We start from the raw sequence: 57,671 nt of genomic DNA, 5'->3' as shown, positions 1-57,671 counted from the left end.
GGCATCACCGACGTGCGCGCGGCCCGCGAGAACGGAATCTTCCCGCTCCCCAGCCGCACGGTGGGTGCCGACGGCGAGGTGACCGTCGTCGAGTATCGACCGCTGGACCGCGTGCTGGCGCCGTTCGTCGCCGGCCAGCGCGATGCACAGGGCCGCGCAGTGGCTCCGCCGCGGGTGGCGCAGTGGAAGAACGCTCTGCTCGACCTGAGTCTTCGTAATCGCCTCATCAACTTCACGAGTCGCGCGGGCTACCAACTCGCGGTGCCGGGCGCGGCACTCGGCCGGCTCGAGGACATGATCAACGGAGGAGCGAGCGTCACGCTTCTCGCGTCCGACGACGTTCCCGAGATCGCGCGGGAGCGTGGCATCCGCTTCGGTCGCGACCGCGACGAGGCCGAACGAGAGGCGCTCCTGGCTGACAAGCGGCAGGCGCACCTGACCGACGTCACGCAAGCGGCCTACACGACGAGGCTGCGCGCTCTGGCCGCGAAAGCGAAGACGGTCACCGAAGAGACCGGCGCGAACAACCTGTACCTCGCATTCGGCACCCTGCGTTGGGAGTTCAACGACCGGCAGCTGCAGTCGCCGCTCGTGCTCGTCCCGGTGACGTTGGAGAGCGTGTCGCGTGGCCAGTCCTTCCGTCTTGTCCTCGACGAGGCGGGTGCTTCCACGCCGAACTACTGCCTCCTCGAGAAGCTGAAGGTGAGCTTCGGCATCGAGGTGCCGGGACTTGCAAATCCGGCGACGGATGCCGCGGGGATCGACCTCGGCGCGGCGTTCGACGCGGTGCGCCAGGCGATGGTCGACGCCAAGCGGCCCTTCGTCGTCGAGGACACCGTGCACCTCGGCATCCTGCAGTTCGCGAAATTCCGGCTGTGGAAGGACCTCGACGACAACTGGGAAGAGCTCGCGACCAACTCGCTCGTCACCCACCTCATCAGCTCGCCGAATGAGGCGTACATCGACGCGGTCCCGGCGCCGGTCGACGTCGATCTCGATGCGCTCTCGGCGCAGGTTCCCGTCTCCGCGGACTCGTCGCAGCTCGAGGCCGTCGTCGAGGCCGTCGAGGGCCGCACGTTCGTGCTCGAAGGCCCGCCGGGCACCGGCAAGTCGCAGACGATCACCAATCTGCTGGCTCGGTCGCTGGCATCCGGCAAGCGCGTGCTCTTCGTGGCAGAGAAGCGCGCGGCACTGGAGGTCGTGAAAGACCGACTGGATGCCGTCGGGCTCGGCTCCTTCTCGCTCGACCTGCATGACAAGGGCGCGCGGCCGAATGCCGTGCGCGAGCAACTCCGGGCGGCGCTCGACGCCACCGCCCGGCCCGATCGGGCGGCGTTGTCCGCGCAGCGCGAGGCGGCGGAGTCCAGTCGTGGCGCGCTGTCGCGCTATGCGCAGCGGGTTCACGAACCGAACGCGGCCGGTCTGTCGCTGTACTCGGCTCGATCGCAGTTGCTGGCATCGGCCGCGGACATTCCGCCCCTGGATGTGCCCGCTTCCCTGGTGGCCTCCGGCGATCACATCGATCAGCTGCGCGCGACTCTGCGGGACTTGCCGGCTGTCAGCGATCTCGCCCGGCCGGCAGCGACGCATCCGTGGGGCTTCGTCGACGATCCCGAGATCGACGCGGCCTCTCTGCATCGCGCGGCGCGAGATTTCGACGACGCGCTGTCTGCTGTCGGCCCCAGCGAGATGCTTTCGCGCGTGCAGAGCCCGCAGCAGATGGACGCGTGGGCGGGTGTCGCTCGCGCACCGCGCCATGCTCTCGACGCCGTCGACCGAGTGCAGCCCGGGTCGATCGATGGCGTCGCTCAGCGGCTCACAGCGGCGGCCGCGCAGCCGCCCGCATGGCTCGCTCAGGTCGATCCGCGGGTTCTTTCGCGGAACGTTCGCGAGATCCACGCAGCTGCCCAGGCCGCGGATGCGTCGTCATTCTTCGGTCGCAAGAAGCGTCGGCGTGCGGTGCTGGCCCAGTTCGCGGCCGACCTACGCGTCGATCAGACCGCGATCGACCTGCGCGGGCTGTCGACACTCACCGGCGCCATGGTCGAGACGGCCGCACAGGTCGACGAGTTGCGCGGTGAGTTGCAGCGACAGCCCGTCGTGGTCGCGACCCCGGACTTAAACCCCTACCTGCCCGGCGCGGCGGAGCAGGTGGGAGCCGCCCTCACGTGGGTGGCGTGGCTCTCGAGGACGCTCGCGTCCGATGCCTCGACTGCCGGGGACCTGCGCTCGGACCTGCGCCGTGTCTACGCGACCACGGCCCCAGATGCGGCGTCGGCCGAGCGATACGCGGCGCTCGCCTCCGCGTGGCGGGCAACGGTCGCTGCTGCGCGAGGTGGCGCATCACCTGACCAGCTCGCCGTCTGGGCCGGGGATGAAGGAGTCGCGTCGACCTGGGAACGCACTCGTGCGGCGCGCAACCTGGCGACGACCGAACCGGTCACGCTCGGCCGCTGGATCGACCTGCTCCGGCACGTGGAACCTCTGCGGCGCCACGGGATGAACACGGCGCGGGAGGCGATTCTGGCCGGGCGCGTCCGTGCCGACGACGCGGCGCTCGCCTTCGACAAGGGTGTCGCCTCGGCATCCATCGATGAACGCGAAGACGCCACCGCGCTCAGCGACTTCGATCCCGCCGCACACAACCGGACGATCGCCCGGTTCGCCGCGAGTTCGGCAGCCATTCGCGGCGAGCTCCCGCGGGCTCTGCCCGCTGACATCCTGTCTCAGCGACGATTCGATCCGAAGTTCGACGGCGGCGACATGGGCGCGCTCAAACGTCAGCTCTCGAGACAGCGCGGTGGGGACAGCGTGCGGACGCTCATGGACAAGTACGGCGATCTGATCACGCAGATCACGCCGTGCATGCTCATGAGCCCGGAATCGGTCGCTCGGTTCTTTCCCGCCCGCGCCGGGATGTTCGACATCGTGGTGTTCGACGAGGCTTCGCAGATTCGCGTCGCGGATGCCGTGGGCGCGATGGGGCGAGCGCGTTCCGTCGTGGTCGTCGGAGACTCCAAGCAGATGCCTCCGTCGACCTTCGCGGAGGTGACGGCCGACGTCGACGAGGCTGAGGTTGATGCGGGCGTCGTCGCAGATGAGGAGTCCATCCTCACGGAGTGCACGCAAGCGCGAGTTCCGAGCAAGTGGCTGTCGTGGCACTACCGCAGCCAGGACGAGGCGCTCATCGCCTTCAGCAACCACCAGTACTACGAGAGCCGCCTGTCGTCGTTTCCTGCGCCGTTGCGTGACTTCACCGCGTCCGCACCCGACGCGCTCGCCGCGAAGAAGCCCGACTACGGGCTCTCGCTCGTGCGTGTCGACGGTCGTTTCGAACGTTCGGGTGGGCGCGGAGTCCTTCGAACCAACCGCGTCGAAGCGCAGACGATCGTCGACGAGGTGATCCGTCGCTTCGCTGCCGCCGGTGACACCGCACCGTCGATCGGCATCATCACGTTCAACGTTCAGCAGCGCGACCTCATCGACAACATGCTGCGCGACGCTCCCGACGAACGCATCGGCCGTGCGCTCGACGAGCGCGACGGATTGTTCGTGAAGAACCTCGAGAGCGTGCAGGGCGACGAGCGCGACACGATCCTGTTCTCGGTCGCCTTCAGCAAGAACGACCGCGGAATGCTCCCGCTGAATTTCGGACCGCTGTCCCGTGCAGGGGGAGAACGCCGGCTGAACGTCGCGGTGACTCGTGCGCGACGACAGGTCGTGCTGTACGCGAGCTTCGATCCCGCTGAGCTTCGCGCCGAGCAGACTTCGGCCCGGGGTCTCAAAGACCTGAAGTCCTATCTCGAACTCGCCGCGCGCGGAGTTGCACCCTCCGATGACTCCACGGTCCGCGTGCCCGTGATCGATCGGCACCGAGACGAGATCGCCGCGATCCTGACCGAGCGCGGACTCGTCGTGAAGACCGACGTCGGGCTCTCGGACTTCCGTATCGATCTCACGCTCGCATCCGCGTCCGACCCCGCGCAGCCGATCGTCGCCGTCCTGCTCGACGGAGAAGGCTGGCGTGCGCGCCGAACGGTGGCTGATCGCGATGGTCTGCCTGTCGATGTCCTCGGCAAGTTGATGCGCTGGCCGGGGATCGAGAGGGTGTGGCTGCCGGAGTGGCTCGATGATCCGGATGCCACGGCTGACCGACTCGTCGCGGCGGTGGAAGCCGCCAGCGCGGAGGGTCGGTCTGCGTCAACGGCGACGGTCGAGAGCGGTACGCAGCCCGTCGACGACCTTGATCCGCTTGCGGCAGATGAGCTGCCGGAGCCTCTGGAGGAAGGGACGCCGGCCGAGGTAGCCGTCGGTGTAACGCATCCGTACGTCCGTCCCTTCGCGCCCTGGCCGATGACGACATCTGGCGGAGTCGATGTGCTCGATGCGCTTCCGGATCGACCTGCTGCAGAGCGGGTTCGCGCCACCCTGGTGGAGATCATCGCCGCCGAGGGACCAATCTCGCGGGCACGGCTGGTGAGACTGGTGGCGGAATCGTTCGGACTGTCTCGTGTGTCGGGGACCCGGGCCACGGCGATCCTCCGGCTGATCCCGGAGGCTTCCACGCGCCCGGGCGACGAGCAGTTCATCTGGCCGGTGGACGTGGATGTCTCCACCTGGCGAGACGTCCGCGCGAGCACGTCGGGAGAGAGTCGACCGCTCGAGTCCGTCGCTCTGGAAGAGATCGCGAACGCCATGGCCGTCGTCGCTCAGCTCGGCGGTGGGGTGCGCGAGGACGAGATCAAGAGAGAAGCTCTGCGGCTGTTCGGTGGGAAGCGAATGACAGCCCAGATCGCCGAGCGACTCGCTGAAGCTCTGACGCTGGCGGTGGCCACCCGACGGGTCGAGCTTGCGCCGTCGGGGGCGTATCTCACCCGTTTGTGAGGTGCGCCGGTCGATCTCAAACGACGGATAGAGTGACCCCGATCAACACCTGGGGGCGCAATATGGGGCGAGGATTCGCAGTCGTCGATCTGGAAACGACAGGTCTGTTTCCACAGAAGCACGACCGCATCGTCGAGGTGGCGATCGTGCATGTGTCACCGACTGGCGTCGTCGAAGGAGCCTGGGAGACGCTCGTCAATCCGATGCGCGATATGGGTGCGCAGCTTATCCACGGCATCAGCGCCGCTGCGGCCGCGCGAGCTCCGGAGTTCGCTGCGCTCGCCCCGTCCATTGCCTCCCTCCTGCGCGGGCGTGTGCCGGTCGCGCACAACGCCAGTTTCGACGCGCGATTCTTGGCCCACTCCATGCAGCAAGCCGGTCTGGTGTGCCCCGAGTACGAGTACTGGATGTGCACGATGCAGCTCGCGGGCACATTCCTGCCGGGCAACCGGAGTCTCGCCGACTGCAGCGCGGCGATCGGATACGCGATGCAGAACGCTCATCGCGCTTCGGCGGATGCTCTCGCTGCGGCGGCGCTCCTTCGCGCCTACATCGGCGCGGGCCGCGATCCCGCGTGGTGGGACGGTTGGCTCGCCACCGCGGGGGAGTGGCCGGATGAGCCGTGCGACACGACAGCCTGGCTTGCGCGTACGGACTCCGACACGGCACCGCGATCGGTTCTCGAGCGGCTGCACGTGGACGTCGCGACCGACGCCGTCGACGACGGCGCACTGAATCTCGACTACCTCGCCCTGCTCGATCGCGTCCTCCTCGACCGGTACATGTCGGCGACCGAGACCGACGACCTCATTCGATTCGCCGCGGAGCTCAATCTCTCAAGCACGGCGGTTCGCCGCATTCACCGCGCCTACTTCGACGGGCTGGTGTCGGCGGCCTGGGCGGACGACCAGCTCACCGCTGACGAGTGGGCCGACATCCAGAAGATCGGTGGCCTGCTCGAGATCGACGCGGCAACGATCGCCGGCGCCGCTTCGAAACCGGATGCCGCGGCCCCGACCCTCACCACCGGCTTCCGCCTGTCACCGGGTGACACCGTCGTCATTACCGGCGAAACGCGCCGAGACCGATCGGCGTGGTTCGACATCCTCACCGAGCGCGGTCTGATTCCTAAGGACAGCATGGTGAAGAAGGCCAAAGTGCTCGTGGCCGCCGACCCCGACTCGATGTCGGGGAAGGCGCGGCAGGCGCGCGCTTGGGGGGTTCCGATCGTTACGGAGGACGGGCTTGAAAGGTTGATGGGACTGGGGGCTGGCGAGTAACCGCGGCGGGGCACCTGTGGGGTGAGGCGCGCCTCGGACGGACTTCGGGTCCGACCGCCTATTCATGTGACCAATGTCACTCCGGGCGGCCTCCTAACCACGAATTAGGAATGCCACCGGACGCCGAGTGAATCGTGCTCAGAACCCGCGAACTGCGCCGCTCGGACTTCCCTTGCATGGGCGACAGCTCGAGTGGGCTCGGAGTTGGCCTTACAGATACTGCTCCATGTGGGCGGCAATCGCCCGCCCAAGGGGCACGGGCACTGCGTTCCCGATCTGCCTTGCAATGGCCGTTTTCGTGCCCACGAAGCGGTGTGTATCTGGGAACCCCTGAAGCACGGCCGCCTCGTAATGCGTGATCGCGCGATTCTCGACCGGATGGAGGTAGCGGCCCTTTTCGGGCTTGAAAAATTCCGTGCGGATCGTCACCGACGGCCTGTCCCAATGCAGTCGGCCCATGACGTCGCCGGACCCGCTCGTGTGGCCGATCCAACAGGGCGCCTTGAGGCGATCTGGGAGGTCAAACCTGTTACCGCCCTCTGGAATTTTGGAGAATCGAAGCTTCGAGATCTCAGCGTAGTCGCGACCCACGTGGAGCTCGAACGGGCGGAACACTCCTGGGAGCTCGATGCCGAAGAAGGTCTTCACCCGGTCGTCCAGACGGGTCTCGGTGACGGCCGGAACGATGTTCTTGAATGCCTGGCGGACGGTCTGATGTCGTCCCACATGCGTCGGTGGCGGCATACCGATTGCCGGAAGGTCGCGGTGACGTCCGATGAGGATGGCCCGCTTGCGCGCTTGGAATGCGCCGTAATCTGCTGCGTTGAGGATGCCCCACTCAAATGCGTAATCGCTCAGCAGACCGTCGGGCTGGGTCGACTCGCTGAGGTCGCGGAACTGCTGCGACTTGGCGAACGCCGCCACGTTCTCCACGACGAAGTACTTCGGCTGCGCGCGTAGGATCGTCGCCGCGTACTCCTGCCACAGGTAATTTCGGAAGTCACCGCTGTCACGCTTCCCGAGCATTGAGAAACCCTGGCACGGCGGGCCACCGACGATGACGTCGACCTGAGGGACGTCCTCTTCCTGCAGCCACGTCTGGATCCCGCCACGATAGACAAGGTCAGCGCCGAAGGTGGCCGCGAAGGTCGCGGCGGCGGAGGTATCGAGCTCGACAGCGCGCTTCACACGGTAGCGATCTGACGCGGCATGGAAGCCTGCCGTGAGACCGCCGGCGCCGGCGAACAGGTCGAGCACGGAGATGGTACGGGTCGCGCTGGAGCCGGTCGTCGGAGTCCCGACGTGCAACGGCGCCTGCAGAGTCATCGGGCCAAATCTACTCTGGAGATGAGGAGGTCGAGCGGATGCTGGACAGTGAGTCGAAGGCGGAACCGCCCCGCGCCCAGTCCTGGGCGAGCACGCCGGGTTCGCGTTCGTCGATGCAGGCGAACCGCGGTCGCGACACAGCGCCCGAGTTGGCTGTCCGACGTCGTCTTCATGCGATGGGCCTCCGCTATCGGGTGTCGGCGCGTCCGGTCCAGAACTTACGACGAACAGCCGACATCGTCTTCACGAGAGCGCGCGTCGCGGTCTTCATCGACGGATGTTTCTGGCACGGCTGTCCGGAGCATTACCAGGCCCCCGTGCGGAACGGTGCCTTCTGGCTGGCGAAGCGGATGCGCAATCGCGAGCGGGACGCCGAGACGGATGCTGCCCTCACGGCCGCCGGGTGGACGCCGCTCCGCTTCTGGGAGCACGAGGTGCGTGATGATCCGGAACTCGTGGCTGCCACTGTCGCCGCAGCTGTGGACCGGTCGATAGCCTGACCGCATGGCTGACAGATCTTCTCTCAAAGGCTGGGTACTGGCCGCACTCCGCGAGCTCGGCGGCGCAGGCAAGATCGTCGAGGTGTGCAAGATCGTCTGGCGCGATCATAGAGACGAACTCGAGTCTTCCGGTGATCTGTTCTATACATGGCAGTACGACATCCGCTGGGCGGCCCAGTACCTGCGCGACAACAGCTATCTCGTACCGGTGCAGAGGCGTCGCGACGCACCGTGGGTGTTGAGCGAACTGGGCCACAAGACAGATCCGGATGCCGCGACCGAAGCCGCCGGGCGTCGCTGAAGCTCAGCCCAACAGCAATGCGCTCGGCGCACCCTTCCACGTGACGACGAGTTCGTCGCGTGCGCGGCTCGCCGCGACGTAGAGGAGCGAGCGGAACTGGCGGTCCTTGTCCGCCCGGTCTTCCTCAGGCACTCCTTTGTAGGCCCACGGTGGTGGGAACGAGCCGTCCGAGACGTCGAAGAGGACAACGCGCGAGAACTCCATGCCCTTCGCGGCGTGCATGGTCATGGTGACGGGCTGGCCGCCCGTGACCCGCGGCTGGGTGATGACGGCGACCGAGACACCCCGCTGCGAAAGGCCCTGCTGCACCTTCTTGGCGGAGGTGTTGGATGCCGCAAGCACGGCGATCGTCTCGGCTCGTACACCTTCTTCCAGCCACCGCGCGATGTCATCGGCGATGAGGTCCAGCTGCTCAGCGTCCGACTTGGCGGAGTGCTTGGACGGCTTCGGGCCGCTGCGCGCCGACCGGTAACCGGCTGTGGAGACCTCGAGTCCTTCGGCATCCTCGAACTGCTCACCGGCGAGCACACCGAGAGCGAAGCGAAGGTTCTCCAGTGTCGTCCGGTAGTTCAGCGTGAGTCGGCGCGAGCGCCCCTGCACCTTGATGCCATAGTGCTTGAGCACGGTCGACCGGCCGTAGATCCGCTGATGACTGTCGTCCGCGATGAACAGGTCGTTCGAGCCCTCAGCTACAAGGGCGCGCAGGAGCTTCCACTTCGCCGGTTCCAAGTCTTGTCCCTCGTCCACCAGAACGTGGTCGGCGAAGACGGTGCCCGTCCTCATCGCCCACTGGGCGCCGATGGCGGCGATCTCGCCGTACCCGAGTTGGTTCGCGATCCGCTGGTCTTTGCGCATCTGCTCGACGACGGCCCACACTGCTGCGCGCTTGCCGCGGTCGAGAGCGACCCCGCGCCCGGGCCGTCGGACGGTGAAGTAGGAGTCCGTGTCGATGATCTCGTTCGGCAGCACCACCTGCGCGTACTCGTCGTTGAAGAACGACGGCGACTGGAGGGCGATCGGCAGGGACGCTCCGGCCTGGACGATCGCGGACGACCAGTCGGGCTCGGCGGGGGACGCCGTCTTCTCCCGGGTCGAGCCGATCGCCGCCAGCGCTGATGCTCCGAAGTCGTCGCCCGCGCGCAGGCGGACGTCAGCGGCGAGCTGATCGACACCCCTCACGAGAACACCGGGATCGCCCAGCTTCTCGGCGATCGGCACGTCGGCATCGAGGCGCTCGAGGTCACGACGCAGGTTCTCGGCCAATGCGCGGGTGAAGGTCGTCAGGATGATACGCGCGTGCGGATGGGCCAGCGCGAGTCGACGGGCACGATGCAGGAGCACGACCGTCTTGCCGGTGCCGGCGCCCCCGCTGAGGCGGAAAGCGCCCGAGTAGTCCTTCTCCACGTACTCCCGCTGCTCGGGGTGCAGGAACACCCGCCAGGCGCCGAAGTCTCCGTCCTCGATGATCCGTTTGAGTTCGTCGCTGTTCGCAGCATAGGTGAACTGCATCCGGGATGCCGGGTGCTCGAGCGCCTTGAGGATTCTGGTGGCCTCGTCGTCACCGGGATCGACCTCGACCGGCTTGTCGAGTCCGAGGCGTTCCTTGATGAGGTGCAGTGCCTCGCGTGCCGCCATCGACAGCAGCACTTCTTGTTGCCATGGAGTTTGCAGATGATCGGCGAAGTCCAGCAGGGCATCCTCGTCGAGCAGCTCGAAGGCTGTCGCAGCGATATTCGCAGGGAAGCCGAATTCATCCGTGAGATCGGTGAGGAAATAGCCGCGCTCCGTGAGGACGGGCGTCGAGGATGCTGCGACCGGAGCGGCCGTCCCCTCAGTGGGAAGCGCGGCTGCGGAGACCTGCTGCGCGGCGATGGCCTCGCGGAGTTCCAGGATGCCGTTGACGGGGTTCACCGCGAGCGTCAGGGACTTGGCCTTGGCGATGGCCTCATCGTGGGGCCAGGTTCCCGCGTACACATAGTTTGTCTCGCCGCCGGGAGGGTCGACGCGGAAGAGGACGGCCCGCCAGAAGTCGTTGACCCGTCCGGTGCGGGCGTTGGGGTCGACCGAGCCGTTGATCGGCTCGATGTGCAGACCCGGTGTGGCGTCACTTTCGCCCAGCTTGTACAGGAATGTTTGGATCTTGGCCTTGACGTCGTTGCCGTGGTTGGGCTGCTTGCGCATCGCCAGCGTGATGGTGGGCATGTCAAAGTCCTCGGGTCAGTGCCTCGACCTGCGCGGCGAGGTCGTCGGATTCGGGATCGAGCAGGGTCCACCCATCGGTGGTGAGGATTTCGGCCTCACCGGCTTGGAGCCCGAGTGCGATCGTGACCCGCGCCTCGGGCCACGCGATCGACAGAGGGATGCCGCCGAACGTCTCGACTCCCAGGCGTGGGACAGGGGTGGGTGCCGCGGCGATTCGCTCGATGACGGCACGTTCGCTTTGCGTCGCTTGCTGTGCGAGCACAGCCCACTCAGCGGGAAGCTCAGAGGCTGCAGCTAGGGAGCCAGGCGGCGGTGTGAAGGCAAGCCTCGACCACGTCGTGATCTCGACCCCCGACATGTCGCCACGCCACCCTACGAGGTTGGACAGGTGCAGCCAGAGTCGCCACGATCGGTCGAAGCCGGTCGCCGTGAGGGCGTCATCGCGGTCGTCGAGTACGAGGGCGAACTCAGTCGCTCCCTGTTGCTTGAGCCGCGTCGTCGACACGAGCTGATTCTCGGCTGTGACCCAGTCGGCGGCGGGGACCGCCGTCTTCGGCAATCCCTCGGTGAAGACCCGAGCCGCGCGCTCCAGCGCGGACTCCCCGCCGAACGGCGTCGAGACGGCACCCTGTTTCAGGATCATCGGTAGGACGCGCGCGAGAGTGTCCCGACGCTTCGCCTCATCGTCCGGCTTCTGCATCCACTCCATGAGGAGCGTGATCGGATCGACGGTCAGCTTGCCGAGCTGTAAGAGGGGCAGCTGTGCTTGGGCGGCGACCTTCTCCGCCCACGGGCGCACGAACCACGACGGGTCGAGCCTGTCGTCGACGAGGTCGGCCCACGTGACGGCGACCACGCGATACCCGAGACCGCGCGCGGCGCGCCGCTTGTCGGCGTCGTCAGCGAGTCGGTTGTGCTCGACCGTGGCGTGGAACGCCTTGCCATCGGTGTAGATCGCGATGGGTTCGGCGCCGCCGCCGGACTGCTCCAGGACGAAATCAGGCTGAGTGGGGCCGAGCGACACCTGGGGGCGCAGCATCCAGATCCGTCCGTCTCCCGGGAACGACACCTGCACCTTGTTTCCCCAGTCGCCCGGGATCTCCTTGACGCTGCCGCCGAGCGCTTTGGTGCGTTCGATGAAGACCTTGCGGAAGAGCTGCTCGATGACGGACTCGCTGAGCGGGACGCCCGGGTCCTCGTCGGTGACGTCGAAGTGAGGCGCGGGTGCGCCGTTCGAGACGTCGAGTAGCTTCGCGAGCGCTTGTTCGGCCGAGGCGCGCGACAGGTTCGATGTTTTGGGTGCGAAGGGCAGCAGGCAGCGGTGACACGCGGCGCGCTGTTCGTTCTGGCACTCGCAGTCCTTCAGCACCCTCCACGCTTCGGTGAGGATGCCGCGCAGACGAGTCGGGTCGGCCAGTTCGGCGAGGTATCCGGTGCCGCCGGGCACAGTGTCGTGTACCAGCAGGGCCTGAGCGGTCCCGCCCTCGTGTTCGCCGAGGGGCTCGGTGACCGGGACGATCCGCAGGTGATCGGGGTCACCACCCATCGACTCACGGAGGCCGAGGAGAACGGCCGCGGAAAGACTGGGAACAACCACTCCGTCGCCGAGTGTCAACGCTGGAGGGAGACGGAGGAAGATCCCCTGCGTGACGAGCGTGCGTGTGAGTGCGAGCGTGACGGTCTCCTCGACGGTTTGGTCGCGGCGCGGGCACCACGGTCGGTGATCGCGCCGATTGTTGCCGCCCGCCTGTGAGTCGAGCTGGCCGCACGTGTCGCACACACGGAACAGGGGACCGGTGACCTCGCTGCCGGCGACGAACCTGCTGGGGCCACTGCCGGCACGCTTGCCGACATTGATCCAGCGGATCGTGAGATCGCGGGCGTAGGTGACACCGAAGCCCGTGCCCTGGTCGTACCAGCGCCGGACGATGCCAGCGGGGTCGAGGTCGGCTGCGACCTTGACCGTGAACGCCGTCCGTCGCCGGTCGTCGCTGCGGTCGCCGATCACGGCTTCGTCGCGCCGGGCGACGGCGGACACGGTCTTCAGCTCTGCGGCCGGCATCCTCTGCGCGGCGTCGCCGATCCCCTTGGAACGGCACCGCGGACACTCGGTGACGGCGCCGTCCGCGACACGCTGGGCGAAGCCGCACTCGGGGCAGAAGGTCCAGTCCTCGACGGCCTCACCGCCGGGGCCGAGGTCGACCGCGTCGACCGGGATCTCGAGCCCCTGCGCGTAGAAGAACGAGCCCGGTGCGAGCTCGTGGATCGCGACGGCCGCGCCGCGCTCGTAGGCGTAGGTGTCGTCGTGCCACTCGGAGGTGTCGGGGTCGATCCACGAAACCGCCGCGTCGAGGCGTACCGAGTCGTCGAGGAGCGTGTAGTTCGGCAGCAGACCGAAGCGTTCCAGGGCACTGATCCAGTAGCCGTCGGTGAGATCGGTCTGCTGCCGGCGCAGCATCCCATCCGCCGCCCGCGCCGCCCGGAAGGCGTCCTTCGCATCGCTCTCGACGCCGAGGTCCGCGGCCTTCTCGAGGTCGGGGAGCGCGTTTCCGATCTCCGTACGCCGCCGACTGATGGTCTGCAACTCGACGTTCCAGCGATGCACGGCGTCGCGAACGGATGCCGCCAGGCCTGATGTCCCGGGATCTGCCGACGGTGTGACCCATTCGCGGAGTCGGTCGGCGGCCGCCGAACCGAGGCCCGGAAATGTTCCCAGGAACGACTCGACGAGGTCGGCGGCGTTTTCGTCGGCGTAGGCGACCGCGTCACCGAGGAACGAGCCTGCTTCGCTCGTCGTGAGCACGTCGCGCGCCTTCTGCACGGTGTCGGCCTCGGCCGCGCGACGATCGAGGATCGACGCGAAGTACTGGCGCCGCAGGATCTCCTGGGCGTCCACGAATGTTGCGGGCGGCCGGACGGCGCCGTTGATCACCGACAGAGGGTCACCCATGCGCGGCAACTGGTCCCCGCGGCCGGTGACCGTGGCGACCGACAGGGCGTTCCCGGTCAGGCGCCCGGCGCGACCGACTCGCTGCAGGTAAGAGGCGACGCTGCGGGGCAGCCCCGCGAGCATCACGGTGGACAGGTCGCCGATGTCGATGCCCATCTCGAGGGTCGGGGTGGCGACGAGCACGTTCGGTGCCGAGGGGTCGCCGGCTGAGGCCTTGAATCCGTTCTCGTATTCGAGTCGTACTGTCGTGTCGAGCAGGCTCGTGTGCTCCCGCGCGACGACGCGTCGCATTGACCCCTTGTCGTAAAGCGTGCGGTAGTAGTTCTCGGCAGCGCTGGTCGCGGAGATGAGGGTGCCGGGGCAACGGGCAGATACGCAGGGGCCGTCACGCAACTGTCCGATCGCATCAGGAGTGCCCGTGACGGGGTTACGACACACGGTGCACTCGAGTCGCACGTCGCCGCGCGCGAGCGTTGAGCCGTCGACGGGCTCGACGACGATGGATGACGGCGGAAGCAGGTACGCGGTCGCCGCGCCGCCCGACACGGGGTGCGACCGCAGGAGGCCTGTTCGCTCCAACTCGGCGAGCAGTGCCGAGGTGAGTCGCACGCCGTCGGTCGGCGTCGAGCCGAGTGTCTTCCTCGCCCAGATCGCGTACCAGCTCTGGGCCGAAGACACGACGTCGAGGTGGGTGCGCCTCGCGTCGTCGCCCGTCGGGGCGTGCGGGCCGACGCGCGGGTAGCCCGGCGCGTCACGACCGGGTGGGAACGCCGGCATCCCGACTCCGCGCTTGCGGCCGCCCCAGATCGGCCAGCGCTTACCGTCCTCCTCGATGTAGCGCGTGAACCATTCGTGTTCGATCGCTCCGCGGTCACGCATGCGCTCGAGCACGCCGCGCACCCACCGCACGACGACCTCGTCCGAACTCGATGCCGGCGCAAGGCCGTCGAGGACGCCGTAGGCGGGTGTCTCGTCGAGCACCTTGCGGGCCGCGGCCCGCATCGAGGCCTCGGTCGCTGAGACGGATGCCGCGAGGCTCCCGGTCAGCTCAAGGGTGCGGCCGACCCGAGACTGCAGCCCGAACTCCATCGCGAGGTCGAACTGCAACCGCCGCTTGACGCGCGTGAGTACGGCCGCGGGCACACTGCGGAGGGTCGGCGACTTCCAAAACTCAACGAACTCTTCGCGGTCGACGAGGTCGGGCGGCAGCAGGCGGTAGCGGGCGTCGGGGTCGTCGCCCGCGTCCTGCACGAGCAGGTTGGCGATCTCGTCGAGGGGTGCCGAGTCGTCGGCGACCGCGTGACGGATCGCGTTGCGCAGCGCGAACACGTGCGCGCGACTTTGCACGAAGCCGGCGCGGTGCGCGGCATCCTGGACGCTGTCTGTGAAGACGAGCGCCTTCTTCTCAGCGCGGTCGAGGTCGGCGTCGCCGAACAGCGTGGTCACGACGACCGAGAGCATGGTGGCCATGGCACTTCCGAGAAATCGGATGCCGTCACGTCGACCGCACGCCGGACACACGTCATCGCGCGAGTCGTCGTCGACCTCGCCCAATGTGAGCGTGAGCACGGGGAGCGCGGTGCTCTCCTCGGCGTCGGAGGGAGCGGCCGGGAGGAGCGCGCGGTGCGCGTGGTCGAACCAGGCAAGTCCCGGCACGGGCTCGCCCCCGACGGAGGCGTCGGCTTCGACCGGGGCATGGAGGAGAGCGCGGAAGCGACTCTTGCGGCCGCGTGACGCATGGTCGCGGCGGATGTCGTCGTCGGTCGCCGAGAGTTCGTTGCCGACCGGGGCGAGCTGGACTCCCCAGCCGCTACGCCCGCAGTGACGGCAATAGACGGCGGGGAACCAATTCGTCTCGACGTCGTCGTGGCCGGGGGACACCGGGCCGTCGTCGGCCCAGTGGAAACGCACGGTGGGGGTCGCCGCGCGATCGATTCGGGTGAGCTCGCGGATCCACAGGTGCAGATCGATCGACAGTGCGCTCCGACCGACCCGGGCGCGCACGTGGCTCAGCGCCGCCAGAACACGGGTGATGAAGATGCGACGGGCGCTGCTGCGCTGTTCGAAGGTCTCGGTGATTCCGAGGCCGGCGGGCAGCAACGCATCGGCGAGTGCGTCCACGTCGATCGCGGTCGCTGCGCGCTGAGCGATCGCCTGGACGAGGGGATGGGATGCCACGGACGCCAGGAGATCCTCATCGGAGGCGTTCGACCAGTCGAGCGCGGAACCCTCTTCGAAGAGGGTGATCAAGACCCGTTCGGCCAAGATCCGTGACGCGGTCTCCTCGCCTTCGGTGTGCAGCGCGACGATCTGGGACACGAGGGAGTTGTCGAGGGCGCGGGGCCGGCCACCCAGGAGGGTTCCGCTGTCGCGGGAGCCGTTGACCCACTGACGCATCGACTGGCGGGTCTCGCGCACGACGCTGTCGGCGGGGAACGGGATGCCGAAGACCGTCTCGGCGAATTCGAGCATGCGGCCCGGGTCGCCGTCGTCGCCGAGGGTCGCGCTCGTCGCCACCGGTGTCACGTCGCCGAGGGGACCGGCGCCGGTCGGTTCCGGCGGTCCGGCCGGGCGCAACCGCCGAAGAGTCAGCCCGAGCCGGCGCAGCAACATGGCGACGTCGGTTCCTTGGGCGCCGTCGTAGGTGTGGAACTCGTCGAGCACGAGGTACTGGAGGCTCGTCGCGGCCGCTGCGAGCAGCGGCTGGTCGGCGCTGCGTAGCAGCAGCTGGTCGAGCATCTTGTAGTTGGTGAGCAGGATGTCGGGTGGATCGGTGCGGATTGTGTTCCGGTCGTTGATCAGCCCCTCGGCGGTGACCCGCGTGCGGCTACGACCCGCCGTCTCGCCGGTGTATGTCGCCGCCCTGACGCCCTTGAGCGCGTCGTGCCCGCGGATCAGCTCGGCGAGGCGCCGGGACTGATCATTCGCGAGCGCGTTCATCGGGTACAGGATGAGTGCCTTGACCCCGGCGTCACCGGCGGTCTTCGCGCGTATGACGTGGTCGAGGATCGGGTAGAGGAACGCCTCCGTCTTGCCCGATCCGGTACCCGTGACGACGAGCGTCGGAAGGGGCGCGGACTTGACCGATCCGTCGGGCTGTTCGCCGAGGTTCGCCGAACTCAGGCGCCGGAACGCCTCGGCCTGGTGTCCATAGGGAGTGTGTCCCTCGTACCAGCCGAGCGCATCACGCCACCCGTCGTCGGCCGCGCGGAACGGCACACGGGCGCGGACGTACGGGCCCCGGAAGATTCCGTCGTCAGGGTCGTCGAGGAAGCCGCGGAGTGCGCCCTGCGCTTCCTCGTCGGACAGCGCGAACGTCGTCGTGAGGAAGTCGACGAGTCCGGAGCGAATCTGCGCCGCCTGACGCGAAGGAAGCAGCTCGCTCACGAGCGCTCCTGCAGGATCCGCTCGAAGTGCGCATAGGCCTGTCGCATGTCGGCCTCGCGATCGAGGGTGACGTAGGGCAGCACGTATTCATAGGTGTTGCCGGAGGCGTTCGTCGCGCTCCGCTCATCCTGCGTGATCTCGTCGCCCTTCTGGCGCCAGACCTTCAGGACTTCGTTCGGGACGAGGCGGCCGTTCGCATCGTAGAAGTAGACGTTGCGGTCGTACCCGTAGAGCACAGCGAACTGTGTACGGTAAATGGTGCACAGTTCGTCGGCGGTGATACCGAGGGAGAGTGCCACGATCGAGTCGATCTCGATCTGCGCCTGGCGGCGATCCGAGGCGCGTCGGAGCGGAGTCGCAATGGACCACTGGCTTGAGTTGAGGCCGATTGACCCCCGGTTGCCATAGTCGATGCCACCTGCCCACTCGACGCCCGCCATCCCCGGGTCGTAAGCGACCGCAACCAGATCCGCGTACGCATCGGTAAGTGCGAGCAGACGCAAGGAACGCACGCGCGATTCCGTAAGAAGGTGCGGATGGATACTGCGTGGTAGTCGCCGTATGGTGCTGATCGAAATGCCGCTCTTGGGAGCGATTCGCACCGCGGCGTCCGCGATGAGCGATGAGGTGACCGTTGCGGCGTCGAGGATATGAGCGTCTTCTATAGGTGAACCGGCGGCGGATACGCCGTGGATGTGACTGGCACCGGGCGGAATTATGGCGCTGATCAGTGTTCGTTCGCCCGTGTTGGCGGCCATGCCCCGCCATGCGAGCCGAAACCGCGAGCGGGCGGGGACGCGGTCTTCGCCCCAGTGGGTGTACGCGGCGTCATAATCGGCCTTGCTGTTCGCCGGTTTATAGGCGGTCACTGGCATAGCGTTGGCACCGAGCGTCTCGAGGTCGATGGGTGACCAGTCCTGGTTGTGAAGCATGGTCGAGTTCGGTGACTTGTAGAACGGGTTCCCGACAAAGATGTGAGGGCCTTGCAGGATCGCGTGGTCCCACGACTCGACTGGCCCCCATTCGACGTCGAAGTAGCCCTTCGTGCGGTCGCCTTTCTCGTGCCAGCCTGCAGAGAACTCGAGACCGAGCTCACCAAGGCGAGAGGCGTGGCTGAGCTTGGCGAGCACATCCGCTGTCGCCTGATTGACCGCGTAGACCATCCGTGTGCGGGTGATGGGCGTTGCCGGCTCCTCGAGGAGCGCGTGCCACGAGGCCAAACGGGCGAGATTGACGTGGGTGATCCGGCTCCGGTGGGGCCGGACGTCCCAGATACCCTCCTCTGTCTTGAGCCCCGGCTCTGGGCCGGAACCGTCGTGGCGCAGAGACCCGGTGACCGTCTCAGGGTGGTATAGCCAAGATGCGTTCAGGAAGGAGACTTCGGTCCGCGCATTCCCGAAGACGCTGATTCCGTAGTGTTTGTGATCCTCTATCTCGAACAGGCGGAGCTCATTAACGAAGTGCCAGTGTCTGCGAAGACGAGTGTAGGAGGCTTCCCTCAAGACCCCGGCCTTCTCGTCCGTCAGATGCGTCTCATAGTGAATCAATGCCGATGCGCCTCGAAGGCTCGCATTGCGCCAGGAAAGCTCCATGAAGCAGCGATAAAGGTCGGGCTGCAGACCCGTCAAGTGCGGATAGACGAGTGGAGAGCCGACGAAGGCAGCCGTGCACGCGACCTCGGCGGTTCCATCTACAAGCAGATCGCGTATGCCATCTAGCTGCAGCGTCTGTTCGCGCTTGGCCTTCACCTGAGCTTGCGTCGGCTTCACGGCGAGCTGCCACCACGGGTCGCCTTCGGCGAGCAGCGCGTCGACATTAGATCGCGGTCGCACCCAGGGCGGGTTTCCTACCTGCAAGTCAAAGCCACCACGTGCGAAGACACCCGCGAAGTCGAGCTCCCAGTGGAAGAAGCCGTTCGCGGCGCTGACCTCGCGCGTGATGCGCACCCAAGGGTGCTGCTTCTCGATGTCGGCGCCTGACAAGGCCCCGGCGTAGCCGAGATCAACGGCCTCGGCGTCCGCGAGATTTCCCCAGCTGGTCGGGAGACCCAGCGTCTGCGCACCCTCGCCACCGCGACGTGGCTTGGCTTCGCTGTGACGACCGAGCGTCGCTTCCAGCCCCTCGATCCACTCGTCGAGCGTGGGCGGTGTGACCTCCTGTGTGACGGTGTCGGTGAGCGGCCAGAACCACAGTGCGCACCAGGCGTCCATCACCCGGCGAAGCCGCTGATAGGCACCGTCGGGGTCTCGCAGGAACGCATCGATGTCAGCGCGGGAGACGACCGTGCCCCCGTCGTCGGTCAGTGGGCGGGGGTCGTGCCACAGCTCGATGTCGCGGCTGACCTGCGCCTCGGCGATCTCCAGGCGACGCAGCGTGAACTGCCACAGCACCTCAACGCGGTGCGAGAGGGCGGTCAGGCGCTTGAGCTGCGCGTTCGTAGGCTTGCGTCGGATCGCGTTGCGCCACGCGCGGAGCGCGGCGTGCGCGTCGGGTGCGAGCTCCTTCGCCTCCTTGGCGTCGACCGCCGAACCCCATCCGTCCGCCGGCAGGAGGAAGTGGTGGATCTTGCCCGAGGTCGCGCTGCCGACACGCCCCTCGGTCATGTCGTCGACGAGGGTCGACATCGGCACATCGGTGGGGGTGTCGTTCAGCCATGCTTTGTCGAGCACCTGCTTTTGTGTGTACACCGCGCGGCGCGCCCCGATGAGCGAATTGCCGCGCCGCAGGCGAAGACCGAACCACGGCGCCTCGAGCCCGTCGACCATCGTATCGAGCCACAGCGAGATCTCGGCGAGCTCGACGGCGGTGGAGTTGAGGTCCACGCCGTAGACCTGGTGCAGCGCGATGGCGGCCTTCACCTTCTGTAGCTCGCGCGGGCGCTCGTCGGGGTCGATTCGTTCGCCGGTCTCGTGCTCACGGCGATCGAGGTACTGCTCCGCGAGCTGACGTACGGCTTCGATGGCGAACGCGCCTGACCCGAGCGCGGGCTCGCACACCGACAGCCCGAGGATCTCTTCGGCGGTCGTGCGGTGGCCGTCCTGGTCGAGCAGCTCTTCGAGGGCCTGGGATACGACGAACTTCGTGAGCACCTCAGGGGAGTAGTACGACGCCGACGTCTGGCGCTCGCGACCGGACAGGCGGAAGACGAACTCGCCGCCGCTGTAGCGGCGCGGCTTCGTCTCCCCCGTGATCGGGTCGGTGAGCCGGACGAAGTCCTTGTCGGCGATCCCGTCGGCTCGCGACACCGGTACGACCCACGAGCCCTTCGACCCGTCGCCACCGGGCGCGACTTCGAAAAGCGGTTCCTTCGCGAAGAAGCCCGTGTACGACATCAGCCCCTCGTACACCGCTCCGAGCTGGTTGATACCGAGGTCGGCATAGGAGATGAAGCCGCGGTCGCGGCCCTTCTTCACCTGGTTCTCGCGGGTCAGGAGCAACAGCTGCAGCACGCGCTGCAGCGCGCCGTCACCGAGACCGACCTCATCGATCAGCGAGGTCGCTTGCTTGGCGAACAGGTCGGCGTTGAGCGGATTGAACGTAAGCCCCTCACGCAGGGTCTCGTCAGTCTCCTGCTGAACGCCGGCGTCGTGTCCGGCATCCACCAGTCGGAAAAGGGTCGCGAGCGAGGAGTACAGGTGCGTGCGGTGGTGCGACTCCTCACCCAGCTCGACGAGCACGAGCTCGCGCAGACGGTCGAGCCCGTAGCCGAGCGCGTACTCCGGTGCGCCGATCGGCAGCACCTTCATCTCGGGCGACGCCTCGGCGTAGAGCAGGAAGAGGATCCGGTAGAGGTAGCGCAGCGACTGCCGCGCGAGGACGTTCGCGTCACTGTCGGGCAGCGGGTCGAGGCCCCCAGCCTTGCGGCGTCGGACGGCCTCGTTCGCGATGATCTCGATCGACTCACGCACGCCCTCGCGGAGGTCCTTTGAGACGCCGACGGTGTGCTTGACCGAGTCGTCGAGGGTCTCAGTCCACCACGTCGAGCCGTCGACATCCGGAAGCACCGTCTCGCTGCTCAGCACGGCGACGGCGCGGTCGGACTCGCCGCCCCTCTTGGTGTCGTTGCGATCGAGTACGAGCTGAAGATCGACGGCCAGGTAACGGCCCTCGGCCCACCGGTCGCGCTCGGCAAGGAGCGCCCAGGTACCCGACAGGACGACGGCGAATGGTGGAGTGTCGTCGCCGCTGAAGAGGAACGAGAGGCAGCGAGCGACGGAGGTCACTGCGTCGGCGTCGTCGGGGGTGAAGGGTCCGAGGAGGGTGGCGGAATCCTTGGCGAGCAGGTCCGAGAGGTCGTCGACCCTGCGAGCGCGGATGACCGCACTCGCGGGAGACCCCGGGGTGTCGGCGGGCGCGACGATCGTCACCGGCCCGACGACAGTGCGGTGCCATCGCGCGTCGGCGTAGCCGAGGGCGCCGACGAGCGGTGTGAGTACGGCGGAGTCGTAGGCCCCGGCATCCGTCGCCTCGCTTGCGAGCGCGCTCAAAAGATCGCGTCGCACGGCGGCGAGGCGTGAGGACGGCGTCTGCTCGCCGTCCTTGGCGCGCTCGTCCCACGACTTGCGCAGAGCGGTGACCCGGGACTGAAACGACTGCTTCGTCGACTCGGTGTTGAAGTAGTGCTCGCTGATCCAGTCTTCGCCGACGATGAAGGCATCCGATGCCATTCTCAGTTCTCCTCGGGGACGATCACGAGCAACGGTCGGGCCAGGTGACGCGCGGGCAGCATCGTCCGCGCGACCTCGGACTCTTCGCGCACCCGGCGGGTGCGCTCGCGGACCTCGGCGCGCTGCACAAGGTCCCCGGAGGCGTCCACCCACTCCTGCACGCGGTCGGACCACTCGCTCACGCGACGACGGACGTCTTGTGCCGCGGCCTCGGACGTCAGTCGCAGGTGTTCCTCGGCGGCGTGGACGGCCGTCGGGATGAGCTTCTGCAGGTCGTCGACGTCGGCGACGGGCGAGGGATTGCTGCGGTCGTGGGTGACGCCGAGCTCGTCGAACGCCTCGGCGGCGTCGGCGAAGGGCTGCACCGACATGCCCGAGACCGCGACCAGGTTTGTGGCGATGACCTGGCCGCGCTCGTTCGTGAGCGACCCGAGGACGAGGACCGTGGGCGCGAACACGTCGCCGCGCACGACGAACACCTCGTCGCGGCCGAGGCGGGCCAGGGTGCGGTCACCCACCCAGTCGAGCACGGGGTGCAGAGGGCCGAGGTAGTGGGCTTCGGGCCACAGCCCCTTCTGGTTCGAGCGGTCGTCGCGCGCGTCCTCGAGCGAGGCCTGCGCGAGAGCGGGGGTGATAGCGAGCTTCATGTCGTCGACGACCCGGCGCTCGGCCAAGTAGGACTGTGGGAGCACCGAGAGCCGCTGACGCAGGTCGTCGGTGGGGTGGATTTCGACGAGTCCGTACCCGGTGTGCTCGCGCCATTCCACGCCGCCGGCCGCTTGGGGCGCGGCGGGGGTCTCGAAGACCTCTTCTAGGGCCGAGGCGAGGTACGCGGCATCCGACGGGAACAGTCCGGTGGTGATCCGTTCCGACACCGTCACCTCTGTGCTGGTGTCTGCGTGGTGGTCGGCCTCGCCGAGGATGAAGCTCAGCCAGGGGTCGTCGTCCGTGGCGGCCGCGTCGGGGGTGGGGATGACGTCTTCGAGCGACTTGCCCTTCACGAGCGCGTCCTCGACCGCCTTCTCCTCGGCCGTGACGCTGTACTTGCCCATAAGCGCGCCGGCGTCGCCGAGGGCGCCGTGTGCCTCGTTCTCACGCTTCACGAGCGCGGTGAGGACGCGCACGTCGCCGGCGAATTTCTCATGGCTCGGACGGAGAAGGAGGGTCGTGATCTGCGGAGCGTGGCGCTGCCCGTAGCGGTCGATGCGCCCGTTGCGCTGCTCGATGCGGATGAGGCTCCACGGGATGTCGAAGTGAATGAGCTCGTGGCACTGGGAGTGAAGGTTCACACCCTCGGACGCGATGTCTCCGGTGACGAGGATGCGGATCGGGCTCGACGAGAGCTTGAACGACTCGACGATCTTCTGCTGCTCGACGTCGGAGAGGCCGCCGTGCAGGACGGCGACCTGCTCGGGCTTGAGGCCGAGGTGAGTCTGGAGCTGCTCCCGGATCCACAGGAGCGTGGGGACGCGCTCCGAGAAGACGACGGCGCGCGTGTCGGAGGTTTTGGAGACGCCGATGCCCTTCAGGTATCGGACGAGTTCGCCCAGCTTCGCGGAAGGCGCATCGGCGCTCGCCCGAGCGAGGGTGAGGAGCCGTTCGAGCGCCTCGCGTTCGCGCATCTGCGCGTCGATGAGCTCATCACCGAGGGTGCGGATGCGGTTGCGCACCGACTCGACGAGCGCCGGCGGGCTCGACAAGTACGCCTTGGCGAGCGTCCAGGGGAAGAGGCCCTTGTTCTCACCCGAGTACGGGCTCGCGCCCGACGCGGGGTAGAGCCAGACGTCCGCGAGCTCGTGGGCGACGGCATCCTCTTCCGGGGACGCGTCGACGAGGAGATGCTGCAGCTCCTTGCGCTCGACCCAGTCGTCGCCGACTTCGCGCGCGACCTCGGGTGAATGGCGGTGGCGACGCACGACGAGCCGGTCGAGAGCCGTGCGATCGATGTCGCCGTCGGGGCCGACCGCGGTCGGTTCGAGCAGGCGCACGAGCTCGGCGAACGACTCCTTGCTGCCGTTGTGTGGCGTGGCCGAGGCGAGGATCAGTGCCTCGGTGTTCGGTGCGAGCACGCGGGCGAGGGTGTTGTTCTGTGTGCCCGAACCGGTGAGGTTGTGCGATTCGTCGATGACGACGGCGTCCCATTGATGCTTGCGGAGGTGATTGAGGTAGCGGTCCTGCTTGAGTGTGTCCATCGAGATGATGACGCGTTTGTAGAGGCTGAATGGGTTGCGTGTCGCTGGCAGCTTCTGACGCACGCGTTGGATCCCGACCGAGTCGAGGCGGACGAACGGGAGGGCGAAGCGTGTCCACATCTCGAACTGCATCTGCTCGAGCACGTGCTTCGGCGTGACGATGAGAATGCGCTCGCCGCGTCCACGGCGGACGAGCTCGGACAGGATCATCCCGATCTCGATCGTCTTGCCGAGACCGACGGTGTCAGCGAGCAGTATGCGGGGGCGCAGGTTGTCGTTGCTCAGTGCTCTTTGAACGGCCGAACGCTGGTAGCCGAGGGCGTCGGTGAGCATCTGCGTCGAGACCGAGAGACGGCCCTCGCCGAGAGGGATCGGTGTCTTGCGGAGGGTGGACTCGAGCCACAGCCGAGAGCGGCGGTACTTGGGCGAGTCGTCCGCGCGGACCTTCGTCTTGCGAGGGTCGTAGGGGAGGATCTCGTCGAGGTGTTCGTAGAACGCAGCGCGGGTGTCCCGCACGAGCTCGGACAGGCCGGTGACCTCGACCAGAAGGCCGTCCTGGGTGGGGGAGGCGTTGGTGACAAGCCAGTCGGCGTCGCGAACTCGCACCAGAGAACCGGGAGCGACGTTGAGCGTTCGATTCTCCGTCGCCTGCGTGGCACTCACCCGGCTCCACTCCCTCGCTCGTTCCCCCGTCACGGCCGTTCGGCCATCGTAGCCGGCGCTCCCGGGCCGCCTACCTCGCCTACCCGAGGAATTGATCGACTCGCACATATGACATTAGGCGACTCTCATCTTTTGCCTATGCTCGAGAAGACTTGGGGCCGGTCGCGGGGGCGATGTCGGTGGTGGCCCCTATCGTCAGTCGGCTGGGCGGAGTCGCCCGGTGTGGACGTCGTCCACTTACTGAGGGGGGTAAGACCGTGACGAGATGGCCGGAGCTCATGGATCCGCAACTGCGGGGGTATATCGAAGAGCGGCAAGCGACCGCGCTGCGGACGTATGAGAACGATTCTGACCTGCTCCTGGAGCACGTTCGGCAAGAGGACAGCTTCCGCACCGGAGGCTACGGAAGTCGCCAAATCAGCGAACTGTTGCAGAACGCCGTCGACGCCATCGGGGCCTCCGGTGGAACCGGGACGGTCGAGTTCCGAATCGCGGACGGAGCGCTGTACTGCGCCAACGAGGGATCGGAATTCACTCGTGACGGAGTTCGCGCGGTCACTTATGCGTTCCTCAGCACGAAGCGCGGGGATGAGATCGGCCGCTTCGGCCTGGGGTTCAAGTCGATTCTCGGCATCACCGACCACCCGCAGATCTACAGCCGTGCGGTGAGCTTCGAGTTCAACGCCCCCGATACCGCCGAGTTGTTCGCCGGCATACCGACCGAGGGTGGACGCCTTCCGCTTCTCCGCATCCCGACGCTCGCCGACCCGGTGCGGGCGGCGGCGGAAGATCCGAATCTCGCCGAGTTGATGTCGTGGGCGACGACGGTGATCAAGCTCCCTCTCACCCGTGAGGGGCAACGCCTTCGTAAGGAGCTCGAGACCTTCGAGGTCGAGTCGTTGCTGTTCTTCAAGCCGCTCGACCGGCTGAGGATCACGATCCAGGCGACGCCGGGAACAGCGCCGACCTCGCGCGATCTCCTGCGAGAGGGGCACCCGGACGCCGGCGAGGTGCGCCTCATCGTTCCGGGGGCAGAGCCCGTTCGGTGGCTCTACGCCGAGCGGCCGTATGAGCCGACGATCGACGTCGCGGCGACTTTGCCGGAGACGTCGCGTCGAGCATCCATGACCGTGTCCTATGCGGTGCGCCCCGAGGGTCGCGCCGGCGTCGGTCGACTGTGGGCGTGGTTTCCGCTGATCGACGAGACGACAGCGAGTGGCATCTTCAACGCGCCGTGGCAGGTCAACGACGACCGCACATCACTGGTTCCCGGGTCGCTCCTGAACAAATCGATGTTGGGCGTCGCAGCCGACCTGTTCCTCGATGTCGTCACACGGGCAGCGACACCCGCAGATGCCGCTGCGCATCTGGACCTTTTCCCTGCCCGCGGGCGCGAAGCCCGAAGCAACGCCGACAGATTCCTCTCTGTGGCGATTCCCGAGCGCGCGGTCCGACGCCCGATGATCCCCGACACGACGGGCGAGCTGAAGGTGCCGGCGTACTTCGAGCGGGTGCCGGAGCTGGAGAAGGCCCCGATCACCCCGGGTGCTGCCCGCGCGTGGCAGGAGCGTGCGCCTCGCAAGACCATGCCGCATTGGCAGTGCTTCACCACCCCCACTCGGCGTCTCCGTCTTCGGACCCTCTTGGGCGGCACCGACGAGGAACGTTCATCGAAAGAAAGTGGGGTTGCGGCGTGGCTGGAAGAACTGGCGCGGGCCGGTTCGCCTGATGATGTCGAAGCCGCAATCTCCATCGCCGCAGCGCTGGCGCCGGTGTCGGCGGAGATGAAGGCTGCGGTCGGACCTGCGCCGATCGTGCCGCTCGAAGGCGGCGCCTGGGCGCGGGTGGATGCGTTCAATTCGGTGCTGTTGCCGCTGGACGGGGCCGATGTCCCGCACGGTGTGCGCACGGTGCGGGCCGAGATCGCAGCGCACGGCACGGTCTCGGATGATCTGCGTCTCCTGGGATTCCGCGCCGTGTCGGCGGACGAGACGGCCTCCGCGCTGGCGCACACCGCGTCCGATCGGTGGGGGCACGACGAGTGGGGAAGATTCTGGGGGGTGCTCGGAAGTGCGACGCCCGCGGTGGCGCTCGAGGCGATCCGCCGGGTTCGCGAGCGCGGGGTGGACATCCTCATACCCACCATGGCCGGAGGCTGGCGGCCCGCGCGTGAGACCGTCGCCGATCCGGGGTTCGCCCGGGCTGTCCCGGCACGACACTTCGACAACACCAGCGTGCCGAGTGTCGCACTGGTCAGGGCGGCGGGAGCCGTCGACGCTCCGGTCGTGGGCTACCCACTCGACCGCGACGCGCTGAAGCCGCATTACGTCTCGGCGGTGAAGAAGATGGCGCTTGCCCATCTCAAGCGCTCGGGCTTCGGTGATGCCCATGTCGTCGTTCCGGACGGTGACGGCGTGGGGCCGCTCGACGTCCTCGCCGACGACCTCACCGATCAGGAGCGGGTGTTCTGGACGCGCGGCGTCCTGCGGATCATGGCAAGCCGTGGAATCACACTGAGGGTCCGCATTGCGCCGGGGAAGGTCGCCGAGATCCCGGCATCCAGTTTCGAGTGGTGGGCCGTCCGCAACTTCGGTCGTGTCCTCACCACCAAGGGGGTCGTTCAGCCCACGGACGCGGTGTCGTCGCGGCTCCACAGATTCGGCGCGTTCCTGCCCGTGGTGGCCGACGCAGAGCTGAGCGTCGCGCTGGGGCTGCCGACTGAACCGGGTACGCTCCCGGCTCAGCATCTCGCTGCCTTCCTCGCCACGGACGGATACGCGATCGGCGTGGCGGATGCGGATGCCTTCACGGATCTCGTACGGGTTTGCGCGGCCCGCCCTGACGTCGCCGTCCCGGAAGTCATCCCGGCTGTTTCAAAGGGGGTGGTGACGCTCATCCCTCGTCGTGAAGTCGCAGTGACGATCAAGCCGGGCGATGCCGCGGCGCTCGACGAAGCATCAGTCGCTTACCTCCCGACGGAAGGTGACCTCGGTGAACTCGTGGCGAGGTGGGAGCTGCTCACGGCAGGCGACGCGTTGCAGCAATCACTCGAAGTCATCGGCGTCGATGAAGCCACGCCGGTCCTCGACATCTATCCGAGTCTGCAAGGACGCGTCACGGCTCGGCTCAACAAGCAGAAGATCGCTCGAGCGGAGTCGATCTTCCGCGTTCTGCAGAGCATCCACGGTGTGTCGAGGCGGCGGCTCCAGGGGGCGAAGCAGGACGGCGTCGTGATCGTCGACTCTTCTCTGGACGCGGAGCAGGCGCTCGAGCATCTGTCCCGCGCGCTGGACCTGGGGCTGACCGCGGACGATGTCAGGGGCGTCTTGCGCGACGACGAGGCTGCACGGCGCAGCGAACTCATCCACCGGGCGCAGGTGGCGCGAAACAACGAGGCTCGCCTCCTCATCCTCGTCGGAGCAGACGCCCTGCGGCAACGCCTGCCGAACGGACTGCTTCCGGCTGTCGAGTCCCGCACCGGCGTGCTCGGCGACCGGGAAGTCGCCGAACTCTTCCTGCAGGTGCACGGGCAGGACGCTCTTCGCGCGCTGCGGGAGGATCTCGCCCGTGCCGGCATTCCCGTTCCCTCGAGGTGGGATGGTTCACCCGTGGCTCAAAGCGCCGTCAAACTCCTCGGATTCGACACGTCATTCGCCGGTACGCGGGAATCGCACCCACCTTCGGTCACCCAGGTGCAGGGGCAGATCTCCCTCAACGAGTTGCATGATTTCCAGGCTGATCTCGCTGAGCAGATCACCGAGCTCGCCACGACCGCGGATACTGCCAAGAAGAGAGGGCTTCTCTACCTGCCCACCGGTGCCGGGAAGACCCGGGTCACGGTCGAGGCCCTGCTCAAGCTGATGAAGACCGGGGCCGTTGAGTCGCCGCTGCTCTGGATCGCCCAGAGTGAGGAACTCTGTGAGCAGGCAATCACGGCCTTCACGGAGGTCTGGCGGTGGATCGGCGATGAGCGCCCGCTCGACATCAGCCGCTTCTGGTCAGGTCACGAACTCGATGAGTCGAACGAAGAGTTGCAGATCGTCGTCGCCATCGACGCGACGTTGCTCAGCAGGCTCGGCGAACCGCAGTACGGGTGGCTGGCCCGCCCGGGCATGGTCGTCATCGATGAGGCCCACACCGCGGGAACGAAGACGTACACCGACATCCTCCGGAACCTCGGTCTCACGGCGGCGCGCACTGACAGGCCCCTGTTGGGGCTGACGGCGACTCCGTTCCGCGGCCGCAACGAGGAGCTCAACCGACGGTTCGTGGAACGGTTCGGAACGAACCGGCTCGAGGCGCTGGATCCGGAGGATCCCATCGGAGAGCTCAGGGACCGTGAGGTGCTCTCGGAAGTCGATTACGACATCCTCAGGGGCGTGTCGTTGTCGGTGTCGGATCAGGACGCCGAGTTCCGGCAGATGAAGGAAGTCACGAAGAACATGCTGACCTTGATCGGTCAGGACATGGGACGCACGCAAACCGTCGTCGACCACATCAAGGCGCTCCTGGACGAGAACCCTGACTGGCCGGTCCTGGTCTTCGCGGCATCCGTCGCCTCCGCCCATACCATTGCCGCGCTCTTACGTCTGCAGGACGTCCGGGCCGAGTCAGTCGATGGCGGTGTGCGCAAGCATCAGCGCCGGCGCGTGATCGAGCGATTCAAGACGGGGGAGTCGCAAGTGCTCGTGAACTGCGACCTGCTCACCCAGGGGTTCGATGCGCCCAAGGTGCGTGCGCTGTACATCGCCCGCCCGACCTTCAGCCCGAATCGATACCTGCAGATGGTCGGGCGCGGTCTTCGCGGACCGGCGAACGGCGGAACGGAACGGTGCCTGGTCGTGAACGTCGAGGACACCTTCGAGCAATTCGGTGAGCAGCTCGCCTACAACGAGTTCGATTATCTCTGGAGCAAGAAATGACCGACGTCGCCGCCGCCGCAGCGGGTGAATCCGCTGAGCCGATTTACGACCCGCGCGCCGGCCGCGACGCCGTCATCGCCGAGGTGAGGCGACGATGGCTGGGCCCGCTCGGCGGTCGAGGCGAGCTGCTTGAGCGGAACCCGGTGTACGCCTACCTCGTCGGAACGCTGTACCCCGTCGAGGTCGGTGCGGCGCCCGCATCCGTAGATGAGGACGTCGAGATCCTTGACGCGGACGAAGCGACCGTCGAGAACGACGAACCGATCGACGATGACGGGACGCTCGATGTCGGGGTGACGGAGGCGGAAGACGAAGACTCCGGGATCAACATCACGGGTGCGTTCGGCTGGGCACCTCAGTCCATGGGGGTGTCGTTCGTCCACTCGGGAGATGTGATCGCGGTCGACCTCCGCGCAGGGGCCTACACGAAGGTGGACGGCGTCGAAGATCACTGGCAACGTCGGCAGCTGTCCGATCGCGAGATGGTCGACATCACATCGAGCGGAAGACGCGAGGTGCTCGACGGGCGGGCGCTTCTGTCGTGGCGGTCTCGTCACCACGCGGGCAAGCGACTCACGACGGTCTCACTTTCAAACGCCCACGAGGTCGCGGCAGGCGAGGCGAAGCGGCACACGGATCTGTGTCTGTTTCAGGTCTCGCTGTCGTGCACGGACGATCTCGGGCTGTCGCCCTACCCGCAGGGTGGTGTCTACGCGTCCCCCGAAGACCGCGAACTGGCGTTCCGTTACCGCAACAAGCCGTCGTTCGCGATCGGGCACGGAGTCGCCGTGGATTGGTCCCCGAAGGACACTCCGACGACGGTGACGACCACGGTCGTCCCTGAAGCTGAGGTCGGCGCCATCCGTGCCAAGGCAGGGTCGGGGGACGTTTACCGGATGCGATGGCTTGCGGACGAGTCGGTTCCCGCCGAGACCTACGTCGCCGCCTTGGCGCAGGTGGTCGCGGACTATCGCGCCTGGATCGCTGAGCAGCATCTCGAAGCGCAGAGGACGACAGGTGTGTTCCATGGCGTCGCGGCAGACATTGTCGACCGTCAGGAGCGCGCCGCCCGGCGAATGGAGGAGGGGATCGAGCTCCTTGCACGCGAACCAGATGTCTTCACCGCGTTCCGGATGGCGAACACCGCGATGAGATGGCAGATGCTCCGTCAGGGGCGTTTCGTGGAAGAGGACGTCCGGTACGGTTCGCGACTCGACACCGATCGTGGCGATCACGAACCGCAGTGGAGACCTTTCCAATTGGCGTTCATCTTGAGCGCCCTCGCGTCGACCGTCGACGAAGACCATGTGGATCGCGAACTCGTGGATCTGATCTGGTTCCCTACTGGCGGTGGCAAGACCGAGGCATACCTGGGCCTCGCGGCGATCGAGATGATCAGGCGCCGCCTCGTGCGCGGCTATCGCGGCGGCGGACTCGCCGTGCTCACCCGGTACACCATGCGTCTATTGACGGCTCAGCAGTTCCAGCGCGCCGCGACGCTGATCTGTGCACTGGAGCTCATGAGGGCGGACGACGAGCGGTTGGATGAGACCCCGGCATTCTCGATCGGGCTCTGGCTCGGCAACAGCACCACACCGGGTACCTACAAGCAGGCACAGAAGGAATTCGGCGTCGTCAGGGCGCAGAACAAGACGGAGAATCCGTTCCAACTCCTGGAGTGCCCCTGGTGTGGTCGCCCGATCCTTCCGCCGCACCACGCGTCGAACGAAGGTGCGTACGGAGTGCGGGCATCGTCGAGCTCGTTCGCGTTCTTCTGTCCGAACGCGGTCTGCCCGTTCCATGACGAGCTCCCCGTACAGGTGGTGGATGAGGGGCTCTACGACAACCCGCCGACCATGCTGGTTGCGACCGTCGACAAGCTCGCCCGCCTTGCATGGATCAAGCAGGGCGCGAAGCTCTTCGGAACCGGGGGTGTCTCGGACCCGCCCTCGCTGGTCATCCAAGATGAGTTGCACCTGCTCTCGGGGCCGCTCGGGACGGTCGTCGGGGTCTACGAGGCTGCCATCGGTGCCCTTCTGCGCTGGCGCGGCACTGCACCGAAGACCGTGGCCTCCACGGCGACCACCCGCGCCTCGGCGCAGCAGGTGCGAGAACTGATGGCGAAGAACGTGGAGTCGTTTCCTCCCCCAGGGCTGGACGCGGACGACAACTACTTCTCGGAGCCCGATACAGAGTCGCCCGGCCGTCGCTACCTCGGCATCATGCCTCAAGCGCACACGCCCTCGTGGGCGGTCGGCCAGCTGTCGGCCGAGCTGCTGAACGCGCCGCAGGCGGTCAACCTCGCCGGCCCCGCGAAGAACGCGTACTGGACCTTGGTGGTCTACCACAACAGCCTTCGCGAGCTCGGCCGAACCGTCACCATCCTCCGCGATGACGTGCCCTCTAATCTCGTGCGGCGTGAGAAGTCCGAGGGGTCCGCCCGCTCGCTCGGCTCGGACGGGGTCCACGAGCTCAACGGCAACGTGGATTCCGCGGAGCTCATCGCGCTCTTGGAACGCCTCAAGAAGGAGCCGGGCGATCCGCAGGTGCTCGATGCCCTCGCGACGACAAACATCATGTCCGTCGGCATCGATGTGAGTCGTCTTGGTGTGATGCTCCTCAACGGCCACACGAAGACGACATCGGAGTACATCCAGGCGACTTCTCGGGTCGGGCGTGGGAAGACACCGGGGCTCGTCATCACGATGTTCCGCTCGGGTAAGCCTCGCGACCGGTCGGTGTTCGAGTCCTTCGGTTCCTACCATGAGGCGTACTACCGCTTCGTCGAACCGTCCAGCGTCGCCCCGTGGTCGCTCCAGGCGCGACGGCGGGCGCTGCGCGCAGCGCTCGTGATCCTCGTTCGGCACGGAGCGAATCTCTCCGACAACAGCGACGCGTCGCTGTTCGACCCTGATTCGGCAGGCGTGAAGAAGGCCGTGGAGCTTCTGAAGGCCCATGTCGCGTATGCCGATGCGCGGGAGAAAGATGCCGTGGCAAGAGAGATCGACGATGCCGTGCTCGACTGGGTGGACGCCCGCAACCGGGTTCAGCAGGAGGGGAAAAGGCTGCTCTACCAGTCGCGGGAGCAAGACGAACGTCTGATGAGGCAGTTCACCGATCCGGGCCGCGGATGGCCGGTCATGAACTCGATGAGGAACGTCGACGAAGTGGTGCGAGTGCGAGCGAACGGAGAACGTCGTGGCTGAACCGACGGTGAAGACGGTGAGGGCCTCCGAGACGGTGTCCCCCTACGGACCCGGAGCCATCGTGGACATCCTGGGCCAGTCGTTCATGGTTCCGACGGGGGACAGGTGGCCGTCCACAAAGGTGCGGCGTGCCGTGCGATCCGACCGACTCGCCGAGGCTCTCGGCGTCGACGATCTTTGGGCGGCGCCGACGACTCACACCCCGGAGAACCAGAAGACCCCAGGACTCGAGTTTGAGCGATTCCCTTCGTGGTTGTTCTGTCAGGTCTGTCGGCGCATGATCCGTTGGATCCGCTCCATGGAGACCGGCGGAGTACCCGTCTGCCAGGAGACCGCGTGTGACGGGCGTCTCGTGCCTATGCGATTCGTCGCCGTGTGTACGGCGAAAAGCCACATCGAGGACATCCCGTGGGTCGACTGGCTTCACAGGGACTCAGATGGCGAATGTAGGGCATCCGACAGATTGCGGTTCCAGTCGGCGGATGGTCGCGCCGAGGGCCTGAGCAGCCTGCAGGTCAGCTGCGAGCGATGTGGTCGGCGGCGGTCGCTCGGCGAATTGCGAAGAGACGTCTTCGCCGTCGAAGGGTTCACCTGTCGGGGAAAGCAGCCGTGGGAACGCGATTGGGGACTGTGTGGCAAGCCGATCGATCCACAGCAGCGCGGTGCGACCAGCCTCCACTTCGCCGACACGATGAGTGCCATCGACATTCCCATCGTCGACAGTCGGGATGAGATCGACCTGGAGAAGCTTCGCGGTCATGCTTTCTTCACGGCGTTGCGGGCCGCGACCGACGAATCGCAGCGAGCCATGTTGTCCGGTCAGATCGCCGTCGACACCGGCATCCCGGTCGAAGCGGTCTTGGCACATGCGAACCCGCCGGATGGGGGCCGAGTCATCGACATCCGCGCCACCCGCAGCGGCCTGCAGGCGGATGAATACGAGGCGTTCGTCGCCGCCATCTCCGAGCGCTCACCGGTCGCCGACTTCCAGACGCGGGCAATCAAGCTACAGGTCGACCGCGGGGATGCCGGCGACAACCTTGCGCACCTGATCAGCGACGTGGTCCTAGTGGACCGGCTGCGAGACGTGCGGGCCGTCATCGGGTTCCGCAGGTACACGCCCGATGCAGAACTTGTGGCGGCTGTGCCGGTGTCTTCCCATGAGCGTAAGTGGCTGCCCGCCATCGAGGGGTATGGAGAGGGCGTCTTCCTCCGTTTTTCTGAGCAAGCCGTGCGCGCCTGGGCGGCCCAGGATGTCGTGCAGAGTCGGGGATCAACCGTTCTGGGTCATCAGAACGCATCCATGCTCGGCAGGCGTCTCCACGTGGTGTCGCCGGAGTACATTCTCCTCCACACGTTCGCGCACCTCCTCATGCGCGAAATGACGTTCGCCAGTGGTTACACCGCCGCATCCATTCGTGAGCGGATCTACTGCGAATCGGACGGCGACTACGGCCTCTTCATCTATACGACTTCATCCGATATCGAAGGAACGCTGGGAGGGCTCGTCCGGCAGGGTGAGCCGGACCTTCTCGCCGGAGCCATCGTCCGTGCGCTCGAGCAGGCCGCGTGGTGTCCGAACGATCCTGTGTGCATCGAGTCGGAGCCGCAGAGTATCGACGGACTGAACCTCGCGGCGTGCCACGCATGCTGTCTCGCGCCGGAAACCTCATGTGAGTCGCAGAACCTTCTGTTGGATCGCGCCCTCGTCGTCGGGAGCGACGACGTGAGCGGCTACTTCAGCCCGGTGCTCGACGCGATACTGGGGCAACGGGCGGACGGAAGGCAGAACGAATGAGCGAGAGGTCGAGAGGGTGACGAGCGCGGACAGCAAGCCGATTTTGGTGTTCCTGCATGGGGTGGGTGATGGCGATCCCGACAACAGGTGGCGGGCGCGACTCGACGAATCGCTGGCTCTTATGGGATACCCCGGTCTCGACGCGGAGCGATTCATCGCACCGAAGTACGCCCATGCGCTGAAAGGACGCGACGAGGACTTCGCGCTGCCGCCCGTCACGGTCAAGCAACCCTCGCGCGAGGCGGCAAGGCAGAACCGACGGGCTTTCGAACGGCGCATGGGAGCGATCGAATTCCGGCTTGGCCGGCATGAACGCGGTGGTGGCGTCATCGGCCTCGACGCAGCCGTCCGCGCTGCGGTCGGCCTGCCGTCGTTCGCCCAGGCGCGCAACTATCTGACCGATAGGCACATTCGCTCGCAGGTCTTGTGCCGCATCCTCCAGCAGCTTCCTGATTCCGGACGAATCGTCATAGTCGGACACAGCCTCGGGTCCGTCATCGCCGCCGACCTCATCGTGCGTCTTCCTCCGGGACTCGAGGTCTCGGGTCTCATCACCATTGGGAGTCCACTGGCCAACCCTGGGTTCGACTTCGATAAGCTTCGCGAGATCCTCAGGGAGCCACCGACCAATCTCACGTGGTGGGTCAACTTCTGGAACGTCTCTGATCTCGTGGCTGCGCATAGAGGCGTCTCTTCTGTGTTCCCCTGGATGATCGACTTCCGAATCGACACGAAGGTGCTGGTGTCAAAGCGGGCTCACTCCGCGGACGAGTATTTGAGTTCGACCGATGTCGTCGAAGCAATCGGTTTCGGGCTCTTCGGATCGCAATCGAAGGAGCTTGCCTTCGTAGAGCGCGGCGCTGACATTCCCCCGGACGCGACTGAGCTCCTCGCGCTCTTGGCGCTCCGCTACGCCCACCTTCTCAAGAACCGTCTGGAGGGCGATCAGCGAGACCGATTCGCGGGGGCGATCCGATCCGTGCAGGCGGTCGCCATCGACGAGATAGCGGCTCGGAACGCCGCCATAGGACGCTTGATGCCGTCAGAGCTCGCACGATTGGCCTTCGACAGGTCCGACCCTCGCGCGGCGGTTCCCGAACCTGCGCCGAGCAGGCATCTGACGAAGGAAGACGCCGTTGTGGTCTTGACCATGCTCGCGTCCGAGAACCCGATTCGTCCGTTCGAGATCGCGATGTCCAAAGAGACGCGTCAGCTCGCGATGCAAGACCTCACTGCAGAGGCCGGCCTCGGCAGCCAGTACGGCACGGATGTGTTCATCGCCGTCAAGCGATCCGCCGACAACCTCAGCGCGCGGAGCATGAACCTGCTGAAGCTGGGCGCCATCAGCATCGGAGCGGTCGCCATCGTCGTCGCGACCGGCGGATTGGCTCTCGCCGCCGGGGCGGGTCTTGCGGGAGCCGCGGTGGTCACGAGCGCACTTGCCACCTTCGGTCCAGGCGGAATGATTGGAGGTCTTCTGACAGCGGGCACCCTCATGACAGCGGGTGGGGGAGGCATCGCTTACGGGCTCGCAAGCCCGAGCACGACCGCGGAAGCCTTCGACGAAGTCGTGGGCCGGATGCTCGCTTTGGAGATCTTGCGTCGGCTGCAGGGTATCGAGTCCGACCCCGCGGTGTGGCGCACATTGGTGGCGACCGAGATCGAAGTCCGGCGTGAATATGAACGACTCGACGAGTTCTCAGACCCGGGAGCTCAGGGGATCAAGGAGCTAAAGTTGAAAATAGACACCATCGGACGCGCTCTGACGTATCTAAGGGAGAACGGTCTCGAACCTGGTCCGCAGTGGGATGCGGAGTGATCCAGCCTGGCCGCGTGATTGTCGACACCACATTCGACTAGCGCTGCGACAATGCCGGGCCTGCTGCGCGGGGACGGGCATGTCATAGACCACGATGCGAGGCCGCTCTCGACGGCGTCCGGGCCGACGACGTGCAGGCGGGGGCGTTTGTGGGCGAGGCGATTGCGTGGGAGCGGGCCACGTGGAGTGCGAAAGCCCTGAAGTTCGGCGCTCGCTAAGCCCAGCTTCGATCCTGGTCAGGCCTGAGCGGCACTACAGTCCCCGATCGACCCCAAGCGCACCGGGCGCCACGGATCAACCGCTCGTTGCGATGCACGCCGCCCGCGTGACGCTGATCATGGGTTCATTGTGCGTTGGAGGCTGAGTAGGGTGCCGCGCCAGACGTATGGCTTGTCGCCCTCCGCCGGACCTGCCGGAGGGGGTAACGCTGCTCGATCCTGCAGGCCTGGAGATCATCTCTACGCGAACCGCTCGCGGCTGCGCGATCGCTGACGCGCCACGAACGACTCACACCACGCGTGAACGCGCTGGAGTACGGACGGGGCCCGGGTCATGGTCGCCCGGGCCACCACGACATCCGGCCCGGTGCCGGTCATTCTGCCGTGACCGACGCGCTCCACGTCACGCCGAACCGGTCGGTCAGCATCCCGAAGCCCGCGCTCCATGCGGACGCCGCTAGGGGCTCGACGATCGTGGCATCCACCGCCAACCCATCCCAGTAGCCCTGCAGCTCGTCGAGCGTGGGCGAGCTGATCGCCACGAACAGCGCCTGGTCGGTGATCGTCGTGTTGTTTTCGCGGTGGGTGGCGCCGCCGCCGGCGATGCCGCCCTCGGTGCGCCCGGGAATGTCGTAGCCCATGAGGCGGAAGCCGTTCTCGGCGGCGACGAGGCCGAAGACGACCTTGTCGGATCCGGGGATCTCGGCCGGCATCCCGAAGTCGGCGTAGGTGTTGACGACGAGGTGTCCGCCGAAGACGGACTGGTAGAAGGCGAGCGCGTCACGGGCGTCGCCGCGGAAGTTCAGGTGGGTGGTGGTCTGCACGGACATGTCTGCTCCTCGATGTGTCGGCCCGTTCGGGCTCGTCCATCGAAGATCTCAGTCGTATAGGTCAGTTTCTGTCCGGTACTCGAAATACCGTGGATGCCATGGCCACGACGTCGCGATTGCTCACTCTGTTGTCGCTCTTGCAGGCCCGGCGCGACTGGCCGGGGGCGGTGCTGGCGTCGCGGCTCGAGGTCAGCGATCGCACGGTGCGGCGCGATATCGACCGCCTGCGTGAGATGGGCTACCGCATCGACTCCTCGATGGGGCCGGATGGCGGTTACCGTCTCGAGGCGGGCGCCGACATGCCTCCGCTGCTCTTCGACGATGACCAGTCGATCGCGGTCGCGATCGCGCTGCGGACCGCGCCGGCGCTCGGTGCCGGCATCGGGGAAGCGGCGGTGCGTGCGCTCGCGACGATGCGTCAGGTTCTTCCGTCGCGGCTGCGGCATCGGCTCGATGCGGTCGAGGTGACGACGGTCCGGCGCGCGGGCGAGGCACCGGCACCGATCGTTCCGCTCGACGTGCTGCTGTCCCTCGCGCAAGCCGTGCGCGATCGGGTGACGGTGCGCTTCGACTACCTGCCGCGGGGAGAGGGGGAGCCTCAGGCCCGCCGGGCGGAGCCGCACCACCTCGTCGCGTCGCAGGGCCGGTGGTACCTGCTGGGGTGGGACCTCGACCGCGAGGACTGGCGGCTGTACTCGGCGGATCGGGTGCGGCCGCGGGTGCCGCCGGGGGCGCCGTTCGTGCCACGGGTCGTGCCGGGCGGCGACGTCGACGCGTTCGTCTCGGCGCGGTTCAAGGGGTCGGATGTGAATGAGTGGGCCTGCCGGGGAACGGTGCTGCTGCACGCGCCGGCTCGCGACGTGCTGCCCTTCGCTGGGGACGGCACCGTCACGGCTGTCGACGACGAGCGCTGCACGCTCGAGGTCGGGTCGTGGTCGTGGGGTGCGCTCGCCGCATCGTTCGGGCGGTTCGAGGTGACGATGGAGGTCGTGGAGCCGGCGGAATTGTTGGAGGCGTTCAAGGTGCAGGCGGGGCGGTTCGCGGCGGCCGGCTCTTCCGCGGCGGAGTCCCGGCGAGGAAGCTAGCGGTATGACACAGCCACTCCGCTACGCCATCAACGTCACCCTTGACGGGTGCGTTCATCACGAGGCGGGCCTACCGCCGGATGCCGAGTCCATGGCGTTCTGGACCGACGAGCTGCGACGCTCAGACACGCTTCTCTACGGTCGTGTCATGTATGAGCTGATGGAGGGCGCGTGGCGGCGGCCGGAGTCGGGGCAGTGGCCCGACTGGATGGATGCCAGTGAGGTGGCCTTCTCGGAGGTGATGGATCCGATGCGGAAGGTGGTGGCATCCACCTCTCTACAGGCTGTCGATTGGAACGCTGAGCTGATCACCGGCGATGTGATTGCGGCTGTTCGCGTGTTGAAAGAGCGGCCGGGGCGCGGGATCGCGCTGGGCGGTGTGCATCTACCGGCGACGCTCGCGGCGCACGGGCTGATCGATGAGTACACGTTCGTCGTGCACCCGGTGATTGCGGGGCAGGGGCCGCGGCTGCTCGACGGTGTCGAAGCGAAGCTCGAACTGGTGGAGCGGCGGGAGTTCCGGTCGGGTGCGAGCGTGCAGCGCTACCGACCGGCGCCACCCGAGTTGTGAGTTCGATATGAATCAGGTGAGCGTTTCCTCGTAGACTGTCGGGGCTCGCCGGCAGACCGCGAGCAATCAGCTCAGAGGTCACGAATCCGACGTGGCCCTTTCCGTGGGGGAAACACCTTGACTGAATCGATCACTCCAGCCGCGCCCGCAGGCTGGTTCCCGGCAGGCGTCGAAGGCCAGGAGCGCTACTGGGACGGCGCCGCGTGGACCGACCACGTTCGTCCCGTCGGCAACGCGTCGGACCAGAGCGACGTCGTCGCGGCCGGGCCGTCGGCTCCCGAGCCCGAGAAGAAGCCTCGCAACGTTCTCGGCATCGTGGCGCTCGCGCTGGCGGCCGTGGGATTCATCTTCGCGTGCATCCCCGGGGCCCTCATTGTCGGGTGGATCCTGCTGCCGATCGCTTTCATCCTCGGCATCGTGGCGCTCTTCCAGAAAGACAAGCCCAAGTGGCAGGGTGTCACCGCCATCATCGTGTCGGTCGTCGGCACGATCATCGGGGTCATCGTCTTCCTCGTGGTCGCTGCGACGGCCTTCAACAACGCGTTCAGCGACACGGTCACCGGGCAGGTGGGCACCTCCGACATCGTCGAGGAGGACGCGCCCGCGACCGCCGATGAGCCGGCTCTGGCCGCCGCACAGGAACTGGTGCTGGGCGAGACCGCCTTCGGCGTGGACACCGAGAGCGGCATGGGCTGGTACGCCGTGCAGCTGACCAACCCCAACGAGGACTACGTCTTCGGCAACGCTTCCATCAAAGTGGAGGCCTACGATGCGAACGGTGTGTTGCTGGACACCGGCATTGACTACAGCACCATCCTCTCGGGCGGTTCATGGTTCGTGGGCCGGTTCTTGCAGGTGGGATCGGCGCAGATCGATCGCATCGAGGTGCGCGGGCCGACCGCTGACGCGGCGACGTACTCGCCCGCCGCGGAGACCGGGTCGTTCACGCTGGGCGAGGTGACCACCGGCTCCGAGTACGACTGGATGACGGTCAACGGCACCGTCACCAGCAACTTCACCGAAGACCAGGACATGGTTCGCATCGACGTGATCGCTCGTGATGGCGGCGGCAAGATCGTGGGCGTCGACTCGACGTACACGGACCGCGTGCCCGCCGGCGGCACGGCGGCGTGGAACGTGCCGCTGTGGCAGGTGCCGCTGGACAGCAAGGTCGAGGCGTTCCCTCACCTGTAAGGTCCGACCGCTTCACCACTTCGAGGGCCACAAGGGGCCGTCTTCGGGCGCTCCCTTGTGGCCCTCGCGCGTGCAGTCGTAGACCTGACACCCGCCGAGGCGAGACGCACGGCTCGATCGTGCACCTTGCGTAACCGCGGGTGTTGTGGTCGCCCGCGACCGTGCAGCGCTATCGACCGGCATGAGAGAAGGGCCCCGCGCGACGAATGCGCGAGGCCCTTCACAACACGTCAGCCCTGCAGCGCCGGGTAATCCGTGTAGCCGCGCTCGCCGCCGCCGTAGACGGTGGCCTGGTCGACCTCGTTCTCGTCGGCGCCCTGCTCCCAGCGGGTGACCAGGTCGGGGTTCGCGATCGCCGGGCGACCCACGGCGACCAGGTCGGCGATGCCGTCATCCACCGCCGCCACGGCCTCGTCGCGCGTGGTGACCGCCGAGAAGCCCGAGTTCACGATGAATGTGCCGCCGAAGGCGCGGCGGAGGTCCTGGATCAGCTCGCCGGCGGGGTCGGCGTGCAGCACGCTCAGGTACGCCAGGCCCAGCGGAGCGAGCCCCGCGATGAGTGCCTCGTACGTCGCGCGGGTCTCGGCGGCATCCTGCTCCCAGACGTCCTGGATGTTGTGGGCGGGCGAGATGCGGATGCCGACGCGACCGGCGCCGACCTCGGCGACGACGGCTTCGGCGACCTCGATGACGAAGCGGGCGCGAGCCTCGGGCGATCCGCCGTAGGAGTCGGTGCGCTGGTTGGAGGCGGGGGAGAGGAACTCGTGCAGCAGGTATCCGTTGGCGGCGTGCAGTTCGACGCCGTCGATGCCGGCATCCACTGCCCGTCGGGCGGCGGCGACGAACTCGTCGCGCACGGTGGCGAGCTCGTCGGTCTCGAGCGCGTGGGGAGTGGCGTAGGCGACCTTGGTGCCGTCGGCCAGGCGGGTCTCGCCGTCGATCGCGATCGCGGAGGGGGCGACGATGCGGTCGGTGCCGGTGATGTCGGGGTGGGTGACGCGTCCGCCGTTCATGAGCTGCATGAACACGGTGCCGCCCTCGGCGTGCACGGCGTCGGCGACCTTCGCCCACCCGGCGGCCTGCGCGTCGGTCACGATGCCCGGCTGGCCGGGGTAGGCCTTCGACTCATCGCTGGGGTAGACCCCCTCGGTCACCAGCAGGCCGATGCCCGCGCGCTGCGCGTAGTACTTCGCGACGATCGGGCCGGGAACGCCGTCGGCGCCGGAACGAAGGCGGGTCATCGGGGCGAGCGAGACGCGGTTGCGAACGTCGACATCGCCGACGGTGGTGGGGGAGAAGAGGCTCACGGGAGTCCTTTCGTGGGGAACGGGGGCCGTGCCATGCCAACGAGGGGTGGCTGGTGGGTATTCCATCCGGACGAGGTGAGCGGGGTGGGTGGGTTGACGCGAGGGCGGGAAGCCTAGAGCGCAGGCAGCACGATGTCTGCAAGATAGGCGCGGAGTCGCGGCACGTCCCGCGTGAGCGTCCGCCACACCCGGTGCGGATCGAGATCGTCGTACTGATGTGCCGCGAGATTGCGCATGTCGATGATCTGCCGCCACGGCTGACCGGCGAAACGCTCGCGAACGGGCGCGGGGATCTTCGCGACGGCCTCGCCGATGCGGATCAGTCCCATCTCGGCGGCCCATTGCGCGTGGACATCGTCGAGGAAGTGTCGCTCGCCCTGTGCGACGATCTGCGCGATCACGTCGCATACCGCGATGACGCGCGCCGCGGCATCCCGAGTCTTGTGGAGGTCGGCGGTCACAGCGCGACCGCTTCGCGCAGCACTCTCTCGCGGAACTCACCACGAAGAGTGTCGGATGCCACGACATCCACCTCCACATGGAGCAGGTCTGTGAGAGCGAGGCGCAACCCGATCTCATCCAGAAGGCCGGCCTCGGGCGTGAAGTCGACGAGCAGGTCGATGTCAGACGTCGCCGTCTCCTCCCCTCGCGCGACGGACCCGAAGACCCGCGGTGCCGTGGCGTGGTGCTCCGCGACGATTCGGTGGATCTCGTCGCGGTGGCGGAACAGCCGTTCGTTCAGGGTGCCCACCAGCGCACGTCGGATGCGGTCCAGGACCTCGGCGCTGGGCTGACGCCGGCCGTTCTCGTAGGCGGAGATGTTGGGCTGCGGTACCCGCGCTGCGCGGGCGAGCTCGGCCTGGCTCATGCCCGCCGCCTCCCTGCCCGCTCGGATGTTCACGCGACCAGGGTATCGGAGGGGTTATCGGGGGCGATATACCCGTCCCGCTCTATGGCGTTGGCCACGCATGCTCGCGCGCGAACTTCACCCGGTGTCTTGATCGCCCTCTCTGGGCGGACGCGACATGCTGGCAGCGCGAAACGACCGAACTGGGAGGAGCGAGATGGAAGAAAGATGCGCACGATGCCGCGGGAGAAGAGCGACTCCCACGCTCGGATCCTCCTTGGGAGGGCTGCGTCCATGACGCCGCCGACCTACCGCGCATCACTCAGGATCCGGCTGTCGATCCTCTTCTCGCCGATGCGGCTGGTGCTCTGCCTCGCATCGTTCGCGTGGTTCATCGTGCTGAGCACGCTGTACCTGAGCCACGGGCAGGGCGCTGACGTGTGGGGCCCCCTGTCGGTGATTCCCCTGCTCGCCTTCGCAGCCTGGACGGTCGCCACGGACATGCGGTACCGACGAGACGACACCGCACCCGACGACGACTGAGCCCGACAACCCGCACGCGAAAGGGAGCGGATGCCCCGCCCCCGCGGCATCCGCTCCCCTCCGCCGCCCCTACGGCCGCCGCACCGTCACGGTCAGCGGCTTGCTCGTCGTCGTGCCGGAGGCGTTCGTGAACTCGACCCGGTACGTGTGCGTCCCCACCGCCGCGCCGGTCACATCCGCCCGAGCTGTCTGCGCGAATGGCGTGCGCGGGGTGAGCGTGCCCTCGGCGATGACGGTGTCACCCTCGAGGAACCGATAGCTCGTCGCGTTCGTGCCCGATCGCAGGGTCGCCGTCAGGGTGAAGGCGCCGTCACCGTCGCGGTTGTCGTGACTCAGCACGGGGGTCGCGGGCAGCGCCCTGGTCACCTTGACGGTCGCGCGCGAGGTCGCGGTCACGCCCTTCGAGTTGATCAGCTCGCCGGTGTAGAAGTACGTGCCGTTCTTCTTGCCCGAGACGGCGACCTTCGCGGACTGCGGGGCCGTGCCGCGATACTCCAACGGGATCGTGGCGATGAGGATGCCGTTCTCGTACAGGCGGAAGCTCGTGGCGTTCTGGCCCTTCAGCAGGGTCATCCGCACGGTGTAGTCGCCTGTGGAGAAGAGGTTGTCGTGCCACAGCGTGCCCCGGCCGGGCTTCGCGGTCGCGCCGTCGGGCACCGTCACGGGTGCCGACCACTCCGACCGCGGCGACTCGCCGACCGCGTTGACCGCGGTGACCGCGAAGCGCGCCGTGGTGCCGGGAGCCAGGCCGGTCACGGTGGCAGTGAGGGAGGTCGAGGTCGCCACCGCGGCATCCACTCCCTCCTGATAGACGCGGTACTCCGTGATGGGCGATCCCCCGTCGCTGACCGGCGCGGTCCACGAGAGCGCGGCGCCTCCTGCCTGTGGGGAGGCGGTCACTCCGGTGGGAGCCACCGGGGCTGTGTCGTCCAAGAACATCGTGGGGAGGAGGGGTGTCACGGTGATGCGCTCGATCGTGGCGGTGCCTCCCTCCGACCAGGCGGTGATGTCGTCGGCATCGGCGTTGGGGAACACCTGGTCGGTGGTCGTCGTGCGCCCGCCCGCGGTGAACAGCTCCACCGACGCGCGGTCGAGGTACGCCTCGAGCGTCACCGTGCCGTCAACCAGAGCCACCGGCGCGTCTTCGACGGAGGCGAAGGCCGGGTGGAAGTCGACATTCCCCGAGTCGCGCCGGTCGACGTACACGCGGCCGGTGGTGGTGTCGTAGCCGATGCGGGTGCCCGAGGTGTCGTCACCGAAGACGGTGATGCCCGCCTGCTCGGCATCCCCCGGCCGCAGGGTGAGGTCGACCTTGACGACATCGCCGCTCAGCTGCAGATCCGTCTCGCCGTCGACCGCCACGTCGGTGCGGGTCTGCGCGTTCGTGGCATCCATTCGTCCATCGATCTGGGGGACGACCTTCTGGGTGAGGCGGGGACCCTCGGCGGTCTGGGTGAGGGTGACCTCGCGGGGGAGGGCCATCGAGCTGCGCCAGGGCGAGGTGGGGATGTCGTTGGCGTAATCCCAGTTGTTCATCCAGCCCTGCATGACGTGGGAGCTCGAGTCGGGCGTACCGGAGTACGTCACGGTCGCGTAGTAATCACGGCCCCAGTCGAGCCAGTCGTAGCTCTCGAGACGGGTCGAGGCGGCCTGATCGGCGAACATCACCTGGTCGAGCAGCAGGTGACCCCAGCCGAAGCGGTTGTTGTCGATGACCCGGATGCTGGCCTGTCGGCCGGCGAACTCCGAGACGTTCCAGCTCGCCCAGTCGAGGGTCTCGCTGTTCGCCCCGGTGGCCGTGCGGACGACCTTGCCGTCGACGACGAGGTTCACACTCGTCTCGTCGCTGCGCACCTGCGCCGGCTCATCGCCCACGACGACGTGGTCGAACGTGAGGTGCCCCCACCCGCCGGTCGCCTCGTCGCGGATGCGGATCTGCGCCTGCTCCCCGGCGAACTCCGCGGCATCCCATGACACCCAATTCAGGGCACCCGCCTCGGGTCCGGTCTGCGAGCGGACGACCTGACCGTCGACCACGAGCTCGGCCTGCAGGGTGCCGTCGGTGCGCTTGCCACCGCCGATGAGGAACGACACGTACCGTCCGTCGAGCGTGAAGGCCGGGGACAGCATCTCGCCGGTGTTGTCGTCACCGCGCGGGCCGCCCTCCCACGTGTTGATGCGCTTGGCGCCCAGGTAGTAGTCGCCGCCGGCGGTGGAGGGGTTGCGGGCGGGGTCGGTGGCGAAGTCGCCGGTCAGCTGCCACCCGCTGTCGGCCAGCGTCTGGCCGTCGGGCAGCTCGAAGTCGAACACCGTCCGTCCGGCGGGCGGGTCGTTGGCGAGCTGGGTGCCCTCGACGTGCGGGTGGTTGCCGCCGCCGACGAGCAGGTTGATGTAGGGGTCGCTCACGGTGAACGTCGGCGACTCGAGCGTGCCGACCGGCCAGTCGCCGTCGTGGAAGCCGTTCACCAGTCCCGCGCCGACGAACCCGGTGACCGGGCTCTGCCCGTCGAGGGCACCGGATGCCGGGGCGAGCCCCCACGGCCCGTCCTTCCCGTTGCCGGGTTCGTTGCCGAGCGTCCAGCCGTCGAACGTACCGTCGTCGAAGCCGGCGAACACCCGGCCCGCGGGCGTCGACTGCGCGCCCTCGGTGCTCTCGCTCGTGAAGGTCGTGCCGTCGAACTCGCCGACGAAGTACTGCCCGCCGCTGCCGCCGCCGACGGCACCGGGGTTGAGGTTGACGACCATGACCCACTTCGTGTTGCTCGGATCGCCGTCGACCGGCAGCTCGAACAGGTCGGGGCACTCCCAGATGCCGCCGGTGGAGTTGGCGGGGCCGAAGTCGGACAGGTGCTCCCAGTTCTTCAGGTCGGCGCTCTTGTAGAGCACGACCTCGTGATCGAGCGCTTCGACCGCGACCATCACCCAGTAGGCGCCGCCGGGCCCGTCGTACCAGAACACCTTCGGGTCGCGGAAGTTCGCCGAGTTCCGGTCGAGCACCGGGTTCCCCTCGAACTTCGTCCACGTGTAGCCGTCGTCGAGGCTGTAGGCGAGCGACTGTGCCTGCAGGCCCGCGCGGGTCGGGTGGGCCGGCTCGTACGCACTCGTGTAGATCGCGACGAGCGGCGCGTTCGTGCCGTCGCCGAACCCGGACGTGTTGTTCTCATCGACCACGACGGAGCCCGAGAAGATGCTCTCGATCGGCCGACCCTGGTCGTCGAAGGTCTGCGGAATCGCGAGAGGCTGCTCGGTCCACGTGAGCAGATCGGTGCTGGTGGCGTGCCCCCAGCTCATGTTGCCCCAGCGGTCGCCCTGCGGGTTGTGCTGGAAATACAGGTGGTAGACGCCCTTGTGGAACACCATCCCGTTGGGGTCGTTCATCCAGTTCTTCTCGGGCGTGAAATGCACCCGGGGGCGGTATTGCTCGTCGCCGAGGGTGGGGGATGCCGCGGAGGCAGTGTCGGAGGGAGCGTGTGGGGCGGTCGTGGATGCCGTCGACGCGGTGCTGGCGGGAGCGTTGAGGGCTGCCGTGGATGCCGCGGATGCGGTGCCGGCGGAAGCGTTTGAGGTGGTTGCGGGTGCCGCTGTCGCGGGCCCGGGGTCGGCGTGCGCCGGCGCGACCGCCGTCACACCGAGGGTGGCCGCGACAACGACGGTGGTCGCCGCGGCGATCGTTCGGAATCGGTTTCTGGGCAGGCAGTTCTTCACACGCGCTCCTTTGTGCGTGCTGCCGTCAGGCAGCGACTGACATCGATGTCAGTCCATTGCGCACAGACGCTAAGCGGTGCCGAATGGGGTCGTCAAATGGTTAACCGAATTAACCATTGTTAACCACGGAAATTGCATCGGCCGGAGCTCCTCACGGCCGCCCGACCCGCCCCTACAGCTCGACTACGTCTCCGTTCGGGGTGCGCAGTGTCAGCCGGAAGCCCGGCTGCTCACCCGTCACGACCTCGGCGACACCGTCGCTCAGCCCGAGGGTGTTCAGGATGCCGGTCAGGGGCGCCGGGTCGGGCTCGGTGCGCACGAACGACACGAGCTCGATCGTCGGGATGTCGCTGAGGCCGGGCTGCGGCGTGTGCCCCCAGTCGATGAGGAACGGGACGTCGATCCGGTGGTTCTCGCCGCGCGTCAGGCGCCACTCGAGCAGGGTGCCGTCCGGCGTGCGCCGCGACAGGTCGCTGACGTCACCCGGGTCGTACCCGCCCGCGCGGGCAGTGGCGACGGTCGCGTCGATGTCGGTCGGATGCACCGCGTACGCCTGCACCCGCGGCTCGGTGAGCGCGTCGATGCCGAACGCGGTCGGCAGTGCGGGCTGGGCGCGGTCGGGATCGGGGCCGATCAGTTCGATGTACTGCGGGCCGCGCTCCCCGTCGACCGTGAGGGCGACGAGAGCGTTCGCCGTGCCGGTCGGGTGCGCGCCTCCCGGCGCGGCAACGACACCGGTGCGCTCGGCGAACCAGTCGATCAGAGTCGCGAGGTCGGGGCCGGCGATGACGACGTGATCGAGAAGGCGGGGAATGCTCATGAATGTCCTTGCTGTCGGGAGGGGACCTCGGGCTCGCCGAGCGACAGCATGAGCCGGTTCGCCCAGTTGAAGAAGGCGGCGCCGCCGATGACGTCGGCGATGTCGGCGTCATCCAGGCCCGCCGCGCGCAGACGCGCGATGGCGGCCTCGTCGAACGCCAGCGGGGTGTCGGCGAGGGCGACGGACGCCGCGACCACCGCGTTCCACCGCTCGTCGCCGAGGTCGGCATCCACTCCCTCGTCGAGCAGGCGCTGCACGTCGTCTTCGCGTCCGGATTCGCGGGTGGCGGACGCCGCGTGCACCGAGGCGCAGAAGACGCAGCCGTTGTGGCGCGAGGTGGCGGCCGCCGCGAGTTCGCGTTCGGCCCGCCCGATGCCGCCGTCGACGTTGTAGAAGATGTCGAGGTCGGTGAGCGTGCGGGCGCGGAGCGCCTCGGGGTCGCGCGCGAGCAGGCGGAAGTACGGCATCTTCGCGCGGGCCGGCTCGATGAGGGCATCGCGCTGCGCATCGGTCAGCGCGTCCTCGTCGACGGGCAGCAGCCACGGCACCCAGCCGAGACCGCGCTGCGTGAAGGCGTCCGGACGGGCGAGGTCGGGGTACTCGGTGATGGTGTCGGTCATCTCAGACTCCTTCGGCGAGCGAGGCGCGGGCGGGGGACGGCGATGCGTGGGCGGCGTGCGCGTCCACGGGAGCCGGAGCCGCGGCGAGCACGCGCAGCCCCCAGGCGAGCCGCAGCTGGAACGTCAGGAACGCCACGAGCTGCGACAGCGAGACGATGGCATCCGGACTCCACCCGGCATCCACGAGGCTCTTTAACGCGTCGGGACGCGCTTCGCGCGGGCGCACGACCAGCAGATGCGCGTGCGCGAGGGCAGCGGACAGACGGATGCCGAGACCCTTGGTCACGCCAGCTTCGGGGCTCCACCGCGCACCGTCGGTGGACTCGGCCGCGAGGCCCGGCTCGCGGTACTGGCCGAACGGGCCCGGGGCGCTCGCCGCGGCCGCGGCCTCGGTCACGACGGGGACGAGCTCCGCCGCCTCGTCGCCGAGCAGGTCGCCGTAGAACTCCGTCGCGGCGGCGAAACCGTGCAGCGTCGAGACGAACAGCGCGACGGCGTAGCGCTCCGCGAGGGAGAATTCGCCCGGGACGGCCGGTTCGAGGAGGGCCTCGAAGCTGCGCTGGGCGTTCTCGCGCGCCTGGGGGCGGCCGGAGCGGACGGTGTCGAGTGCGTCGCCCGGTCGGATACCGGCGAGCAGATCGATGATGTCGGCGGGGGGCGTGCTCATGCGGGTCCTTCCACGGCGGTGGTGGCGAGTGAGTGGTGGGCGTGGCGCAGGGCGTCGGCGGCATCCGGCCCGACGTCGAAACCGAGTCGGGGCGCGACCTCTGCGGCCAGCAGCTCCAGCGAGCGCAGGGTGAGCTCGTGGGGCGCGGCGATCGAGTGCACCTGGAACGACACGTCGCTGACGTCGGCGAGCGTCTCGTCGGCCGAGAGCGAGGCCACCACCTCGTCGACCGTGCCGACGTGGGTATCGGTCAGTCGCACGAGCTCGTCGAGCCCGACCCTGTCGGTGTCGATCGCGAGCACCGTGCGCGCGAGGTGGCGCAGGCCGTCGCCGGCCAGCTCGAGCGCCCGGGTGCGGTTCTCGGGGTCGACGACCAGGGCGGTGCGCGAGGCGAGCACGCGCACCGGTGCGCCGGGGGGCAGCGCTTGTCTGTAGGCCGCGATAATCGGCAGCTGGAGGTCGTGCAGGGGAGCACCGGGTGCCTCGGGGCTGCGCGGTTGCGTGCGCGAGAGCAGGAGCCCGTCACCGCGCACGCCCGCACGGCGACCGCCGTCGACCGAGAACGTCGCCTGCCAGATGCGCGCCGACAGGTCGCCGCCGCTCGGGTAGAGCTGAGAGTCGGATCCCCGGATGCCACGCCCCTCGAGCGCGTCGAGCAGCACGTCGAAGTGGTCGGCGAAGATCTCGCGGCGGCGGTCGGACTCGCGTCCGAACGCGGCGAACGAAGCCGGGGTGCCTCCGGTGGCGAGCCCCAGCTGCACGCGACCCCCACTGAGCTGGTCGAGCACTGTGGCGTCCTCCGCGACGCGGAGCGGATCGTCGAGGGGCAGCGTCACCACCCCGGTCGCCAGGGCGATGCGACTCGTGCGCTCGGCCGCGGCGGCCAGGAGCACGAAGGGAGACGGGAGGCCTCCTTCGGTCTCGCCGAAGTGGTGCTGCGCGAGCCAGGCCGAGGCGAAGCCGCTGCGTTCCGCGTGAGCGATCTGCTCGACCGCAAACCGGTAGCGGTCGGCTGCGGACGCGGTCTCGAGCACGCGGCTGAAGAATCCGAGGCGGGGGCCGGTCATCGGAGGACCTCCTTGGGGTGGGCCGTGGAAGGAATGGCATCCGGGCTCTCGGACGACAGGTGCGCGCGCAGCGAAGCACCCGGGATGGCCTGGAGCAGCTGCCGTGTGTACTCGTGCTGCGGGTCGTCGAAGAGGCGGGCGGCGGGCCCGTGCTCGACCTGACGGCCCCGCTGCAGCACCGAGACGGTGTCGGCGATCTGGCGGACGACAGCGAGATCGTGCGAGATGAAGACGTAGGTCAGCCCCAGGTCGGTCTGCAGGCGGGCGAGCAGGCGGAGGATCTGCGCCTGCACCGTCACGTCGAGGGCGGACACCGCCTCGTCGAGGACGACGAGCTGCGGTTCGACGATCAGCGCCCGCGCGATGGCAACGCGCTGCCGCTGGCCGCCGGAGAGCTCCCGCGGACGTCGGGTGGCGAGGTCGGGGTCGAGGGCGACGAGTTCGAGGTGGTGTGCGGCGCGTTCGGCGCGCTCGGAGCGGGAACCGATGTCGAAGTTGCGCAGCGGCTCGGTGAGGATCTCGGCGATGCTCTGCCGCGGATCGAGCGAGGCGTACGGGTTCTGGTACACCAACTGGGTGGTGCGGTGGAAGGCGCGGCGGGCGCGCCCACCGGCCAGTGCCGTGACCTCGGTGCCCGCCACGCCGATGCGCCCGGCGGTGGGGCGGTGGAATCCCGCGATCGAGCGACCGGTGGTCGTCTTGCCCGATCCCGACTCCCCGACGATCGCGTGCGTCGTCCCCCGCGCCACAGTGAACGAGACGTCGTCGACGGCGATCAGGGGGGCTCGGCCGGGCCGGCGGAACTCCTGCGTGAGTCCCGCGACCTGCACCAGGGGCTCGGCGGTGAGGGTCGTGGCATCCGGTGCCGCCCGCTCCACGACGCGGGCGAGCGACGGCGCGTCGGCGAGGAGCGTACGCGTGTACGGCGAGGAGGGGGCCGCGAGCACCTCGGCGGTGGGGCCGGCCTCTTCCACCACGCCGCGCCGCATGACGACGAGGGAGTCTGAGCGGTCGGCTGCGACGGCGAGGTCGTGCGTGATGAAGAGGATGCCCGTGCCCGTCTCGGTGCGGATCTCGTCGAGCAGATCGAGCACCGTGCGCTGCACCGTGACGTCCAGGGCGCTGGTGGGCTCGTCGGCGATGATCAGCTCGGGGCGGAGAGCCAGTGCGGCGGCGATCAGCACGCGCTGGCGCATACCGCCCGACAGCTCGTGCGGGTACTGCTTCGCCCGGGCCTCGGGGTCGTCGATGCCCACGCGCTCGAGCAGATCGAGCACGCGCGCGCGGATCTTGACGCGGTCGGTCGAGCCGTGGATGCGCAGCGCCTCGCCGACGCTCCACCCGATCGTCGCGACGGGGTTGAGGGAGTTCCCCGGGTCCTGCGGGATGAGGGCGATGCACCGACCGCGCAGGTGACGCCAGCGCCGCTCGGGCAGGCCGACGAGGTCGGTCACGCCGTCGGTGCGCTCGGAGAGACGGATGCTGCCGCCCGACACGCGGCCGTTGGCGGCGAGCAGGCCGATCGCGGCCTGCGCGACCGTGCTCTTGCCCGACCCCGACTCGCCGACGAGGGCGGTGACGGAGCCCGCCTCGACGTCGAACGAGACGCCGCGGACGGCCTCGACGTCGCCACGGCGGGCGCGGTAGCGCACCTGGAGGTCTCGGATCGACAGCAGTGGCTCGGTGCTCACGCGGCATCCCCTCCCCGAAGGGCTTGGCTCAGACGGTTGGTCGACAGCACCACGAGCACGACGACGAGGCCGGGCAGCACCGTGAGCCACCACGCGGTGGCGACGTAGTTGCGGCCTTCGGCGATGAGCAGACCCCACTCGGGCGTCGGCGGCGGTGCCCCGTAGCCGAGGAAGCCGAGGGTGGAGATCTGCAGGATGGCGGAGCCGAACTGCAGCGCGGCGAGGGCGATCACCGGCGTCAGCGAGTTGGGCAGGATGTGCCGCCACAGCACGCCGAAGAACGTGCCGCCCGAGCCGTAGGCCGCCTCGACGAAATCGGTGACGCGCACGCTCACCACCCGCGAACGCGCGAGCCGGGCGAAGACGGCGATCGAGGTGACGCCGACCGCGACCGCGGCGCTCGTGGTGCCGAACCCGAGCAGGATGACGACGGCGAGCGAGAGCAGCAGGGCGGGGATCGCGAGCAGCACGTCGACGATACGCATGAGCGTTTCGTCGACGGCGCCGCGGATCGCCCCGGCGGCCAGACCGATGGCGGTACCGACCACGAGGCCCACGAGCACCGCGATGAGGGCGCCGATGATCGACTGCGAGGAGCCGTAGACGACGCGCGCGTAGAGGTCGCGGCCGGTCGCGTCGGTGCCGAACCAGTGCTCGGCGCTCGGCGGCTGCAGCGCGAGGGCCGCGGTCTCGGTCGGGCTCTGGGCGGTGAACAGGCCCGGGAACACCGCCCACAGCAGGGCGACGACCACGACGAGCGCGGGGATGACGAAGCCGACGCGAGACCACAGATCGCGCCACCGGACCCGGCCCACGCCGGGTTCGGCGATCGCGTCGCGCTGTGCCACGGGGGGCGAGACGGTCATGCGGTGCCTCCACGGGACATGTCGCGGGTGGGACCGCCCACTTCGGCATCCACGAGCTCGTCCACGGCGCGCTCGGTGGCATCCGTCGCGCCCCTCCGGGCGGAGGCCGCGGTGCGCAGCCGCGCGTCGAGCACCGGGTAGAGCAGATCGACGATGAGGTTGATCGCGACGAACGCGACCGTCGAGATCACCACGACCGCCAGCAGCACCGGGGTGTCGCGGTCGGCGACGGCCTGCGCCGTCAGCTGCCCGATGCCGGCGCGGGCGAACACGGTCTCGGTGACCACCGCCCCACCGACGAGCTCGCCGAACAGCAGGCCGGCCATGGTCAGGGTGGGGAGCACCGCGTTGCGGGCGACGTTGCGCCAGAGCAGCCACGACGTGCTCGCGCCGCGCGCGCGCACCACCGTCACGAACGGCTGCTCCCGAACCTCGTCGATCGAGCGCATGAGCACCTGCGCCAGCGGGGCGGCGATCGGGATCGCCAGGGTGATGACGGGCAGTATCAGCGCCTGCGCCGGGTTGGCGCCGATCACGGGCACGAGACCCAGACGGAACGAGAAGACCTGGATGAGGATGATCCCGATCCAGAACACCGGCAGTGACACGAACAGCGGAGGGATGCCACGGAACACGCGCCGCAGCCAGCGGCCGCCCCCGTAGGTCGCGGTGAACGCGATCGTCACCGCGAGCACGACCGCCAGGGCGAGCCCCAGCACGGCGAGGGTCAGGGTGGGCGGCAGGGCGGTGACGATGAGGTCGGACACCGCCGCGCCGCTGGCCACCGAGTAGCCGAAGTCGCCCGTCAGGAAGCCGGCGATCGAGCGCACGTACTGCACGATCAGCGGCTGGTCGGCGCCCAACGACTGGCGGATCGCCTCGATCTGATCGGGCGTCAAACCGAGCTCGGGACTGCCGTAGCGGGCGAGCACGGCGTCGCCCGGCAGGGCGGCCAGCAGCAGATAGGCCGCCGTGTAGGCCAGGACCAGGACGAGGACGGCCTGACCTACACGACGAAGGACGTACGACATGGATTCTCCGTGGACCGCGATTCCGCGCGACTCAGCCGGCGAGCCAGGTTGAGTAGAACGACGGGCGTCCGACCGACTCGGTGTCGAAGCCCTGCACCTTGGCGGTGAGGCCGAACACCTGCGGCTCCTCGAAGATCGGCAGGATGTAGGCGTTCTCGGCGAGGTACTGCTGCGCGGCTTCGGACGCCGCCTGGCGCTCGGGCGTGGTGGGCTCCGACGCGATGGCCGACAGCAGCGTGTCGAGCTGCGGGTCGCCGACCGAGCCGTCGGCGGGGTTCAGGTTGAGCAGCGTGTTGCGGTTCTTCGAGAAGTACTGCGACTTCAGCACATCGAAGTCCGCGCGGCCGACCATCGAGTGGTACACCTGGATCGTGCTCTGATCGGTGGAGGCCTTCGTCTGGGCGGCCATGTCGCCCGCGAACAGCGACACCTGGATGCCGAGCTTGCCCAGCTGCTCCTGGATGAGCGTCACGACCTCTTTCGAGCGGGGCTGGGGCAGCGCCTCGTTGAACGCGAGGGTGAGCTTCTCGCCGTCCTTCTCGCGGATGCCGTCGGCGCCGAGCGTCCACCCGGCCTCATCGAGCAGCGCGGCGGCCTCATCGGGGTCGTAGGTGTAGAACGACGACGTGTCGACGTAGCCGAGGGCGGTCTTGGCGAGCGCGCCGGTGGCAAGCGGGTAGTTGGCGGTGAAGAGGGTGTCGACGATCTTCTGGCGGTCGATACCCGCGATGATCGCCTGGCGCACGCGGACGTCTTCGAGTCGCGGCTCGCGGAAGCGGAAGCTCAGGCCGTTGTTCACACCGTTGGTGGCCGCCGCGTGCAGCGACAGCGAGCCGCCGGCGAACTGCGCCTCGTCGGGCGCGGGGATGTTGCGGGCGACATCGGCCTGGCCCGCGACGACCGTGCCGACGCGCACGCTGTTCTCGGCGGCGACGATGTAGTCGATGCCCTCGAGGTACGCCGGGCCCTGGTGCGTCAGCGACGGGGGAGCCCAGTTGTAGTCTGCGCGCGCGGTGACGCTGGTCTGCGTGCTGATCTGCTCGTCGGAGATGACGAACGGGCCACTGCCGATGATCTCTTTCGCGTTGCCGGGACCGAACTCCTCGCTCGTCCGGTCGAGACTCGCGTCGGACAGCAGCCCCGAGTTGATGGTCGACACGGCCTGCGCGAAGCCGGGCGAGGGGGCCGTGAAGCGGAAGACGACCGTGTCGTCGTCGACGACCTCGCCGCCGCCGTAGTTGTTGATCGCCTCGGAGATCGGCAGGGCGCGGTCCTTGTCGCCCTTGCCGTAGAGGTCGATGTTCTTGACGACGTTGGCGGCGGTGAGCGGCGTTCCGTCGGAGTAGGTGACGTCGGTGCGCAGATCGAACGTGTACTCGGTGGCGTCGGCGTTGACCGTGTAGTCGGTGGCGATCCACGGCTCGAGCTCGAGGGTGTCGGGGTTCTGGTACAGCAGGCGGTCGGTGATGTTGTTGACGATGCCGCCGTTGGGGTAGAAGCCCGCGGACGGTGGGTACAGCGTCGTCCACGTCTGCGGTTCCAGATAGGTGAGGGTGCCGCCGCTGACGGGCTCGGTGCCGGCGTCGGGACCCGTCGACGTCGCGGTCGCCGAGCACCCGGCGAGAAGGGCGACCACGGCGAGGGCCGAGACCGAAGGGACGGCTATGCGGGTGAGTCGGGGCATGTGAACTCCAGAGGGGCGCCGTGGTGCGGCGGGCGAGACAGGATGTTCCACCCCACCACGGAGACGGGTCGGTCCTCGAACCGTCGGTCACGATTCGTCATGACGAAAGAGAAGGCCGCTAAGCGCACATTCGGGCCAGGTCAGCAGGGTATTCGCGACGCTGGCGCTCGCAAGTGCGATGCGGAACATGACCGTTCTTGACGTCGGGTTACGCGCCTTGACCTCTCGTGACGGCGCCCCATCGACGCCCCGCGTCGTCCCCCCTAGCGTCATGGCTCACCCGACCCCTCGAAGGATTCCCGTGACCCTCGCCCCGCCCTCCGCCCTGCCCGATTCGTCCGTGGCCGACCGCCTCGTCATCGCCGGCCGCCGCGTGTCGCGCCTCGCCCTCGGCGGTGCGCGGCTCACCGCGGGCGACGGATGGGGCGTCCCGCGCGACCTCGAGGTGCCTCGTGGGATCCTCCGTGCCGCCCTGGAGGCGGGCATCGATCACATCGACACCGCCGACGCGCTCGGTCCGGCCGTGAGCGAGCAGATCATCGGCGACGTCATCGGCGACCGCGACGACGTGCTCGTGGCCACGAAGGTCGGGATGCTGCGCCCGGGACCGGGTGAATGGGGCGTGCTCGGCCGACCCGACTACCTCCGCCAGCAGGTGCACGCGAGCCTGTTCCGGCTGCGCCGCGAGCGGATCGACCTCGTCTACCTCCACCGCATCGACCCCGACTACCCTCTCGCCGACCAGCTCGGCGCCCTCCAGCAGCTGCAAACGCAGGGCCTCATCGGGCACATCGGTGTCAGTCAGCCCACCGCGTCGCAGCTCGAAGACGTGCTCGCCCTCGAGCCCGATCTCGCCGCCGTCCAGAGTCTCTACAACGTCGCCGCTCGTGGAGACGCAGAACTCGCCCGCACGCTCGAGGTGCGTGGCATCCCGTTCCTGGCCTACTGGCCGTTGCTCGGACGCGGGATCGCCGCAGACCGCCACCGAGCGCTCTTCGAGGGCCTGGCGTCGATCGGCGGTCCTCTCGGCCTCGACGGCCCGCAGGTCGCGCTCGCCTGGATCTTCTCGACCCTGCCGGGGGCCGGAGCCGTCGTGGGCAGCCGATCGGCCGCACACCTGCGCTCGAATGCGCGCTCCGCGGGGCTCCGCCTCGACGTCGAGAACCTCGGTCGGGTGACCGCGCTCGTGGACGACGTGCTCGGCGACACCGTCTTCGACCCCCGCCACTCGAAGGACGAACGATGACCGTGACGCACCCCGTCGATCCCCTCGACGTCTACACCGACTGGGGTCGCCGCCGTGCCCGTGCGGTCGCGGACGAGACGCCGCGTCGTGACCACCGCGGCGCCGCGCCGGGCGTGCACGCCGCGATCGCGGAGCGCGTCGAGGCCCTGCGCCCCGAGCTCATCGCCCTCGCGACCGACCTGCACGCCCATCCCGAGGTGGGGTTCGAGGAGGTGCGCAGCGCCGCCCGCATCGCCGACCTGCTCGACACGCACGGCGCCGCCGTCGAACGAGCCGCCTTCGGCCTTCCGACGGCGTTCCGCGCCACCCGCGGGTCGACCGGGCCGCACTTCGCGCTGATCGCGGAGTACGACGCGCTCCCCGGCATCGGGCACGCGTGCGGACACAACATCATCGCCGCGATCGCGGCGGGCGCCTTCCTGGCGGTTCCGGATGCCATCGGCGACGGCCGCGTGAGCATCATCGGCGCGCCCGCGGAGGAGGGCGGTGGCGGCAAGGAGCTCATCCTGCGCGCCGGGGGCTTCGACGACGTCGACGCCGCCGGCATGGTGCACCCCTCGACCGGGAACGACGTCAGCCCGATCCTCGGCGGGGGTACGAGCGGCGTGCGACGCCTCACCGCGACCTACCACGGCCGGGCCGGGCACGCTGCGCTGAGTCCGTATCTCGGACTGAACGCGTTGGATGCCGTGGTGACGGCGTACCAGTCGATCGCCCTGCTGCGCCAGCACATCCTGCCCGTCGACCGCATCCACGGGATCATCACCGACGGCGGTGCGGCGGCCAACGTCGTCCCGGAACGCGCGTCGGCGGAGTTCCTCATCCGCTCCGACGACATCGACACCCTCGACGTCCTCGTGGAACGGGTGGTCGGCATCCTCGAAGCCGCCGCGCTGTCGACGGGAACCCGGCTCGACCTCGACCTCGATTTCGCGCCGCCCTACCTGCCGCTGCGGCCGAACGTCGCGTTGACGACCCGCTGGGCGGCGGCCGTGGAACGACGCGGACGCGTCGTGCCCCTGCGGTCGCGCGTTCCGCGTCAGGGCGGTCCGTCGACCGACATGGGGAACGTGAGCTGGTTCGTCCCGTCGATCCACCCGTCGCTGGGTCTCGGGGGAGCCCCGGGGGTTCTGCCGCACAACGCGGCTTTCGCCGAGACCACCGTGCAGCCGGCGGCGTTCGACGCACTCGTGGACGCCGCCATCGCCCTCGCCGGCGCGGCGGCCGATTTCCTCGCCGACGAAGACCTGCGCGCGGACGTCGCCCGGGAGTTCGCGGATGCGGGGGGACGACGGCGGGTGGGATCGTGACCCTCGAGACGACCACCGCGCAGCTCGTCGACGACGAGATCGCCGAGGTCGCGGACGAGCGCCGCGGCTCCCGCGGTCGCACGGCGGCTCGGGCCGTCCTGCGCACGCTCGTCGACATCGTCCTCGTCGTGTGGGCGGCCGCGACCCTGACGTTCCTCGCCGTGAAGCTGATCCCCGGCGACCCGCTCGACAAGCTGATGGCGGGCATCCAGGATGTCACCCCCGAGATGCGCGCCGCCGTCGCAGAGCGGTACGGACTCGATCAGCCCGTC

Annotated in this window: 34 protein-coding genes (2 of these 34 running past the window's edge); 15 read left to right on the top strand and 19 right to left on the bottom strand. The window is 68.1% G+C overall.

The annotated features are described in order from the left end of the window. Window positions 1-4,884: the 3' portion of a DUF3320 domain-containing protein gene (locus AS029_RS07300; protein WP_058231919.1), read on the top strand. The gene continues 1,605 nt to the left of window position 1, outside the view; 4,884 of the gene's 6,489 nt are visible here — the last part of the coding sequence; its start codon lies beyond the left edge, outside the window; the stop codon is at window positions 4,882-4,884. A 32-nt stretch (window positions 4,885-4,916) separates the two neighbouring features. After that, window positions 4,917-6,164, top strand: a complete 1,248-nt coding sequence (locus tag AS029_RS07295; RefSeq protein WP_139168046.1) for an exonuclease domain-containing protein — start codon at window positions 4,917-4,919, stop codon at window positions 6,162-6,164. A 210-nt stretch (window positions 6,165-6,374) separates the two neighbouring features. Here AS029_RS07295 and AS029_RS07290 read toward each other — a convergent pair whose 3' ends face one another. Beyond that, a complete protein-coding gene (locus AS029_RS07290) occupies window positions 6,375-7,490 on the bottom strand; it encodes a DNA cytosine methyltransferase (RefSeq protein WP_058231917.1) in 1,116 nt (371 codons plus the stop codon). Between the two features lie 38 nt (window positions 7,491-7,528). Here AS029_RS07290 and AS029_RS07285 point away from each other — a divergent pair, with 38 nt between their 5' ends. Both AS029_RS07285 and AS029_RS07280 read left to right on the top strand, forming a co-directional pair. Then, the gene (locus AS029_RS07285; RefSeq protein ID WP_058231916.1) at window positions 7,529-7,990 is read left to right on the top strand and encodes a very short patch repair endonuclease; all 462 of its coding nucleotides are present in this window, start codon (window positions 7,529-7,531) and stop codon (window positions 7,988-7,990) included. A 4-nt stretch (window positions 7,991-7,994) separates the two neighbouring features. Further along, on the top strand, window positions 7,995-8,291 hold the full coding sequence (locus tag AS029_RS07280) for a hypothetical protein (protein ID WP_058231915.1): 297 nt from the start codon (window positions 7,995-7,997) through the stop codon (window positions 8,289-8,291). Between the two features lie 3 nt (window positions 8,292-8,294). On the opposite strand, the gene AS029_RS07275 is transcribed toward AS029_RS07280, so the two are convergent. From AS029_RS07275 to AS029_RS07260, 4 genes are read right to left on the bottom strand one after another with little or no spacing between them, the layout of a single operon-like run. Beyond that, window positions 8,295-10,493: a 3'-5' exonuclease gene (locus AS029_RS07275; RefSeq protein WP_058231914.1), complete on the bottom strand. Its 2,199-nt coding sequence runs from the start codon at window positions 10,491-10,493 to the stop codon at window positions 8,295-8,297. Between the two features lies 1 nt (window position 10,494). Next, window positions 10,495-16,830, bottom strand: coding sequence for a DEAD/DEAH box helicase (locus AS029_RS07270; RefSeq protein ID WP_058231913.1), 6,336 nt, complete (start codon window positions 16,828-16,830; stop codon window positions 10,495-10,497). Then, a complete protein-coding gene (locus AS029_RS07265) occupies window positions 16,827-21,497 on the bottom strand; it encodes a DNA methyltransferase (protein WP_058231912.1) in 4,671 nt (1,556 codons plus the stop codon). The genes AS029_RS07270 and AS029_RS07265 overlap by 4 nt, the downstream gene beginning before the upstream one ends. A 2-nt stretch (window positions 21,498-21,499) precedes the next feature. After that, the gene (locus AS029_RS07260) at window positions 21,500-24,352 is read right to left on the bottom strand and encodes a helicase-related protein (RefSeq protein WP_058231911.1); all 2,853 of its coding nucleotides are present in this window, start codon (window positions 24,350-24,352) and stop codon (window positions 21,500-21,502) included. Between the two features lie 278 nt (window positions 24,353-24,630). Between AS029_RS07260 and AS029_RS07255 the strand changes: the two genes are divergently transcribed. Then, the gene (locus AS029_RS07255) at window positions 24,631-29,274 is read left to right on the top strand and encodes a DEAD/DEAH box helicase (RefSeq protein WP_058231910.1); all 4,644 of its coding nucleotides are present in this window, start codon (window positions 24,631-24,633) and stop codon (window positions 29,272-29,274) included. On the opposite strand, the gene AS029_RS17540 is transcribed toward AS029_RS07255, so the two are convergent. Continuing rightward, entirely contained in the window at window positions 29,253-29,726 is a 474-nt protein-coding gene (locus tag AS029_RS17540; RefSeq protein ID WP_167345238.1) for a hypothetical protein, read from the bottom strand. The genes AS029_RS07255 and AS029_RS17540 overlap by 22 nt on opposite strands. 369 nt (window positions 29,727-30,095) lie before the next feature. Here AS029_RS17540 and AS029_RS07250 point away from each other — a divergent pair, with 369 nt between their 5' ends. The 3 genes from AS029_RS07250 to AS029_RS07240 are packed head-to-tail and all read left to right on the top strand — an operon-like array spanning window position 30,096 to window position 36,097. Then, a complete protein-coding gene (locus AS029_RS07250; protein ID WP_167345237.1) occupies window positions 30,096-32,480 on the top strand; it encodes a helicase-related protein in 2,385 nt (794 codons plus the stop codon). Continuing rightward, on the top strand, window positions 32,473-34,278 hold the full coding sequence (drmB, locus tag AS029_RS07245) for a DUF1998 domain-containing protein (protein WP_058231908.1): 1,806 nt from the start codon (window positions 32,473-32,475) through the stop codon (window positions 34,276-34,278). The genes AS029_RS07250 and drmB overlap by 8 nt, the downstream gene beginning before the upstream one ends. Before the next feature lie 16 nt (window positions 34,279-34,294). Next, window positions 34,295-36,097: an alpha/beta hydrolase family protein gene (locus tag AS029_RS07240; protein ID WP_058231907.1), complete on the top strand. Its 1,803-nt coding sequence runs from the start codon at window positions 34,295-34,297 to the stop codon at window positions 36,095-36,097. A gap of 592 nt (window positions 36,098-36,689) precedes the next feature. Here the strand turns inward: AS029_RS07240 and AS029_RS07235 are convergent. Further along, window positions 36,690-37,145, bottom strand: coding sequence for a VOC family protein (locus AS029_RS07235; protein WP_058231906.1), 456 nt, complete (start codon window positions 37,143-37,145; stop codon window positions 36,690-36,692). Window positions 37,146-37,243: 98 nt separating this feature from the next. Between AS029_RS07235 and AS029_RS07230 the strand changes: the two genes are divergently transcribed. From AS029_RS07230 to AS029_RS17875, 3 genes are all read left to right on the top strand, one after another. Then, the gene (locus AS029_RS07230; protein WP_058232061.1) at window positions 37,244-38,230 is read left to right on the top strand and encodes a helix-turn-helix transcriptional regulator; all 987 of its coding nucleotides are present in this window, start codon (window positions 37,244-37,246) and stop codon (window positions 38,228-38,230) included. A 4-nt stretch (window positions 38,231-38,234) separates the two neighbouring features. Then, window positions 38,235-38,801: a dihydrofolate reductase family protein gene (locus tag AS029_RS07225; RefSeq protein WP_058231905.1), complete on the top strand. Its 567-nt coding sequence runs from the start codon at window positions 38,235-38,237 to the stop codon at window positions 38,799-38,801. 117 nt (window positions 38,802-38,918) lie between these two features. Then, the gene (locus tag AS029_RS17875) at window positions 38,919-39,995 is read left to right on the top strand and encodes a DUF2510 domain-containing protein (RefSeq protein ID WP_058231904.1); all 1,077 of its coding nucleotides are present in this window, start codon (window positions 38,919-38,921) and stop codon (window positions 39,993-39,995) included. 230 nt (window positions 39,996-40,225) lie between these two features. On the opposite strand, the gene AS029_RS07215 is transcribed toward AS029_RS17875, so the two are convergent. From AS029_RS07215 to AS029_RS07205, 3 genes are all read right to left on the bottom strand, one after another. Beyond that, window positions 40,226-41,302 (bottom strand): alkene reductase, encoded by a 1,077-nt coding sequence (locus AS029_RS07215; protein WP_058231903.1) that lies wholly within the window; start codon window positions 41,300-41,302, stop codon window positions 40,226-40,228. A gap of 113 nt (window positions 41,303-41,415) precedes the next feature. Beyond that, window positions 41,416-41,703, bottom strand: a complete 288-nt coding sequence (locus tag AS029_RS07210) for a HepT-like ribonuclease domain-containing protein (protein WP_167345236.1) — start codon at window positions 41,701-41,703, stop codon at window positions 41,416-41,418. 56 nt (window positions 41,704-41,759) lie between these two features. Then, window positions 41,760-42,203, bottom strand: a complete 444-nt coding sequence (locus tag AS029_RS07205) for a helix-turn-helix domain-containing protein (protein ID WP_074615880.1) — start codon at window positions 42,201-42,203, stop codon at window positions 41,760-41,762. A 240-nt stretch (window positions 42,204-42,443) separates the two neighbouring features. On the opposite strand from AS029_RS07205, the gene AS029_RS07200 reads away from it, so the two are divergent. Continuing rightward, window positions 42,444-42,692 carry a hypothetical protein gene (locus AS029_RS07200; protein ID WP_058231901.1) on the top strand — a complete coding sequence of 83 codons (249 nt, stop codon included), beginning with the start codon at window positions 42,444-42,446 and terminating at the stop codon, window positions 42,690-42,692. Window positions 42,693-42,761: 69 nt separating this feature from the next. Here the strand turns inward: AS029_RS07200 and AS029_RS07195 are convergent, their stop codons facing one another. The 9 genes from AS029_RS07195 to AS029_RS07155 all read right to left on the bottom strand — a co-directional run bounded on the left by AS029_RS07195 (window position 42,762) and on the right by AS029_RS07155 (window position 54,843). Next, window positions 42,762-46,397 (bottom strand): GH32 C-terminal domain-containing protein, encoded by a 3,636-nt coding sequence (locus AS029_RS07195; protein ID WP_228375900.1) that lies wholly within the window; start codon window positions 46,395-46,397, stop codon window positions 42,762-42,764. A 172-nt stretch (window positions 46,398-46,569) separates the two neighbouring features. Further along, window positions 46,570-47,217, bottom strand: a complete 648-nt coding sequence (locus AS029_RS07190) for a VOC family protein (protein ID WP_058231900.1) — start codon at window positions 47,215-47,217, stop codon at window positions 46,570-46,572. After that, a complete protein-coding gene (locus AS029_RS07185; RefSeq protein ID WP_058231899.1) occupies window positions 47,214-47,837 on the bottom strand; it encodes an alkylhydroperoxidase domain protein in 624 nt (207 codons plus the stop codon). The genes AS029_RS07190 and AS029_RS07185 overlap by 4 nt, the downstream gene beginning before the upstream one ends. A gap of 1 nt (window position 47,838) precedes the next feature. After that, a complete protein-coding gene (locus AS029_RS07180; protein WP_058231898.1) occupies window positions 47,839-48,504 on the bottom strand; it encodes a CMD domain protein in 666 nt (221 codons plus the stop codon). Then, window positions 48,501-49,571 carry a putative FMN-dependent luciferase-like monooxygenase gene (locus AS029_RS07175; protein ID WP_058231897.1) on the bottom strand — a complete coding sequence of 357 codons (1,071 nt, stop codon included), beginning with the start codon at window positions 49,569-49,571 and terminating at the stop codon, window positions 48,501-48,503. Before AS029_RS07175 ends, AS029_RS07180 begins: the two co-directional genes overlap by 4 nt. Continuing rightward, complete coding sequence (locus AS029_RS07170) at window positions 49,568-51,262, bottom strand: dipeptide ABC transporter ATP-binding protein (RefSeq protein ID WP_058231896.1); 1,695 nt, start codon at window positions 51,260-51,262, stop codon at window positions 49,568-49,570. The genes AS029_RS07175 and AS029_RS07170 overlap by 4 nt, the downstream gene beginning before the upstream one ends. Then, window positions 51,259-52,128, bottom strand: coding sequence for an ABC transporter permease (locus AS029_RS07165; RefSeq protein ID WP_058231895.1), 870 nt, complete (start codon window positions 52,126-52,128; stop codon window positions 51,259-51,261). The genes AS029_RS07170 and AS029_RS07165 overlap by 4 nt, the downstream gene beginning before the upstream one ends. Next, on the bottom strand, window positions 52,125-53,159 hold the full coding sequence (locus tag AS029_RS07160) for an ABC transporter permease (protein WP_058231894.1): 1,035 nt from the start codon (window positions 53,157-53,159) through the stop codon (window positions 52,125-52,127). The genes AS029_RS07165 and AS029_RS07160 overlap by 4 nt, the downstream gene beginning before the upstream one ends. A gap of 31 nt (window positions 53,160-53,190) precedes the next feature. After that, the gene (locus AS029_RS07155) at window positions 53,191-54,843 is read right to left on the bottom strand and encodes a TIGR04028 family ABC transporter substrate-binding protein (protein WP_058231893.1); all 1,653 of its coding nucleotides are present in this window, start codon (window positions 54,841-54,843) and stop codon (window positions 53,191-53,193) included. A 301-nt stretch (window positions 54,844-55,144) separates the two neighbouring features. On the opposite strand from AS029_RS07155, the gene AS029_RS07150 reads away from it, so the two are divergent. The 3 genes in view from AS029_RS07150 to AS029_RS07140 are tightly spaced (each overlapping or abutting the next) and all read left to right on the top strand, a layout consistent with a single transcriptional unit that may run on beyond the window. Beyond that, window positions 55,145-56,089: an aldo/keto reductase gene (locus tag AS029_RS07150; RefSeq protein WP_058231892.1), complete on the top strand. Its 945-nt coding sequence runs from the start codon at window positions 55,145-55,147 to the stop codon at window positions 56,087-56,089. Beyond that, complete coding sequence (locus AS029_RS07145; RefSeq protein ID WP_082642202.1) at window positions 56,086-57,399, top strand: amidohydrolase; 1,314 nt, start codon at window positions 56,086-56,088, stop codon at window positions 57,397-57,399. The genes AS029_RS07150 and AS029_RS07145 overlap by 4 nt, the downstream gene beginning before the upstream one ends. Then, window positions 57,396-57,671: the beginning of an ABC transporter permease gene (locus AS029_RS07140; protein WP_228375899.1), read on the top strand. The gene runs 738 nt beyond the window's last position; 276 of the gene's 1,014 nt are visible here — the first part of the coding sequence; the start codon lies at window positions 57,396-57,398; the stop codon falls past the right edge of the window. The genes AS029_RS07145 and AS029_RS07140 overlap by 4 nt, the downstream gene beginning before the upstream one ends.

This window comes from Microbacterium enclense (genome assembly GCF_001456955.1).
GTDB classification, from domain to species: Bacteria; Actinomycetota; Actinomycetes; order Actinomycetales; family Microbacteriaceae; genus Microbacterium; species Microbacterium enclense.
This window is presented reverse-complemented; position numbering and strand designations above follow the sequence as displayed.

Coding starts and splice junctions, on each gene's coding strand:
- AS029_RS07290 (WP_058231917.1), bottom strand. CDS start 7,490: ATGACTCTGCAGGCGCCGTTGCACGTCGGGACTCCGACGACCGGCTCC.
- AS029_RS07285 (WP_058231916.1), top strand. CDS start 7,529: ATGCTGGACAGTGAGTCGAAGGCGGAACCGCCCCGCGCCCAGTCCTGG.
- AS029_RS07280 (WP_058231915.1), top strand. CDS start 7,995: ATGGCTGACAGATCTTCTCTCAAAGGCTGGGTACTGGCCGCACTCCGC.
- AS029_RS07275 (WP_058231914.1), bottom strand. CDS start 10,493: ATGCCCACCATCACGCTGGCGATGCGCAAGCAGCCCAACCACGGCAAC.
- AS029_RS07265 (WP_058231912.1), bottom strand. CDS start 21,497: ATGGCATCGGATGCCTTCATCGTCGGCGAAGACTGGATCAGCGAGCAC.
- AS029_RS07255 (WP_058231910.1), top strand. CDS start 24,631: ATGGATCCGCAACTGCGGGGGTATATCGAAGAGCGGCAAGCGACCGCG.
- AS029_RS07235 (WP_058231906.1), bottom strand. CDS start 37,145: ATGTCCGTGCAGACCACCACCCACCTGAACTTCCGCGGCGACGCCCGT.
- AS029_RS07230 (WP_058232061.1), top strand. CDS start 37,244: ATGGCCACGACGTCGCGATTGCTCACTCTGTTGTCGCTCTTGCAGGCC.
- AS029_RS07225 (WP_058231905.1), top strand. CDS start 38,235: ATGACACAGCCACTCCGCTACGCCATCAACGTCACCCTTGACGGGTGC.
- AS029_RS07200 (WP_058231901.1), top strand. CDS start 42,444: ATGACGCCGCCGACCTACCGCGCATCACTCAGGATCCGGCTGTCGATC.
- AS029_RS07190 (WP_058231900.1), bottom strand. CDS start 47,217: ATGAGCATTCCCCGCCTTCTCGATCACGTCGTCATCGCCGGCCCCGAC.
- AS029_RS07185 (WP_058231899.1), bottom strand. CDS start 47,837: ATGACCGACACCATCACCGAGTACCCCGACCTCGCCCGTCCGGACGCC.
- AS029_RS07180 (WP_058231898.1), bottom strand. CDS start 48,504: ATGAGCACGCCCCCCGCCGACATCATCGATCTGCTCGCCGGTATCCGA.
- AS029_RS07175 (WP_058231897.1), bottom strand. CDS start 49,571: ATGACCGGCCCCCGCCTCGGATTCTTCAGCCGCGTGCTCGAGACCGCG.
- AS029_RS07165 (WP_058231895.1), bottom strand. CDS start 52,128: ATGACCGTCTCGCCCCCCGTGGCACAGCGCGACGCGATCGCCGAACCC.
- AS029_RS07160 (WP_058231894.1), bottom strand. CDS start 53,159: ATGTCGTACGTCCTTCGTCGTGTAGGTCAGGCCGTCCTCGTCCTGGTC.
- AS029_RS07155 (WP_058231893.1), bottom strand. CDS start 54,843: ATGCCCCGACTCACCCGCATAGCCGTCCCTTCGGTCTCGGCCCTCGCC.
- AS029_RS07145 (WP_082642202.1), top strand. CDS start 56,086: ATGACCGTGACGCACCCCGTCGATCCCCTCGACGTCTACACCGACTGG.